The sequence below is a fragment of the Mucilaginibacter limnophilus genome (assembly GCF_004005815.1).
GTDB lineage: Bacteria > Bacteroidota > Bacteroidia > Sphingobacteriales > Sphingobacteriaceae > Mucilaginibacter > Mucilaginibacter limnophilus.
The window spans coordinates 115343-173013 of the sequence record NZ_SACK01000006.1; the positions used below are offsets into that span (position 1 = coordinate 115343).

The 57671-nt window shown below is 43.3% G+C and carries 55 protein-coding genes and 1 tRNA gene (2 of these 56 running past the window's edge); 20 read left to right on the top strand and 36 right to left on the bottom strand.

Annotated elements, in window-relative coordinates; translation table 11 throughout:
* The 4 genes from atpD to EOD41_RS14025 all read right to left on the bottom strand — a co-directional run.
* Positions 1–1337, bottom strand: partial view of a F0F1 ATP synthase subunit beta gene (gene atpD / locus EOD41_RS14010; RefSeq protein WP_127705973.1) — the 5' portion only. 169 nt of this gene lie to the left of the window's left edge; only the first 1337 of its 1506 coding nucleotides appear in the window; the start codon lies at positions 1335–1337; the stop codon falls past the left edge of the window.
* Positions 1338–1478: 141 nt separating this feature from the next.
* Positions 1479–2468, bottom strand: coding sequence for an NAD(P)H-quinone oxidoreductase (locus EOD41_RS14015; protein ID WP_127705975.1), 990 nt, complete (start codon positions 2466–2468; stop codon positions 1479–1481).
* A gap of 100 nt (positions 2469–2568) precedes the next feature.
* On the bottom strand, positions 2569–3096 hold the full coding sequence (locus EOD41_RS14020; protein ID WP_127705977.1) for a hypothetical protein: 528 nt from the start codon (positions 3094–3096) through the stop codon (positions 2569–2571).
* A gap of 187 nt (positions 3097–3283) precedes the next feature.
* Entirely contained in the window at positions 3284–5146 is a 1863-nt protein-coding gene (locus tag EOD41_RS14025; protein WP_127705979.1) for an SPFH domain-containing protein, read from the bottom strand.
* A 590-nt stretch (positions 5147–5736) separates the two neighbouring features.
* Between EOD41_RS14025 and dapA the strand changes: the two genes are divergently transcribed.
* Positions 5737–6618: a 4-hydroxy-tetrahydrodipicolinate synthase gene (gene dapA, locus EOD41_RS14030; RefSeq protein WP_127705981.1), complete on the top strand. Its 882-nt coding sequence runs from the start codon at positions 5737–5739 to the stop codon at positions 6616–6618.
* 70 nt (positions 6619–6688) lie between these two features.
* On the opposite strand, the gene EOD41_RS14035 is transcribed toward dapA, so the two are convergent.
* From EOD41_RS14035 to mraZ, 16 genes are all read right to left on the bottom strand, one after another.
* A complete protein-coding gene (locus EOD41_RS14035; RefSeq protein WP_127705983.1) occupies positions 6689–6865 on the bottom strand; it encodes a histone H1 in 177 nt (58 codons plus the stop codon).
* Positions 6866–7083: 218 nt separating this feature from the next.
* Positions 7084–8322 (bottom strand): aminotransferase class I/II-fold pyridoxal phosphate-dependent enzyme, encoded by a 1239-nt coding sequence (locus EOD41_RS14040; RefSeq protein ID WP_127705985.1) that lies wholly within the window; start codon positions 8320–8322, stop codon positions 7084–7086.
* 103 nt (positions 8323–8425) lie between these two features.
* The gene (gene ftsZ / locus EOD41_RS14045; RefSeq protein ID WP_127705987.1) at positions 8426–10018 is read right to left on the bottom strand and encodes a cell division protein FtsZ; all 1593 of its coding nucleotides are present in this window, start codon (positions 10016–10018) and stop codon (positions 8426–8428) included.
* A gap of 126 nt (positions 10019–10144) precedes the next feature.
* Positions 10145–11491: a cell division protein FtsA gene (ftsA, locus tag EOD41_RS14050; RefSeq protein WP_127705989.1), complete on the bottom strand. Its 1347-nt coding sequence runs from the start codon at positions 11489–11491 to the stop codon at positions 10145–10147.
* 1 nt (position 11492) lies between these two features.
* Positions 11493–12410: a cell division protein FtsQ/DivIB gene (locus EOD41_RS14055; protein WP_127705991.1), complete on the bottom strand. Its 918-nt coding sequence runs from the start codon at positions 12408–12410 to the stop codon at positions 11493–11495.
* On the bottom strand, positions 12400–13758 hold the full coding sequence (gene murC / locus EOD41_RS14060; RefSeq protein ID WP_127705993.1) for a UDP-N-acetylmuramate--L-alanine ligase: 1359 nt from the start codon (positions 13756–13758) through the stop codon (positions 12400–12402). The genes EOD41_RS14055 and murC overlap by 11 nt, the downstream gene beginning before the upstream one ends.
* Before the next feature lie 44 nt (positions 13759–13802).
* Entirely contained in the window at positions 13803–14906 is a 1104-nt protein-coding gene (murG, locus tag EOD41_RS14065) for an undecaprenyldiphospho-muramoylpentapeptide beta-N-acetylglucosaminyltransferase (protein WP_127705995.1), read from the bottom strand.
* A gap of 90 nt (positions 14907–14996) precedes the next feature.
* Entirely contained in the window at positions 14997–16154 is a 1158-nt protein-coding gene (locus EOD41_RS14070) for an FtsW/RodA/SpoVE family cell cycle protein (protein ID WP_127705997.1), read from the bottom strand.
* A 79-nt stretch (positions 16155–16233) separates the two neighbouring features.
* Positions 16234–17625 (bottom strand): UDP-N-acetylmuramoyl-L-alanine--D-glutamate ligase, encoded by a 1392-nt coding sequence (murD, locus tag EOD41_RS14075; RefSeq protein ID WP_127705999.1) that lies wholly within the window; start codon positions 17623–17625, stop codon positions 16234–16236.
* A 95-nt stretch (positions 17626–17720) separates the two neighbouring features.
* The gene (gene mraY / locus EOD41_RS14080) at positions 17721–18962 is read right to left on the bottom strand and encodes a phospho-N-acetylmuramoyl-pentapeptide-transferase (RefSeq protein ID WP_127706001.1); all 1242 of its coding nucleotides are present in this window, start codon (positions 18960–18962) and stop codon (positions 17721–17723) included.
* Positions 18963–19036: 74 nt separating this feature from the next.
* On the bottom strand, positions 19037–19378 hold the full coding sequence (locus EOD41_RS14085) for a four helix bundle protein (RefSeq protein WP_127706003.1): 342 nt from the start codon (positions 19376–19378) through the stop codon (positions 19037–19039).
* 59 nt (positions 19379–19437) lie between these two features.
* Positions 19438–20895 (bottom strand): UDP-N-acetylmuramoyl-L-alanyl-D-glutamate--2,6-diaminopimelate ligase, encoded by a 1458-nt coding sequence (locus EOD41_RS14090; RefSeq protein WP_127706005.1) that lies wholly within the window; start codon positions 20893–20895, stop codon positions 19438–19440.
* Positions 20892–22994, bottom strand: coding sequence for a penicillin-binding protein (locus EOD41_RS14095; protein WP_127706007.1), 2103 nt, complete (start codon positions 22992–22994; stop codon positions 20892–20894). The genes EOD41_RS14090 and EOD41_RS14095 overlap by 4 nt, the downstream gene beginning before the upstream one ends.
* Positions 22984–23397 carry an FtsL-like putative cell division protein gene (locus EOD41_RS14100; RefSeq protein ID WP_127706009.1) on the bottom strand — a complete coding sequence of 138 codons (414 nt, stop codon included), beginning with the start codon at positions 23395–23397 and terminating at the stop codon, positions 22984–22986. The genes EOD41_RS14095 and EOD41_RS14100 overlap by 11 nt, the downstream gene beginning before the upstream one ends.
* The gene (rsmH, locus tag EOD41_RS14105) at positions 23394–24296 is read right to left on the bottom strand and encodes a 16S rRNA (cytosine(1402)-N(4))-methyltransferase RsmH (RefSeq protein ID WP_127706011.1); all 903 of its coding nucleotides are present in this window, start codon (positions 24294–24296) and stop codon (positions 23394–23396) included. The genes EOD41_RS14100 and rsmH overlap by 4 nt, the downstream gene beginning before the upstream one ends.
* Positions 24289–24753, bottom strand: a complete 465-nt coding sequence (mraZ, locus tag EOD41_RS14110; RefSeq protein WP_127706013.1) for a division/cell wall cluster transcriptional repressor MraZ — start codon at positions 24751–24753, stop codon at positions 24289–24291. Before mraZ ends, rsmH begins: the two co-directional genes overlap by 8 nt.
* Before the next feature lie 218 nt (positions 24754–24971).
* Here mraZ and fabG point away from each other — a divergent pair, with 218 nt between their 5' ends.
* From fabG to EOD41_RS14125, 3 genes are all read left to right on the top strand, one after another.
* Positions 24972–25715, top strand: coding sequence for a 3-oxoacyl-[acyl-carrier-protein] reductase (gene fabG / locus EOD41_RS14115; protein WP_127706015.1), 744 nt, complete (start codon positions 24972–24974; stop codon positions 25713–25715).
* 134 nt (positions 25716–25849) lie between these two features.
* Complete coding sequence (locus tag EOD41_RS14120) at positions 25850–27937, top strand: vWA domain-containing protein (RefSeq protein ID WP_127706017.1); 2088 nt, start codon at positions 25850–25852, stop codon at positions 27935–27937.
* Between the two features lie 80 nt (positions 27938–28017).
* A complete protein-coding gene (locus tag EOD41_RS14125) occupies positions 28018–28209 on the top strand; it encodes a hypothetical protein (RefSeq protein WP_127706019.1) in 192 nt (63 codons plus the stop codon).
* A 22-nt stretch (positions 28210–28231) separates the two neighbouring features.
* On the opposite strand, the gene mtgA is transcribed toward EOD41_RS14125, so the two are convergent.
* The 4 genes from mtgA to rpsF form a co-directional block, all read right to left on the bottom strand.
* Entirely contained in the window at positions 28232–28924 is a 693-nt protein-coding gene (gene mtgA / locus EOD41_RS14130; RefSeq protein ID WP_127706021.1) for a monofunctional biosynthetic peptidoglycan transglycosylase, read from the bottom strand.
* A gap of 121 nt (positions 28925–29045) precedes the next feature.
* Entirely contained in the window at positions 29046–29489 is a 444-nt protein-coding gene (gene rplI / locus EOD41_RS14135) for a 50S ribosomal protein L9 (protein WP_127706023.1), read from the bottom strand.
* A gap of 15 nt (positions 29490–29504) precedes the next feature.
* Positions 29505–29768 (bottom strand): 30S ribosomal protein S18, encoded by a 264-nt coding sequence (gene rpsR / locus EOD41_RS14140; protein ID WP_095705209.1) that lies wholly within the window; start codon positions 29766–29768, stop codon positions 29505–29507.
* A gap of 3 nt (positions 29769–29771) precedes the next feature.
* A complete protein-coding gene (rpsF, locus tag EOD41_RS14145; RefSeq protein ID WP_127706025.1) occupies positions 29772–30131 on the bottom strand; it encodes a 30S ribosomal protein S6 in 360 nt (119 codons plus the stop codon).
* Positions 30132–30503: 372 nt separating this feature from the next.
* On the opposite strand from rpsF, the gene EOD41_RS14150 reads away from it, so the two are divergent.
* The 4 genes from EOD41_RS14150 to EOD41_RS14165 all read left to right on the top strand — a co-directional run bounded on the left by EOD41_RS14150 (position 30504) and on the right by EOD41_RS14165 (position 34019).
* Positions 30504–31118 (top strand): hypothetical protein, encoded by a 615-nt coding sequence (locus tag EOD41_RS14150; protein WP_127706027.1) that lies wholly within the window; start codon positions 30504–30506, stop codon positions 31116–31118.
* 33 nt (positions 31119–31151) lie between these two features.
* Positions 31152–31385 (top strand): hypothetical protein, encoded by a 234-nt coding sequence (locus EOD41_RS14155; protein ID WP_127706029.1) that lies wholly within the window; start codon positions 31152–31154, stop codon positions 31383–31385.
* A 57-nt stretch (positions 31386–31442) separates the two neighbouring features.
* Positions 31443–31835 carry a DUF1801 domain-containing protein gene (locus EOD41_RS14160; RefSeq protein WP_240663409.1) on the top strand — a complete coding sequence of 131 codons (393 nt, stop codon included), beginning with the start codon at positions 31443–31445 and terminating at the stop codon, positions 31833–31835.
* A gap of 390 nt (positions 31836–32225) precedes the next feature.
* Positions 32226–34019 (top strand): DNA polymerase III subunit gamma/tau, encoded by a 1794-nt coding sequence (locus tag EOD41_RS14165; RefSeq protein WP_127706031.1) that lies wholly within the window; start codon positions 32226–32228, stop codon positions 34017–34019.
* Between the two features lie 124 nt (positions 34020–34143).
* Here EOD41_RS14165 and EOD41_RS14170 read toward each other — a convergent pair whose 3' ends face one another.
* Positions 34144–34602 carry a hypothetical protein gene (locus EOD41_RS14170; protein ID WP_127706033.1) on the bottom strand — a complete coding sequence of 153 codons (459 nt, stop codon included), beginning with the start codon at positions 34600–34602 and terminating at the stop codon, positions 34144–34146.
* 61 nt (positions 34603–34663) lie between these two features.
* On the bottom strand, positions 34664–35365 hold the full coding sequence (locus EOD41_RS14175) for a hypothetical protein (protein WP_127706035.1): 702 nt from the start codon (positions 35363–35365) through the stop codon (positions 34664–34666).
* A 176-nt stretch (positions 35366–35541) separates the two neighbouring features.
* On the opposite strand from EOD41_RS14175, the gene EOD41_RS14180 reads away from it, so the two are divergent.
* Both EOD41_RS14180 and EOD41_RS14185 read left to right on the top strand, forming a co-directional pair.
* A complete protein-coding gene (locus EOD41_RS14180) occupies positions 35542–36771 on the top strand; it encodes an NADP-dependent isocitrate dehydrogenase (RefSeq protein WP_127706037.1) in 1230 nt (409 codons plus the stop codon).
* 109 nt (positions 36772–36880) lie between these two features.
* Positions 36881–37861 carry a type I phosphomannose isomerase catalytic subunit gene (locus EOD41_RS14185; RefSeq protein WP_127706039.1) on the top strand — a complete coding sequence of 327 codons (981 nt, stop codon included), beginning with the start codon at positions 36881–36883 and terminating at the stop codon, positions 37859–37861.
* Between the two features lie 19 nt (positions 37862–37880).
* Here EOD41_RS14185 and EOD41_RS14190 read toward each other — a convergent pair whose 3' ends face one another.
* Positions 37881–38492: a YdeI/OmpD-associated family protein gene (locus EOD41_RS14190; RefSeq protein ID WP_127706041.1), complete on the bottom strand. Its 612-nt coding sequence runs from the start codon at positions 38490–38492 to the stop codon at positions 37881–37883.
* A gap of 132 nt (positions 38493–38624) precedes the next feature.
* Positions 38625–39107: an ABC transporter ATPase gene (locus EOD41_RS14195; protein ID WP_127706043.1), complete on the bottom strand. Its 483-nt coding sequence runs from the start codon at positions 39105–39107 to the stop codon at positions 38625–38627.
* A 46-nt stretch (positions 39108–39153) separates the two neighbouring features.
* Between EOD41_RS14195 and EOD41_RS14200 the strand changes: the two genes are divergently transcribed.
* Positions 39154–39639: a hypothetical protein gene (locus EOD41_RS14200; protein ID WP_127706045.1), complete on the top strand. Its 486-nt coding sequence runs from the start codon at positions 39154–39156 to the stop codon at positions 39637–39639.
* 94 nt (positions 39640–39733) lie between these two features.
* Here EOD41_RS14200 and EOD41_RS14205 read toward each other — a convergent pair whose 3' ends face one another.
* Positions 39734–40537 carry a (Fe-S)-binding protein gene (locus EOD41_RS14205; protein ID WP_127706047.1) on the bottom strand — a complete coding sequence of 268 codons (804 nt, stop codon included), beginning with the start codon at positions 40535–40537 and terminating at the stop codon, positions 39734–39736.
* Between the two features lie 43 nt (positions 40538–40580).
* Positions 40581–41876 carry a (Fe-S)-binding protein gene (locus tag EOD41_RS14210; RefSeq protein WP_127706049.1) on the bottom strand — a complete coding sequence of 432 codons (1296 nt, stop codon included), beginning with the start codon at positions 41874–41876 and terminating at the stop codon, positions 40581–40583.
* Positions 41877–42073: 197 nt separating this feature from the next.
* Between EOD41_RS14210 and EOD41_RS14215 the strand changes: the two genes are divergently transcribed.
* Positions 42074–42146: transfer RNA gene (locus tag EOD41_RS14215), tRNA-Phe, on the top strand.
* An 83-nt stretch (positions 42147–42229) separates the two neighbouring features.
* On the opposite strand, the gene EOD41_RS14220 is transcribed toward EOD41_RS14215, so the two are convergent.
* Complete coding sequence (locus tag EOD41_RS14220) at positions 42230–42712, bottom strand: carboxypeptidase-like regulatory domain-containing protein (RefSeq protein ID WP_127706051.1); 483 nt, start codon at positions 42710–42712, stop codon at positions 42230–42232.
* 465 nt (positions 42713–43177) lie between these two features.
* On the opposite strand from EOD41_RS14220, the gene EOD41_RS14225 reads away from it, so the two are divergent.
* The 8 genes from EOD41_RS14225 to EOD41_RS14260 all read left to right on the top strand — a co-directional run bounded on the left by EOD41_RS14225 (position 43178) and on the right by EOD41_RS14260 (position 50305).
* Entirely contained in the window at positions 43178–43897 is a 720-nt protein-coding gene (locus EOD41_RS14225; RefSeq protein WP_127706053.1) for an HAD family hydrolase, read from the top strand.
* Entirely contained in the window at positions 43872–44699 is an 828-nt protein-coding gene (locus tag EOD41_RS14230) for a phosphoribosyltransferase family protein (RefSeq protein ID WP_127706055.1), read from the top strand. Before EOD41_RS14225 ends, EOD41_RS14230 begins: the two co-directional genes overlap by 26 nt.
* A 1-nt stretch (position 44700) precedes the next feature.
* A complete protein-coding gene (locus EOD41_RS14235) occupies positions 44701–45255 on the top strand; it encodes a TerD family protein (RefSeq protein WP_127706057.1) in 555 nt (184 codons plus the stop codon).
* A gap of 11 nt (positions 45256–45266) precedes the next feature.
* A complete protein-coding gene (locus EOD41_RS14240) occupies positions 45267–45878 on the top strand; it encodes a TerD family protein (protein ID WP_127706059.1) in 612 nt (203 codons plus the stop codon).
* Between the two features lie 53 nt (positions 45879–45931).
* Complete coding sequence (locus tag EOD41_RS14245; protein WP_127706061.1) at positions 45932–47041, top strand: toxic anion resistance protein; 1110 nt, start codon at positions 45932–45934, stop codon at positions 47039–47041.
* 11 nt (positions 47042–47052) lie between these two features.
* Positions 47053–48009 (top strand): hypothetical protein, encoded by a 957-nt coding sequence (locus tag EOD41_RS14250; protein ID WP_127706063.1) that lies wholly within the window; start codon positions 47053–47055, stop codon positions 48007–48009.
* Between the two features lie 51 nt (positions 48010–48060).
* The gene (locus tag EOD41_RS14255) at positions 48061–48876 is read left to right on the top strand and encodes a TerC family protein (RefSeq protein ID WP_127706065.1); all 816 of its coding nucleotides are present in this window, start codon (positions 48061–48063) and stop codon (positions 48874–48876) included.
* Between the two features lie 367 nt (positions 48877–49243).
* Positions 49244–50305: an acyltransferase family protein gene (locus EOD41_RS14260; protein ID WP_127706067.1), complete on the top strand. Its 1062-nt coding sequence runs from the start codon at positions 49244–49246 to the stop codon at positions 50303–50305.
* Positions 50306–50367: 62 nt separating this feature from the next.
* Here EOD41_RS14260 and EOD41_RS14265 read toward each other — a convergent pair whose 3' ends face one another.
* The 5 genes from EOD41_RS14265 to EOD41_RS14285 all read right to left on the bottom strand — a co-directional run.
* Positions 50368–51768 carry a TolC family protein gene (locus tag EOD41_RS14265; protein WP_240663411.1) on the bottom strand — a complete coding sequence of 467 codons (1401 nt, stop codon included), beginning with the start codon at positions 51766–51768 and terminating at the stop codon, positions 50368–50370.
* Between the two features lie 25 nt (positions 51769–51793).
* Positions 51794–54961: an efflux RND transporter permease subunit gene (locus EOD41_RS14270; protein WP_127706071.1), complete on the bottom strand. Its 3168-nt coding sequence runs from the start codon at positions 54959–54961 to the stop codon at positions 51794–51796.
* Between the two features lie 19 nt (positions 54962–54980).
* Complete coding sequence (locus EOD41_RS14275) at positions 54981–56063, bottom strand: efflux RND transporter periplasmic adaptor subunit (protein ID WP_127706073.1); 1083 nt, start codon at positions 56061–56063, stop codon at positions 54981–54983.
* A gap of 174 nt (positions 56064–56237) precedes the next feature.
* Complete coding sequence (locus EOD41_RS14280; protein ID WP_127706075.1) at positions 56238–56642, bottom strand: hypothetical protein; 405 nt, start codon at positions 56640–56642, stop codon at positions 56238–56240.
* Between the two features lie 198 nt (positions 56643–56840).
* On the bottom strand, positions 56841–57671 hold the 3' portion of the coding sequence (locus tag EOD41_RS14285; protein ID WP_127706077.1) for a hypothetical protein. It continues 54 nt past the right edge of the window; only the last 831 of its 885 coding nucleotides appear in the window; its start codon lies off the right edge, out of view; its stop codon occupies positions 56841–56843.

Sequence of the window (57671 nt, forward strand, 5' to 3'; positions counted from 1 at the left end):
AACTGCTCGGCAACGTGGAACGGCTGCGAAAGGAAACGCTGAACACGGCGTGCGCGTGATACAACCAGTTTATCTTCCTCGCTAAGTTCGTCCATACCAAGGATGGCGATGATATCTTGAAGTTCTTTGTAACGTTGCAATGTTTCTTTTACGCGCTGAGCGGTGTTGTAGTGCTCGTCGCCTAAAACTGCAGGGCTAAGGATACGTGAGGTTGAATCCAGAGGGTCAACCGCAGGGTAGATACCTAACTCGGCAATTTTACGTGAAAGTACGGTAGTAGCATCTAAGTGGGCGAAGGTTGTAGCCGGTGCCGGGTCGGTCAAGTCATCCGCAGGTACGTAAACCGCCTGTACAGATGTAATTGAACCGCGTTTGGTTGAAGTAATACGCTCCTGCATCAAACCCATTTCGGTAGCCAGTGTTGGCTGGTAACCTACCGCCGATGGCATACGGCCAAGCAGTGCCGATACTTCAGAACCAGCTTGTGTAAAGCGGAAAATGTTATCGATAAAGAATAATATATCACGGCCTTTGCCTTCTTCGTCACCATCGCGGAAATACTCGGCAATAGTTAAACCTGAAAGCGCCACACGTGCACGTGCACCAGGAGGCTCGTTCATCTGACCAAATACGAAGGTCGCTTTAGAATCTTTCATCGCTTCAGCGTCAACTTTTGACAAGTCCCAACCGCCTTCTTCCATTGAATGCATAAACTCGTCGCCGTATTTGATAATGCCCGATTCAAGCATTTCGCGCAGTAAGTCGTTACCTTCACGGGTACGCTCACCTACACCCGCGAATACTGATAAACCTGAGTATGCTTTCGCGATGTTGTTGATCAGTTCCTGGATCAATACGGTTTTACCTACGCCCGCACCGCCAAATAAACCAATTTTACCACCTTTTGCATAAGGCTCCAATAAGTCGATTACTTTGATACCGGTAAACAATACCTCAGTTTCGGTTGAAAGATCTTCAAACCTTGGCGGAGTATTGTGGATAGCGCGTCCGTTTGATTTATCAAGTTCGGTAATACCGTCAATTGCATCACCTACCACATTGAATACACGTCCTTTAATGGCGTCGCCGATAGGCATTTTAATAGCTGTGCCTAAATCGGTAACAGGCATGCCGCGCAATAAACCGTCGGTCGAGTCCATGGCGATGGCGCGTACCCTGTCTTCACCTAAATGCTGTTGAACTTCAAGAATGATTTTTTGACCATTCTGTTTAGTTATCTCTAACGCATTGTAAATTTTAGGAAGATGGGCCTCATCATTAAAGCTTACGTCAACTACCGGACCGATGATCCGTGATATTTTTCCAATGTTTGGCATATTATAACCTGATAATTAAAAATAGTTTTAATGTACAATGTATCAATTTTGTGATGATACTATTTGTGGGCGCAAAGTTATGATTTATAACGAAATATTTAAATAGTGTTGGTAAGATTTTCACACCGAATTTTAATAACCTCACGTGGCCTGAAAACGCAGGATTATTTTACCCGAATGGGTGCTGCTTTCCATCAGTTTATGTGCTTCGGCGGCATCCGCTGCGTCGAAAACACGGTGAATCACCGGTTTGATTTTTCTGGCGTTAAGTAACGGCCAGATGTTTTGCTCCACCTCATATGCCAGCTGACTTTTGAACTCAGGTTCGCGTGAACGCATGGTTGAACCGGTTATTGTTAAGCGGCGACGCATAATTACTGACAGATCAACCTGTGCCTCACGGCCCTGCATGGTGTTTATAAATACCAGTCGTCCATCATCAGCAAGCGAGGCAATGTTACCTGGAAAGTATTTGGCGCCTATCATATCCAGTATCACATCAACTCCACGGCCGCCTGTAAAGCTTTTTATCTTTTCAGTAAAATCTTCGGTATTGTAATTAATGGCACCCGCGGCGCCTTGTTCGAGGCAGAATGCGCATTTTTCATCTGTCCCGGCAGTAATATAAACGTTACTGCCCAGCGCAGTAGCGATATGTATGGCCGATATGCCAATACCGCTGCTGCCGCCATGCACCAGCAGACTTTCCCCGGCTTTTAACTTACCCAGCCGGTATACATTATACCAGATGGTAAAATACGTTTCGGGCAACGAGGCCGCTTCTTCAAAAGTAAAGCCATCTGGCACCGGCAGGCATTGCCCCTCGGGCACAACGCAATATTCGGCATAGCCACCGCCGGCAATCAATGCGCAAACCTTATCGCCAACTTTCCATCTTTCTACATTTTCGCCTGTGGCGGATATTACTCCGGCCACCTCAAGCCCCGGAATATCCTGCGGTGCACCTTGCGGGGCAGGATAATTGCCCTTGCGCTGGTAAATATCAAGACGGTTAAGTCCGGCTGCTGAAACTTTTATCAGCACTTCACCAGGGCTGGGGATAGGGGTAGGACGTTCTTCAGGCTTTAATACTTCCGGATCGCCGGGTTGGGTGATGATGATTGCTTTCATTTGGTAAGTGTGTAATGAACAGTATAATAAATAATAACAAATGGCGATGGGTTTCAAACCCATCGCTATTTGTTATGGCATAGTATGTTGTTGTAGATGATTATTCGACGTCAGCCTCTTTTCCGGCTATCAGAAATAAATTCTTTTTATGCTCAATAATTTTGTACAAAGGATCGATTAGTAATATATCCTCATCATTTAATATTAAAATGAGCCTCATGTCATCCGACGACGCTTTCTTATCCCACCGATATATAAACATCCAAAGATTTGTACCTGAATCGATATACCCTGCGTCAATATAGTTTTGATTCAAAAGTTTCACAGAATTTAAAAATTCCTGTCTCTCGAGTTGAGAAAAATGATTAAGTGCGTCTATTTTTCCGGTATAGGTAACTTGCCCATTACCCGCTATCTTATTATTGATAAATAGTGTATCCCTCTCAAAATAATAATTTGTATTCAGGCCAGTTGTATCTTTAGTTAGTTTTTTTGATAAAGCTGAAACCTTGATAAGTGCTTTTTGAACATCATCAAAATTATCATTAAATGAAATTTCATTTAATGATAATTGATTGTAAGATGCTGCTAAAAACGCGACTAAAATTAAAATACCAATGCTTCGCATTATTATAATTAGATCGTTTAATAATCACTTAGTTGACCAGATGAGGCGGCGCCTCCCTATGATTAGCTATGTGGCATGACTAAAAGTAAAAAATAACATAACTATTTTACAAATAATCCTTGTCAAATAGCGATGGGTTTCAAACCCATCGCTGTTGTTTTTGATGGATTTATCCATCATATTCACATTATTTCTCATCATTCTCCTTCTGCAGCTTTTTCAGCATTTCATTGCCTATCAGCGCGTCTATCATACCACCCTGACCGCCGTCTTTACCGTTAACCAGTATTTCAGGAACCAGCTTAATGTTGTTAGCCGCTAAAGCTTCGGCTACGCGGACAATAGCATACTGCTCGGTACCCATGGCTTCGGTTTTCTGGCGGGTAACCTCGGCCTCGGCTAAACCAATGGCTTTAATTTTGCCCGCTTCGGCGGCGCCATTTATGCCGGTAGCATTTGCATCGGCGCTGGCGTTTACCGTTTTCACCTCGGCATCGGCCTTGGCGTTAATGGTTTTTACCTCAGCGTCAGCTTTGGCGTTGATGGTTTTTGATTCGGCTTCACCCTTGGCTTGCGCTACCTTTGAAGCAGCCATTTGGGTATTGATCTCAACCTGGCGGGTTGATTTTACTACCTCGGGCTGCATGTCGGCACCAGCTTTGGCGCTTTCAAACTCTTTACGTTCTATTTGCGCGCGGCACTGTATCTCATAGGTCATCTTTTCCTGCTCGGCTATTTTACGGTCGGTAAGCGTTTTCATTAGTGCGGGCGGCGGAACAATGTCGCCTATCAGCGTGTCAACACCCACAACATTGTAACCGGCAAGCACAGTTGAAATATGCTCCTTCGCGTCGTTCTGGCGCTGGATACGGTTGGCCAGGAAGCCGATAACATCACTTTTTTGCGCCGAGTTACGGAAATAGTTGGCAATGGTAGGCTCCAGTACCTGCGATACCAGGTTCTTCATTTTGCCGAAACGGGCTATCACCTTTGGCGCTTCATTACGTGGTACGTGGATGATTTGCGACACATCGAGGTTAAAGGTAAACCCGTCTGACGAGCGTACGGTGATTGTACACAGGTTCTTGTCCAGTTCATGCGCTTCGGTACGGCTGTCGGCCCAGTTAAGTACAATGTTGGTTGTAGGCACCACTTCAACGGCATGAGTGTAAATGTTAACCGGGTGCTTGCCGGGGTCGAGCGGGTCTTCCCAAACACCTTTTTCATTGCGTTTAACAATGTTGCCATGTTTGAAGTTATCACCGCTGGTATCGTTACCCAGCGGACCGACGAATGAGTTTACCACGCCGACATAACCGATAGGGATGTAGATCATGTCAACTTGTTCAACAATAACAAACCAGGGGTTAAGGTAATAAGTACCGGCAAGTATCACATCTTCCTGCAAGCCTTTGCGGCCGCCCGCGTTTATAAAGGCTATCGGGTCCTGGTAGTTTTTGTGTCCTGCAACCGATTCACCGGCTATCTCGCCTTTATCGAGCGGCTCGCCATCAAGCGTGGTTACTATGCCCACCTTATTCTCCTGTATCTGGGTAATGGGTACGGTTATCACCTCAAACAAGAAAGTATTAATACGATAACTACCAGGGGTAAGGAATGCAGCCTGCGGCCCCTTCTGGCCATTATTGTCTAAAAAAGCGGTAGCATCCTGAAACTTATCGCATTGTACCGGCTTACCCAAAACGCGGCCTGTATCAAGCGAAGCGCCGTCTTTAGCTTTAATTAAGCCCAGCTTATTTTGTTCGATGATGGTGAACGGCTGCATTACAATTTCGTACTGCCAGGGCCACATGCGCCAGTATAGGCCGGGAGCAAGAGCTTTGGCCTGCATACCAGCTTCGCCATGGGTAGCAATAATGCGTCCGTCGGGCAGATGTTTTCCGGACAGGGTGAATTTTTTAACTACAAGGCCGATGCGATCATCGGGTACTATTACCATACCGAAGAACACGCGTAATACAAATTTGTAGAGCACAAGCAATGCGATGACGGGTAATACCCACCACAGGCTTTCAATTGGAAAGTTCATGATTTTTTAAAAAATTAAATGTTGATAGTCCTTAAGGCGCGGACTGGTTTAGATAGCTTTTACAGCTTTATAATGAGTGCCTTAGCTGTATAGCGGTTAGGGTTTTGAGTGTTTTGTTAAGTTACATTGGTGTAAGAATTACACACCAAATATCATATGGCTGTAAATAATTTCCAAACTTTTAAAACGATTTAGCAGGTTTGTAAAAAAAGGGCTTTATTTTGATTTGCCTGTTAATACAAGTGCCTCGGTAAAGGCATAAAGTAAAAGTTATTTAAAAAATAGTACACTGTTACTCAAGCTTTATCAGGTTGTAATGCACTGTAAACAGTTAATTTAACCTAAAAATGGCGGGTTTTACCTGATGATTGCTTTTATTATTAAGAGTGTTGACGGGTGTTGACGGTGTTGACGGGTGTTGACGGTGTTGATGGTGTTGATGGTGTTGACAGGTGTTGATGGTGTTGACGGGTGTTGATGGTGTTGACTGGTGTTGACTCTGTTGACGTCAACACCTGCATGCTATTTCTGAAATCTAATATCTCACATCTCAATTCTAAAAACTATCTTAGCGACTTTTAAACATAATCATGAACAAATTCTTCGGGACAGGGGTAGCGATGGTAACCCCGTTTCAGGCTGACGGGCAGGTGGACTTTGAGGGTCTGCGTAATCTTATTGAAAGTTTAATAAGCGGCGGGGTTGAATACCTGGTAGCACTGGGTACAACCGGCGAAAGCGCTACGTTGAGCAAGGACGAGAAGAAGAAGATTTTTGAGTTTACTGCCGAAGTGGTTAACGGTAGGCTGCCGCTAATTGCCGGCATCGCCGCGAACAATACCTACGAGGTAGTTGAAAGCATAAAAGCGTTTGATACTAAAAGTTACGAGGCTATCCTTTCGGCCAGCCCGTACTACAATAAACCTACGCAAGAGGGTATTTACCAGCACTACAAGGCCATTGCCGAGGCATCGCCATTGCCGGTAATCCTGTATAATGTGCCCGGTCGTACCGGCAGCAACGTAAATTCCGAAACTACCGTGCGTTTGGCTAACGATTTCAAAAATATCATCGGCATAAAGGAAGCATCAGGTAATTTCGACCTGTTTAACCAGTTGCTGAGAGATAAGCCTGAAGATTTCCTGGTAATATCGGGAGACGATGCTGTGACCCTCCCCATGATAGCGCTTGGCGCTGTTGGCGTGATCTCGGTTGTGGGTAACGCTCTTCCTAAAGAGTTTTCCGATATGGTTCGCCTATGCCTTAACGGCGACTATGTATCGGCACAAAAGGCTCACTTATCAATAGTAGAGTTCACCCGCCTGATGTTTACCGAAGGTAACCCGGCCGGTGTAAAAGCGGCACTTAAACAGCTTGGCGTTTGCGGTGATGCGGTTCGCCTGCCGCTGGTACAGGTAAGCGAAAAAACAGCCACTGCCATTGCTGCCGAAATCAAAAAGATAAAACAGTAATTAAATAAAAAACCCGGCTAATTAGGTAGCCGGGCGTTTTTTAATTGGTCAGTCGTAGTTAAAAAAATCTTTAAGCTTTGTTCTTTGTCTCCTGAACTTCAAGACGAATGCTTTGTGCCAAGTTTTTAAGGTCTTGCAAACCTTTACGTAAACGGGTTCCGGCAGCGCTGTTGCCTTTGTTGTAGAATTTGTCGGCATCTACTTCTAATGATGAAACAAGCTCCTTTACTTCGTCAAATTTTTTCATTTTAGGTCACTCCTTTTTTAATTAGTTGAGTTTAATTGTTTTACTGAAGGCTAATCTAAAATTGTTTTTAATTAAAAAAAAATTTTCAATCACAAAAAACGCCTCATTATCAAGGTATTTTTCCACAATTCAGGCCGTTATCATGTATTTACATGATTTGTATGTAAACGTAAAGCGTAATAAATAAGTTACCATATAATTACAAAGAAAATTAAACGTTACGAAACGCTTTTTTCTTTATAAAAACCGGCCTTTAACTTGTCGCCCATTTCACTGAAAGCCTCAATCGTAACCTTTACATCCTCCATGCTATGAACAGCAGTAGGAATTAGCCTTAAAATAATCAACCCTTTCGGAATAACAGGATATATTACTATCGAACAGAAAATGCCATAGTTCTCGCGCAGGTCGCGGGTTAGGGCTGTGGCCTCGTACAGGTCGCCTTTTAAGTGCACGGGGGTTACCATGCTGTTGGTGTTGCCGGTATCAAAGCCGCGTTCTTGTAAGCCGGTTTGTAAGGCTGTGGCTACCTGCCATAACATCTTGCGCAATTCGGGATTTGATTTTAGCAGTTCTAAACGTTTTTTCAAACCTATCACCATAGGCATTGGAAGGGCTTTGGCAAAGGTTTGCGAACGCATATTATACCGCAGATAATCAATTATCTGCTTGTTTGATGCTACAAAAGCACCAATGCCGGCCATTGATTTAGCAAACGTTCCGAAGTAAACATCTATACCATCAACACAATCCTGCGCCTCATGCGTGCCGGCGCCGGTTTGGCCCATTGTGCCGAAGCCATGCGCATCATCAACCAGTAAGCGGAAAGTATATTTGTCTTTCAGTTTTACTATCTCTGTTAACTTTCCCTGTGCGCCGCTCATGCCGAAAACGCCTTCGGTAATTAGCAATATAGCGCCGCCTGTTTGTTCAGTTATGCGTGTAGCCCGCTGCAGCTGTTTTTCGCAGCTTTCAATATCGTTGTGCTGATACACAAACCGTTTGCCAATATGCAGGCGCACACCATCAATAATACAGGCATGTGATTCGGCATCATAAACAATCACATCATTACGGTCAACCAGTGCATCGATTATAGACACCATACCCTGGTAACCATAGTTTAATAAAAAGGCCGACTGCTTGCCAACAAATTCAGCCAGACTGTTTTCCAGTTCTTCGTGATGTATAGTATTGCCCGACATCATGCGCGCGCCCATAGGGTAGGCCATGCCATAATCAAGTGCGGCCTGTGCGTCGGCCTTGCGTACTTCAGGATGGTTGGCAAGCCCAAGATAGTTGTTCAGGCTCCAAACAATATGTTCTTTGCCGTTGAAATACATGTGCGGCGCCAATTCGCCTTCAAGCTTTGGAAAAGAAAAGTAACCGTGCGACCATTTTTGATGCTGACCTATAGGGCCGCCTACGTTTTTTTGAATTTTATCGAACAGATCCAAGGGGAATTGTTTTGAAGTAACCAATATGTTTTTTTAAACTGAAAAGCCTTTGTATGATGTATACAAAGGCTTTGGGATATAGTTTTGGGTTTGAGTTTTTGTATTAATCAACATTATCGTGCAAAAACGAATTGTTGTTCCTGATCTCGGTTTTGCCCTCATCGTCAGGAAGTAATGAGAAACGGGATACCTGGCTTTCGTTTGAAGCAGGTGTTTGCTGCAAGGCGATTTCTTTACGCTTGTAAGCCGGTACATTTTCCATTTCCTGAAGGTTACCCGAGCGAAGCTTCATGCTAAGGTCTTTTAACCGCATAATACGCTCGCGCGATTTACGCAGTTGCTCTTCCATGCTTTCTTCGGTTTTGTTGTCATCAGCGCCAACAACAGGTTCGGGTTCTGGCTCAGGTTCTGGTTGTTTGGTTGCAACTGTTTCAAACTGCATAACGCTTTCAGTCAGTTTAAAGGTGAAGCCTGCAGTATCAGGTTCTTCAGTAGCTTCCGGCTCTTCAGGAGCAAGGTTATGTTTGATGATCCCTGATGGTTGTTCTGCAGATGAGCTTGCAAACATATCAAACAGTCCGGTCTGCTTTGGCTCTTCCTTGGCTTTCATGTAAGGCTCGGCAATGGCATCAGGCTTAACAGGAGTAATAAACTCGTTTACCGGTTTTGCCAGTGGCTCATTCTCAGGTATCAGCATTGAAATTACCTTTTTATTACTGATCTCTTTCTCGCGTTCGTCTTTGGTTTGGAAACCTGTGGCGATAATGGTTACCGATAATTTATCTCCCATATTTTCGTCACGGCAGTTACCCCAAATCAGGTCGGCGGCAAGGCCTGCTTCTTCCTGAATGTAATCGGTAATAACGCTCACCTCATCCATGGTCACCTCTTTGTCGCCCGAGCTTATGTTAAGCAGGATATAACGCGCGCCTTCAATTTCATTATCTTTTAACAATGGAGATGCCAAGGCACCTTCCACTGCTTTAAGCGCCCGGTTTTCACCTTCGGCGCTGCAGCTGCCCATTATAGCTACACCGCTTTCTTTCATTACGGTGCGCACATCCTTAAAGTCAACGTTGATATAGCCCGGCAGAGTAATGATCTCGGCGATGCCTTTTGCTGCAGTCGTCAAAATATTATCCGCTTGCGCAAATGCCGAACCCAAAGTAAGGTTACCGAATATCTGGCGCAGCCTGTCATTTGAAATAACCAGGTATGAATCAACATACTTTTTAAGTTCTTCCAAACCTTCTTCGGCCTGCATTTTACGGCGTTTGCCTTCAAATGAAAACGGAGTAGTTATAATACCTACTGTAAGTATATCCAGTTCTTTAGCTGCTTTAGCAATAATAGGGCTGGCGCCTGTACCGGTACCGCCACCCATACCTGCGGTAATAAACAGCATTTTGGTATTGGGGCCAAGCATTTGCTTTATATCGTCAATATTTTCGATGGCCGAATTTTTACCGACCTCAGGTATTGAACCCGCACCCATACCTTCAGTAAGGCTGGCGCCTAACTGCACCTTATTGGGTATAGGGCTTAACTCAAGCGCCTGGGCGTCGGTATTACAAATAATAAAATCGACACCGGTAATACCTTGCCTGTACATATGGTTTACCGCGTTGCCGCCGCCACCGCCAACACCAATAACTTTGATGATAGACGACTTTTCTTTTAACATCTCAAACTGCATATTCCTTACTTTCAGATAAATGTATTTTGACGATCAGTTAGTTTTCGCTATTGTAATATTATAACATTTTCCACAATGTTTTTCCACATTCGTTGATATTGTGGAAAAGTTATGGGTTGTGAATAATTATTTCAAAAAGTCCTCATCCTTGATGTCATCTTTAATAAATTTTTTCCCGCTCTCTAATATTTTCGACAGTAAGCCAAACTTTTTGTCTTCTGTGTATTTTTCTTTAACGGGTTTCACCGTTTCGGTTACCGAAACCGGCATGCTGTTATACTCCATTTTTTGAATACCTTTTATCAGCAAGCCTATACCTGTGGCGAATGTTGGGCTTTGCAGCTCTTCATAAATGCCTTTTGGCAGTACTTCATTTTTAGCTAAGTGCTCGTTAGGGTAGCCTACGCGGCAATCAAGCCCGGTTACAAATTCAACAAGTTGCGGCAGGTGTTTAAGCTGTGCGCCGCCTCCGGTTATTACTATTCCGGCAATCAGCTTTTTCTCGTAGCCTGATGATTTGATCTCGTAGTAAACATGTTCTACGATTTCTTCCATACGTGCCTGTATAACATACGCCAGGTTTTTAACCGATATCTCTTTCGGTTCGCGGCCACGTAGGCCCGGTACACATACTATCTCATTTTCTTTGTTCTCATCGGCTAAAGCAGAACCGAAACGAACCTTTAACTGCTCGGCAATATTGCGCATAACCGAACATCCCTCACGAATATCCTCCGTAACGCTGTTGCCGCCAAACGGAATAACCGCTGTATGGCGGATGATACCTTCGTGGAAGATGGCCACGTCAGTAGTGCCACCGCCTATATCAACCAATACTACACCGGCTTCTTTTTCTTCGTCGCTTAATACCGACTCAGACGATGCCAGCGGCTCAAGTATAAGCTCTGAGCTTTCAAGCTGCGCTTTGTTAACGCATTTTACAATGTTTTTAATTGCGGTAACCTGGCCGGAAATAATGTGGAAGTTAGCCTCGAGGCGTACACCAGCCATACCGATCGGGTCCTTAATCCCCGGCTCGTTATCTACAGTAAATTCCTGAGGCAGCACATGGATAATCTCTTCACCGGGGGGCATTACCAGGTTGTACATATCCTCAATCAGTTTATCGATATCTTTGCGTGAAATTTCGGTTTGCAAATCGCGGCGGGTTATTAAGCCACGGTGCTGCAGGCTTTTAATATGCTGACCTGCAATACCAACGTTTACTACCCTTATTTCAACGTTTGATTGCGTACCGGCAACATCAACGGCCTGTGTGATACCCTGAACGGTTTTATCAATATTTGATACCATGCCGCGGGTAACGCCTGCTGATTCGGCCTTACCGATGCCTAATACCTCAATTTTCCCGTTCTTACTGCGGCGGCCAACTATGGCACATATTTTTGTAGTCCCGATATCCAATCCTACAATGATTGGTGAACTTTTTTCTTGTGATAAACCTTTGTCCATTTTAATGTTGCTTTATATGAGATGTATCTTGTTTCAATAAGTCTGTTATAGTTGATGAAATTGTTGAATCAATAGTAGCTGCCACGGCCTGTTTCATCGAGTCGGCCTTAACAGTTGTTTTGGTTGTCGTGTTGCTTGGATCGTTCTCGTCTTTGATACCTATCACCTGGTTTGTGTATTTTACACTGATGGCTTTATACTTGTCCCAGCCGGCTTTTGGCAACGCTTGTTTGTAAAAGGCTGCCAGATTTTCAAACTTCACATCTAGCGAATCGGCATTGCCAAGCAATATGCGCTGGTTGCCCACGCGTGGTATCAGTTCTATTTCATGATCTTTATTTACATAGATTTGCGCTACCTGGGCATTCCAAAGTGAATCTTTACGAATGTAATCGGCGGCCGTGTACAATGCGATTGCCATTTTGGTGTGAAGCGTGTCAACACGGTTGGCAAACAGCTCGTCTATATAACCGTTGGCAGCAACCACCCGGGCGGTAAAATTGTTTGACAGCGGCATTTTTAAACCATGCTGATCAACATAAAAATCCTGATCGAACCGGTTGATAACGCGCAGTATAGGCTGACGCTGGCTTATCTCTATTTTGATAAGACCATCCATTTCGGTATAAACCTTAGCAGACTCTACAAATGGGTTAGCTTTTAAGGTATTCTCGAGCTGATGTATGTTGATGTTAGCCAGTTTGCGGCCAACCAATGTGTTACTGCTTACCTGCAGTATATTTTCTACCTCTTCCTGATCAATAAAATACTGGTCGCCCGGAATGTAAACCTTAACACCGGTGCAGGTAGTTTCATTCTTTTTAACCTCGATAAAGCCCATAAGGGTTACCAGTCCGCCCAGGCAAACCACCCAGGCAAAAGCAATAAAAATCCGGCTCCAGACATTTCTACGAGACATTTTCTAATACTTGTTTTAGGGGTTGCACCAGTTGATCGATATCGCCTGCGCCTACCGTTAAAAGTAGCTCAGGTTTTTCATTTTCCACTATTTCAATCGCTTCTTGTTTTCCACATTTGCGTTTATTCCACATTTTCATCTTGCTGAGTATCAATTCGGCATCTACACCTTGTATAGGCAATTCGCGGGCGGGATAAATGTCAAGCATCAGCAATACGTCGCTTATGTCAAGCGCCTCGGCAAAGCCATCTGCAAAATCACGCGTACGCGTGTAAAGGTGCGGCTGGAAAATGGTGGTCAGCTTTTTATCAGGATACAGCTTTTTTACTGACGATATAGCAGCTTTCAGCTCTTCAGGGTGATGCGCGTAATCATCAATAAAAATATGCTGAGGTGTTTTAACAATATACTCAAAGCGGCGTTTCACTCCTCTGAACGATTCTAAAGCGCTTTTTACAGCATCGGCATTAACACCCACACGCAGGCAAACCTCAATGGCAGCCACCGCATTCTCAATATTATGCGTACCGGCTATACCCAGCTTAATATCTTTAATTATTGTTTCGCTGTTGCGGAAGTCAAAATAAAAATCGCCGTTTTCGATACGGATGTTAAAGGCGATGGAATCGGCCTTGTCATATATTGAATAAGTATGCCCTTCAGTTAATGGCAGGCCCTGCTTACGAATTAATGTGCCGCCCGGCTTTATCTGCGAGGCAAACATGGTAAACGACTCCGTTAGCTGACTATGGTCGCCGTAAATATCCAGGTGGTCGGCATCCATTGAAGTGATCACCGCAATATCAGGGTGCAGGGTGAGGAACGAGCGGTCAAACTCGTCGGCCTCAACTACCACAATGTCGTTTTTGCCAAACAATACATTGGTTTGATAATTTGACGATATGCCGCCCAGGAAGGCTGAGCAATCGGTACCCGAATCTTTTAATATATGCGCTATAAGCGACGAGGTAGTTGTTTTACCATGCGTACCGGCTACTGCCAGCGTGTATTTGCTATCGCTGATTATGCCTAATACCTGTGAGCGTTTAAACAGAACAAAACCTTTATTCAGGAAAAAGTTCAGTATCTCCGAATCCTTTGGAATGGCAGGAGTGTATATAATAAGCGTACCATCGCACGGCTCATTAAAACTCATGGGAATGCAGGAGGCCTTGTCTTCAAACGTTATTTGTATGCCTTCGTTATGCAGACTGTCGGTAAGGTCGGTAGGGGTTTTATCGTAACCACACACAATACACCCTAACTGACAGAAATAGCGGGCCAGGCCGCTCATGCCTATGCCGCCTATGCCTATCAGGTAAACGCGTTGTATGTTGTTTAGTTCCATTCGTCTTTTCAAAAAAGGCTCCCGCCAACCGGCGGGAAGCCTACTTAATTGTTAATTGTTATTTGGATAACTTCTTTTGCAATTACCTCATCAGCATCGGGCATAGCCAGTTTGCCAATGTTGGTGCTCAATGTTTTCTGTTTTTCCTTATCGTTTAATAACTCTATTGCTCTATCAACCAGTTTTGCTTCAGCATCACGGTCGGCTACCAGTTTAGCCGCGTTTTCCTGCACCAATGCCAGGGCGTTTTTGGTTTGATGGTCTTCAGCCACATTTGGCGAAGGCACCAGTATCACCGGTTTTTTTACTACGCACAGTTCGGCAATAGTACCCGCACCCGCGCGCGAAATGATGATATCCGCGGCAGCATAAGCCAGATCCATGCGGTTCAAAAACTCACGTATGGCAATGTTTGAATGATAGTTTTCACCTAACTCACTGATGATGTCTTTATAATAAAATTTACCTGTTTGCCATATTACCTGCACATCGGCATCAATAAACTTTTGCAAGCCGGCTTTAATGCTATGGTTAAGCGTGCGTGCGCCCAGACTTCCGCCGGTTACCAGTACTGTTTTTTTATGCGGAGAAAACTTGAACAGTTCAAGCGCCTGCATGTGTTTGCCGGCAATGCTTACCGAGTCTTTACGAATTGGGTTGCCGGTTTTAATGATCTTATCAGCAGGGAAGAATTTATCCATACCATCAAATGCCACGCATATAGCTTTCGCTTTTTTACCAAGCCATTTGTTGGTAATACCTGCATACGAGTTTTGCTCCTGTATAAGTGTTGGTATGCCCTTTAATGATGCTGCGTACAATAATGGTCCGGATGCATAACCACCTACACCTACTGCCGCATCGGGCTTAAAATCTTTAATGATCTTCAAAGCCGTACGTACACTACCCAATAGCTTCACCGGGAACATCAGGTTTTTGATTATTGAACCACGCTGAATGCCCTGTATGTTCAAGCCTATGATCTTATACCCGGCTGCAGGCACTTTCTCCATTTCCATGCGACCGGTAGCGCCTACAAATAATATCTCGGTATTTGGGTCGAGTTTTTTCAAAGCATTGGCAATAGCAATAGCCGGGAAGATGTGTCCTCCGGTACCGCCGCCGCTTATGATGATCCTTTTACCCATTCTGTTAAATTCTAAACTCTAAATCCTAAATTCTAATGCCTTTTCTGATTCCTTTTTTAATTTCGAAATTGAAAAATTCAAAATCCGAAATCAAGCTACCGCCACTTCCCTTATTTCGCCAACCACAACTTTTTTCGGCTCTTCAATATCTTTACTAACAGATAGTATAATGCCGAAGGCAATGCTTGTAAACAATATTGATGTACCACCCATACTTACAAACGGCAGCGGAATACCGGTTACCGGTCCTAAGCCTACGGCTACCGCCATGTTACCAAATGCCTGTATGGTCAGGCTAAAGCTTAAGCCTGCCGCCAGTAACGCACCAAACGCTTTTGGCGCTTTGGTTACAATTTTTATACACCTGTACAGTAAAAACAGGTAAATGCATACAATTACAAATCCGCCTATCAGGCCGTATTCTTCAATAATTGTAGCGTAAATAAAATCTGAATAGGGGTGGGGCAGGTAATTTCTTTCGGTACTGTTACCCGGGCCTTTACCTAACACGCCACCGGTAGCGATGGCTATTTTAGCGTGATCGCTTTGATATGATTTGTCGGCATCAACTTTTTCAGGGTGCATAAACGCGTTGATACGTGAGATATACGTTGCACGACGAGGGCCTAAAAGCATTACACCTGCAAGCAAAACAGCACCGGCAACACATACTATCGATATTTGCTTTATACTGATACGACCAATAATCAGCAATAAAATGCTTACACCAAACAGCATCAGCGCGGTTGACAAGTTTGCCAGCGCGATAAGTATAAACACCACGCACACCGAACCCATAATTGGAATAAACGAGTTTTTAACGTCTTTAATATTTTCCTGCTTACGCGATAGCGTACGGGCCAGGTAAGTAATCAGCGCCAGCTTAGCTAAGTCGGATGTCTGGAAGGTTAAACCTGTACCCGGTATGGCTATCCAGCGGCTTGCATCGTTCAGGTTGTTGCCAAATAACAGGGTGTACAGCAGCAATGGTATGGTTATAGCCATTAATATTTTTGAAATACCGGCATAATAACGGTAATCCAGCTTGTGCGAAATGTACATGAGCGCAATACCCGCAACAACCATAGCCAGGTGTTTCATCAAAAATGATTCGGCGCCTGTACCATGCTGATAAGCTATAGTTCCTGTTGAGCTGTACACAGCCAGCAGCGAAATAAGCGACAGCACGATAACGATCAGCCATATCCAGCGATCACCTTTGGTGTTGTTAAGTATTGCGTTCAACATACCGATTTAATTGTTGTGTTATTTGCCCTGTTGTTTGTTTTAGACCATGGACCATGGTCTATAGTCCATGGTCGTATTTTTATAACTCTCTTACCGCCTCTTTAAACTGATTGCCTCTGTCTTCGTAATTTTTAAACAGATCAAAACTTGCGCATGCCGGCGATAATAGCACTGTATCACCTTTTTCAGCTAAGTGGAAGGCTATCTGCGCTGCTTCTTGCGCCGAGAAGGTATTCACAATTACATCCACATCATCTTCAAATGCGTCGTGAATACGTTTGTTATCCTTGCCCAAACACACAATAGCCTTTACTTTTTGCTTTACCAGGTCGCGCAGCATACCATAATCGTTGCCTTTATCAACACCGCCTAATATCAGCACCACATCCGTCGTCATGCTTTCAAGCGCATACCAGGTTGAGTTTACATTGGTTGCCTTCGAGTCGTTTATAAAACTGATGCCTGAAATTTTGGCAACAAACTCAAGCCGGTGCTCAATGTTCTTAAAGTTGCCCATACTCTCCCTGATACTGTCGTTACGTAGTTCAAGCACTTTGGCCACGATACCCGAAGCCATTGAGTTATAGATGTTGTGCTTGCCTTGCAGAGCCAGTTCTTTAATTGACATTGTGAAATTCCCCTTGTGTGTGTTGATGACAATATTGTCGCTGTCGAGGTATGCCCCCGGCGTAAGTTTCTTCTCTATAGTAAAGGGCAGTTGCTGCGACTGTATGTCAAGGCCCTGCATTCCCTTTATTGTTTCGGCATCATCGGCGCAGTAGATAAAAATATCCTGCGCTGTTTGATTTTGTGTTATGCGGAATTTTGATGCCGCATAGTTCTCCAGTTTATAATCATAACGGTCCAGGTGATCGGGCGTAATGTTTAGCAGCACGCCTACGTCTGCCTTAAACTTGTACATATCATCAAGCATAAAGCTGCTTAACTCAAGCACATAATGATCAAACTTTTCAGTTGCCACCTGATAAGCAAAGCTGTTGCCTATATTACCCGCTAACCCTACGTTTAATCCCGCGTTTTTCAGGATGTGGTAAGTTAAGGTCGTCGTAGTTGTTTTACCGTTCGAGCCGGTGATGCATATCATTTTCGCATCAGTGTAGCGGCCGGCAAATTCAATCTCAGATATTACCGGAATACCTTTTTCTTTCAGCTTTTTGATGATCGGCGCCTTATCAGGTATCCCCGGACTTTTGATCACTTCAACCGCATTCAATATCTCCGCCTCAGTATGCTGATTTTCCTCGAAGCGTATATCCCACTGTTGTAATTGCTGCTTGTATTTATCGGTAATAGCGCCAAAGTCTGACACGAAAACATCATACCCTTTTTGCAGAGCAAGGTATGCCGCACCCACGCCGCTTTCGCCCGCGCCAAGGATGGCTAACCTCACCACGCCTCCCTCCAAAGAAGAGGGAGATTGAGTAGATGATATGTTAGTGTTCTCGTTCATTGTTCTTTTTTGTGATTTCACTGATTTTAATAGTGATTTCACCGATTAATTCTTCATTTTCTACGGACTCTATATACTATCGTCCATGGACTATCTTATCTCAACTTCAATGTTATCACAGCCACTATCGCCAGCATTATACAGATGATCCAGAAGCGGGTTACAATTTTCGCCTCGTGATAACCCTTCTTTTGATAATGGTGGTGCAGTGGCGCCATCAGGAAAACCCTGCGGCCTTCACCAAATTTCTTTTTTGTGTACTTGAACCATGATACCTGCATAATCACCGAGATATTCTCGACGATGAATATGCCGCACAGTATAGGCAGCATCAGTTCTTTACGTATCATAATGGCGAACACCGCTATGATACCGCCTATAGCCAAGCTACCTGTATCGCCCATAAATACCTGCGCCGGGTACGAGTTGTACCACAAAAAGCCTACACATGCACCAACAAACGCCCCTGCAAATACTACCAGTTCGCCCGAGTTGGGTATGTACATAATGTTCAGATAATCGGCAGTAATTACGTTACCCGAAACGTATGCCAGGATAGCCAGTGTGATACCTATAATAGCCGATGTACCGGTGGCCAGCCCGTCGATACCGTCGGTTATATTGGCTCCGTTTGATATACCCGTAATAATGATGATTACAAAAAGCAGGAATACTACCAATGCGTATTGCTCGTATCCTTCACCTGTGAACTTAAGCACCTTGCTATAATCAAACTCATTGTTTTTATAGAAGGGCAGAGTTGTAATGGTCGACTTGATATCCTGTGTGTAAACCGGCTTATTATCACGCATATGAAAATCAACAGGTGCATCATACACCACCGGTGGCTTTACTTCCTGGCGGATGATAATGTCATCATTGAAATACATCGTCCAACCAATAATCAACGCCAAACCTACCTGGCCGGTTATTTTAAACTTGCCTGCAAGACCTTCCTTATTCTTTTTGAATACCTTAATATAATCATCCAGGAAGCCAATAGCTCCAAGCCATATGGTAGTAACCAGCATCAGAATGATGTATATATTTTCCAGCCGTGCAAACAGCAGGGTAGGGACAAGTATACCGGCAATGATAATGATACCACCCATAGTTGGCGTACCTGATTTTGCCATTTGACCTTCCAAACCCAGGTTGCGCACGGTTTCACCTACCTGTTTGTAACGCAGGTAGTCGATAAGACGGCGGCCATATACCGTAGTAATTATCAACGATACAATAACCGACATAGCCGTACGGAACGTGATGTATTGAAACACACCTGCGCCCGGTATGTGGTAATGCTCGTTTAGATATTGAAATAGGTAGTATAACATCCTAATTTAGTTGTACATTTTAATGTGCAGATATGCTGATATGCAGATGTGCGAATTAAAAATGATTATTCTATTTATTTCGTTGATGCAATTATTTTACCCAACACTCTTATTATCGATTGTATGTTTTCAAGTAAGCCTTCTTCATACGGATAATTTTTTGCCTGTTTGCAAAGCTTTAACCAATATTCAGTCTCTTCAGCCTCTTTATATGCTATTTTACATTTATGTCTAAAGTCATCCTTGCTCTCTGCTCCTTGTGCTTCACTTACATTTGCTCCTACCAATGTGCCGCTTTTGAATAGTTGGTTAGCCATATTGAATTTCCTTTTGCTTTCCAGTAATTCAGTATAATCAATTATTTTCAAAGCAAAATCAAATGTCAAGTCGACTATCAAATTCGGTGTGGTACTCATATCATCAAATCAATTCTTTCATTTTTCTATAATCTGCACATCGGCATATCCGCACATCCTCACATCTGCCCGAATTGTGCAAGCAATTCTTCCATATCATCAAAATGGTTTCTTACACCATTTATCTCCTGGTATTTTTCGTGGCCTTTTCCTGCAAGCAGGATAACATCCCCGGGCTGTGCCAAATGACAAGCCGTTTTTATAGCTTCTCTGCGATCTGTTATAGCCAGTACATTGCGTTTAAAGGCAGGGTCGACACCCTCTTTCATGTCCTCGATGATCTGCGCCGGGTCTTCACTTCGCGGATTATCTGATGTAAGGATCACCTTATCGCTCCACTCGCAGGCAACTTTTGCCATAATGGGGCGTTTGGTTTTATCCCTGTCACCGCCGCAGCCTAACACGGTTATTACTTTTTCGCTGCCTTTGCGAATGCCATGAATGGTGCTTAGTACATTCTGTACAGCATCCGGTGTATGCGCATAATCAACTATGCCGATCACTTTGTTAGGTGCCACTACATAATCAAACCTTCCTACCGCGCCCGAAAGCTTGCTAAGGCTGGTAAGTACCTTTGATTTATCCTGATCGAGCAGCATGGCTGTAGCGTAAACAGCCAGCAAATTGTAGGCGTTAAAAGTGCCCACCATCCTGAACCATACTTCTTCACTATCAATGTTCAGTAACAAACCGTCGAACTGGCTTTCCAGGATCTTGGCACGATAGTCGGCCATGCTTTTCAAAGCATAGCTTTTGCGATGTGCTTTGGTATTCTGCAGCATAAAGTTGCCGTTCTTATCGTCGGCATTGGTGAGCGCAAAGCCGTTTTTAGGTAAGCCGTCAAAAAATGCCTTTTTTGCATCACGGTAGCTATCAAACGTTTTATGATAGTCTAAATGATCGTGCGTTAAGTTGGTAAATATGCCGCCTGCAAACTTCAGCCGTTCTATACGGCGCTGAGCTACCGCGTGTGAGCTTACTTCCATAAAGCAATAATCACAGCCCTGTACTACCATGTCGTTCAGCAAGCTGTTTAGCGCTACCGGATCAGGCGTGGTATGGGTTGATGGTATTACTTTATCGTTTATCTGATTCTCGACAGTTGAAAGCAATCCGCATTTATAACCCAAATCACGAAACAACTGATATAATAATGTTGCAATAGTAGTTTTACCGTTTGTGCCGGTTACGCCAACCAGCTTCAACTTATCTGAAGGGTTATCATAAAAGTTAGCGGCAACAATACCTAATGCCACTGCCGAATCAGCCACCATCAGGAAATCAACCTCACCGGTAACGTGTGCGGGCAGTTCTTCACAGATAACCGCAATAGCGCCTTGTTTTACTGCCTGTTCAATATAGTCGTGCCCGTCAACCACCGTACCGCTTACGGCAACAAACAGCGAACCCGGCACCACCTTGCGCGAATCAAACACCACCGCCGTAATCTCTACATCGGCGCTTCCCTGCAGCTCAGTAAATGCAAGGCCTTCAACTATATCACTCAGGTATCTCATTGCAGTTCGAGTATAATTTTTGCTCCTTTTGGTATGATGCTGCCACCGGTAACCGACTGTTTTTTAACCATGCCGGTTCCGCGTGCCATTACTTTATATCCTGCATTGCCCATTACATAAAGGGCGTCGCTCAGGCTCATGCCGGTTACATTTGGCACCGCGCCTTTTTTAAATTTTGTTTCCTGAAAGGCGATACCACTGCTGGTATCAATGCCGTTATCAGCACCTGATGCCGAGGCATAAAGCGGTTTTAAACCAAGTTTGGCATACACATATTTCAATGCTTTCATGTTGCCTTGTTTAACCTCAGGCATAGTAGTATTGCCTACCAGATGCGTTGGCGGGGTTTGATTGATGCCCATGTCAGCCGAATAAACCTTATCGGCAATTTCCCTGAATACCGGGCCTGCCACCTGTGCGCCGTAATAACCATTCTTAGGGTCGTTAATTACCACGATTAGTGAGTATTTAGGCTTATTGGCCGGAAAATATCCACAAAACGATGCCTGATATTGTTTTTTTGCTTTATAACCACGGTTTGCATCGGCCACTTGTGCTGTACCTGTTTTACCTGCTATAGGATATAAAGGGTTATAAATAATGCCTTTACCTGTACCTTCGCTCACAACACCTTCCAGCATTTCCTGCATTTTTTTCAGGGTTACGTCCGAGCAAATTTTTGGATTGATAACCCGGCAGTTAAAACGCTCGACAGTATTACCCAGCCTGCGAATCTCCCTTACAAAAATCGGCGACACATATTTACCATTGTTCGCTATAGCGTTGTAAAACGACAGCATTTTCAACGGCGTAAGCTGCATTTCATAGCCATATGCCATTTGCGGCAGCGTCATATTTTTGTTCCAGCTGCGGTTTTTAGGGTTTTTTACCACCGGTTGGGCCTCACCCGGAATTTGCAGGCCAAGTTTCTCATTCAAGTGCCAGTCGTACAAATGATCGGTAAACTGTGACTGGTTATCATGATAAGCGGTATTCACCAGGTAAGCCACCGCCGCGTTTGACGATTCTTCAAATGCCCTTTTTACCGTAACCCGACCAATGCTACCGTGCGAATCTTTAATAATGTGTCCTTTAATAGGATAATTACCAGTATTCACCATAGTATTGGTGTCGACCTTATGGTCTTCAAGCAATGCCATGTACGAGGCTACCTTAAACGTAGAACCCGGATCCTGGTTGCCTGCTATGGCATAATTAAACTTCTCCTTGTAAACGCCTTCTTCAATCTTTGTAAAGTTGGCAACCGCACGCACTTCGCCGGTGGCAACTTCCATCAGGATTACTGCACCGTGGTCGGCATTGCTTTTTATCAGTTGTTTTTCAAGCGCGCTTTGTGCAACATCCTGAAAGTTAACATCAATAGTTGAAATAATATCAGCGCCTTCTTTTGGGGCGATGTCATATTCATCAGCATTAACCGGCATCCAGGTACCGCCCGCAATACGGTGCATCAGCCTGCGGCCTTTTTCGCCGTTGATATAATTAGCATAAGCGCCTTCCAAACCTACCGGGTTTTTTACGTTATCGTTTTTATAGCCGATGGTACGTGCCGCCAGAGTTTGAAAGGGCATAATGCGCTTGTTTTTTTGCACGGCTATAAGTCCGCCATGGTATCTGCCTAAATTGAAAATAGGGAACTGGCGTACTTTTTTTAGTTGCTGATAGGTAACCTTACGCTTTAATAAATAATAGCGTGCTTTTTCTTTACGTGCTTCGCGAAGCAGGCGTGAATACTGTCTTTTTGATTTATCGCCAAAAAACGCCGACATTTTTTCTGCCAGCGAATCAACTTTTCCGTAAAATACCTCGTCGTCTTCAATAGCGCCGGCAAGCATATCCATACGCAGCTCATATTCGGGTACCGATGTAGCCAGCAGGCTGCCGTCAACCGAAAATATATTTCCACGCCCCGCCTCAACATCCACATAACGAACGGAAAGACTGTCGGACATAGAACGCCATTTTTTTCCTTGTACAAACTGCACATTACATAGCTGTACAATAACAGCTAATGCGAACAACAGGATCAACCCGAAAGCAAGGTAGACCCTTAGCAGAATATTGGTTCTAATTCCCATCTGGCGCCTCCTTTATAGTTATTTTTTGCGGTGGTTCAACCGGGGCGTGTATGCCCAGGGTGTCAGTACGTTTTACAATTTCAGTTAGCGTGCTTTTATAAGCCAGCTCGGCCTTTGCCGATTTATAGTCCCAGGTTAATTCCTTAACCTCTTTGTTTAATTTATCAATGTCGCGCATGGTTTTGGTAGCCAGGTGTCCGTTGGCTATGTAGATCATGCATAATAAAGCTACATAAAGCACAAAAGGGAGTGCGTTTGCCGCCTCTTCAGATGTTACGAAGCCCTTGCTTAAAAACTGCGTTAAAAAGTTGTCGGGAATCTCCTTTTGCTTAGGCATTTCCTCAACTATCAGCTGTTTTTCAGCTTCTTCCTCCTGAATTTCTGTACGTAAACGATTCGTCATTTTTTTACAGCTATTCTAAGTTTCGCGCTGCGCGCCCTGTTGTTATTTTTTATCTCTTCTTCTGAAGCGGTGATAGCGCCACGGCTAACTGCGTCAAAAGGTTTTTGATCATTTCCGAAAAAATCTTTCTCCACCTCGCCGCTGAATTTGCCTTTGGCGATGAAGTTCTTTACCAGCCTGTCTTCCAACGAGTGGTACGACATTACTACCAGCCTGCCGCCAGATGCCAGTACATCTGCTGATTGCTCAAGAAAATCCTTTAAAGCCTCAAGCTCCTGGTTTACCTCGATACGCAGCGCTTGGAAAACCTGCGCCAGATATTTGTTTTCTTTCCCTCGTGGAATAAGGTTACTGATGGCATTCTTCAGGTCGGAGATGGTATTCAGCGGTGCGTTAAGCCTTGCGGTAACAATGGTTTTTGCCAGCGATTTCGCATTTTGTATCTCGCCATAAATACCGAATATCCTGTGCAGGCTTGCTTCGTCGTACGTATTTACTACCTGTTTTGCGGTAAGCTCGCTTGCCTGGTTCATGCGCATATCCAGTGCGGCATCAAAGCGAATAGAAAAACCACGCTCGGCCTGATCGAACTGGTATGATGATACCCCCAGATCAGCCAGAATGCCGTCAACCGGAACCGCGCCATGCAGACGGCAAAAGTTCTTCAGGTAACGAAAGTTCTGATCGATGAAAGTAAAACGGTCATCATCAGGTATATTTTGCTGGGCATCGGCATCCTGGTCGAAAGCCAGCAGCTGCCCGTCAGGACCTAAATTTTTCAGTATCTCACGTGAATGACCGCCGCCTCCAAAAGTTACATCAACATAAGTGCCGGAAGGCTGTATGTTCAACCCCTCGATACATTCGTGCAGCATAACAGGAGTATGGTAATTACTCATTTCCCCTCCTTCCTGCGCTGCCCATAACCTGCTCGGCCATTTCGGCAAAATTGTCGGGCATGCTATTCATTAATGTATCGTAAGCGCCCGGCTCCCAAACTTCAATTTTGTTCAGTTGACACGATAAAATAACCTCGCCTTTAATGCCGGCATAGTCAAGCAACGCTTTTGGCAGCAGGGTACGGCCAACCGAATCTACCGAGATACTCATCGCGCCACGAATAAAAAACCGCAGGAAATCGCGGTTTATCTTGTCGTATTGATTAAGTTTGTTCAGCTCATTTACTGTGTTTTCCCACTCAACTTTAGTGTATATGGTAAGCTGCTTTTCAAAGCCGCGCAAAATTACAAGCCCCTCGGTTTCAACACCGGGCAACTGCCGTTTAAGGTCCGCAGGGATCATCATGCGACCTTTGGCATCCAGCTTGCAATCATATTCACCAATGAGGAAAGACATCTACAGTATAAGGGCAACTTTTGTAACGTAAAAGTAAATTACTTCTTCCACTTTTTACCACTTTTTCCCACCAAAAGTTATTAACATTTTTTGGATGGTAATGTTTTGGCCTGTTTTGAAGCAGAACGCCCTGATTTTTAGCGCTTAAAAAATGCGGGTATTTTGAAATCCATCTTAATTGCTACCTTCGCTGTTCGTATAAAACAACTCATGCAACCATGAAATTATTAGAAGGGAAAACCGCGCTTGTAACCGGCGCATCAAAAGGAATAGGCCGTAAAATAGCGGAGAAATTTGCCGAGCACGGTGCTAATGTAGCATTTACCTATTTATCATCGGTAGAGAAAGGCCAGGCGCTTGAGCAGGAGCTGCAAAGCTTTGGCACACAGGTAAAAGGCTACCGCAGCGACGCTTCGAAATTTGATGAAGCGGATAAACTGATAACTGATATCGTCGCTGATTTCGGTACTTTGGATATTGTGGTGAACAACGCCGGGATTACTAAAGACGGACTATTAATGCGCATGACTGAAGAGCAGTGGGACGAGGTGCTTGACGTTAACCTGAAATCGATATTCAACGTTACCAAAGCAGCATCAAAAATTATGATGAAAAACCGTAAAGGTGTGTTCATTAACATGAGTTCGGTAGTAGGTGTACAAGGCAACGCCGGACAGTCGAACTATGCTGCTTCAAAAGCGGGTATCATCGGTTTTTCAAAATCGGTTGCTAAGGAATTGGGCTCACGTAACATACGTACCAACGTGGTAGCGCCGGGCTTTATCCGCACTGAAATGACCGACGTGCTCGACCCGAAAGTGGTTGAAGGATGGGCGGCAGCTATCCCGCTTAAACGTGCCGGCGAGGTGGAAGACGTAGCTAACGCCTGTGTTTTTTTAGCTTCAGACATGGCGGCTTATATTACCGGGCAGGTTATTCCGGTTGATGGGGGGATGTTGTAATGGGAGAACCATGGGTCATTCCGAACTTGATTCGGGATCTCTCAGGGCATGAAATTACTTAGCAGGTGAGATGCCGAAACAAGTTCGGCATGACAGTTTGTTAAATAAAAACAGCATATTTGGGCTAACCGGATATGCTGTTTTTATTTTCAATAACATGGGGAAGTGTTTCGGGCTGGTGGCTGCCGGTTTGTGTACTGGCGGGCTTGCTGTATGCCTGGCTGATGTACCGTCAACCTGTAAATATTGAAAAGCATTTGCGGTATACATTATTCGTGCTGCGTGCGGTTGTGGTTTTTATTTTAGGATTACTGCTGATTTCGCCGCTGGTGAAATCGGTAAACTATAAACCCGAAAAACCGCTGGTGCTGGTGTTACAAGATAATTCTGAAAGCGTAGCCCCGGCCCTTTCCAAAGCAGAGGGAGTGAAAGTGCTTGATGAGATGCAAAAAATAAAATCTCAGCTTGGAGACGATTATGAAGTACATGAATTTAGCTTTGATAATTCCCTGCACAACGGCCTTGCCAAAGCCTTTAACGGCAAGCAAACAGATATTTCATCAGCATTAAAGCAACTTAACGACCGGTTTGTAAATCGGAATATTGGCGCTGTAGTGTTAGCTACCGATGGAATTTATAACCGCGGCGCTGACCCACAATATGAAGCCAAAAATATAAAAGCCAATATCTACACCATAGCCCTTGGCGATACCACACCTAAAAGAGATTTGCTGATTGGCAATATCAGCTATAATAAAACCGCCTTTACCGGTAACGATTTTATGGTGGAGGTACTAACCGAAGCCTATCAAAGCAATAGCGAACAGTTGAGGCTAACGGTTAGTGAGAGCGGGTCAACACTCTTTAGTCAAACGGTTGGCATTACGGGAAACGATTTCAGGAAGGTTATACCGGTTAAGCTTTCCGCAGGTAAAAAGGGACTCCATAAATTCAGGGTAAGCATATCGCCGGTAAAGAACGAATTATCGGTGCAAAACAATACTGAAGATATCTATATAGATGTGCTTGACGCCCGGCAAAAAGTGCTGCTGCTGTACCAGACTGTGCATCCCGATATAGCAGTGATGCGTAATGCCATTGAAAGTAACCGCAATTATGAGGTAAAGGTAAGTTCGGTTACCGATTTGTCTACACTAAAATTACCCGATTATAACCTTATTGTATTATTCCAGCTATCAGAAAACGCGTTTGGTTCACTTAAAAGTTTTATTCATAAAAGCGGCGTGCCGGTATGGTATACTATTGGGGCGCAAAGTAATGTGCAGGCGATTAATAATATCCAGGGCAATGTTCAAATAAGCGCGGGTGATGCGCAGATGCAAGAAGTGTTCGCTCAACCTGACAATGCTTTTTCGGCATTTACCTTGACTGATTCCACACGGCAAAAGCTAACCCGTATGCCGCCGCTGCTGGCGCCGTTTGGTAGTTACACGGTATCAGCAAATACATCAGCTTTGCTGAAACAGCGTATTGGCAATGTAAACACCACTTACCCGTTGCTGGCATTCAGCAATGCAAATGGAAAGCGTTCGGCAACGCTAACGGGCGAGGGTTTATGGCGATGGAAACTTGCCGAGTACAGTACTTATGGCAACCATAACGCTATTGAAGAACTCTTTAGTCAGAGCGTACAATATTTAACAGCCAACGCCAACCGGCAGCAGTTTAGAGTGTATCCTGCAAAAACTGTATTTGATGAAGGTGAGAATATTTTGCTAAACGCCGAGCTATATAACGATGCCCTTGAACTGGTAAACACGCCTGATGTAAAGATTGATATCAAAAGCCAGCAGGGCAAAAGCTATAACTTTCTATTCACCCGTAAGGCTCAAAGTTATAGTCTTGATGCCGGGGCGCTGCCATCAGGAGACTACACTTACAGCGCAAGTGCAAAGCTGGGCGCAAGGCTATTCAACGCCGCCGGCAGGTTCACTGTAAAGCAGCTTAATCTTGAAGTGCGGCAAAGTACCGCGAATCACAGGCTGCTTAATACCATTGCCAAGCAAAGCGGCGGTGTTATGTTGCAACCATCGCAGGTTAATCAACTGGCTGATATCATCCGCAAAAATGAAAACATCAAAACTGTGGTTTATGAAGATAAACGATATAGTGACCTGGTGGACGTAAAATGGGTGTTTGTTTTGGTGCTTGTTTTGTTAAGTACTGAATGGTTTTTGCGGAAGAGGGAAGGAGAGGTGTAGGTGATTCGGAATTCGGAAGTGTCGATTTAGAAAGAAGATGTCATTGCGAGCGTAGCATTCTCATATTTCAGTACTTCGTTATGAGTGGAAGGGCGCTTTATCAACGCCAGTGGATGTCACTTTTTTTTGACAGCCAAAAAGTAACCAAAGAAAAACTGCCGGCTGCACCCAGGCCTTTTAAAGTTGTGCTGTGGCTTCCCCTGTACTACCCGGCCATGCTGATGCCGGAACTATTGGTTATTTGTGGTTCTTCAAACTCTTTTTTGCTCTAATGACTAATGACCAGTGACCAAATCAAAAATCCAGCGGCCCCAATCTTCGCATATTTTGCCTTATCAAATATTGCCTGTGGCGAACATACCTGCTCGGCTTTGTAGCGCTCCAGTGTAACGGACTTGGAAATATGGAAGCAATAGCGGCCGCCTGGCGGCGGGTAAGGTTTGCGGCCGATTTATGATAGTAAGCTTGTGCTGCTGCTTCGGCACCATAAATACCATCTCCCATTTCAATTACATTGAGGTAAACTTCCATAATGCGCTTCTTGCTCCAAAGCAGTTCTATCCACATGGTAAACCATGCTTCCAGACCTTTGCGCACAAATGAGCGCCCTTCCCACAAAAAAACGTTTTTAGCGGTTTGCTGACTGATGGTACTGCCGCCTATAAGCTTGCGGCTATGCATGTTCTTTTTTATGGCGCGCTCAATTGCCTTAAAGTCGAACCCGTGATGTTCCATAAAGCGCTGGTCTTCAGCGGCAACGGCGGCGCGCTTCATGTTGTCTGAAATTTCTTCAAAGTCTTTCCAGTCTTTATCAATTTTCCAGTCTTTATCATCGGCCTTGCGCTCAAAGCCCCGGCTGATCATAAGCCAGGTAACCGGCGGGTTAACAAAGCGATACAGCAATACGCCAAAAATGCTGGCTGCTACAAAAAATATAAGCGCCAGTTTAACAAATCGCCAAACCAGCTTAAAAATGCTTTTGATCATATGGCATAAAAAAGGTGTTTGGATATCCAAACACCTTTTAAAATTCTAATATCTAAATTCTAAATCAATTGGTAATTACCAATTGAAAAATAAATTCGAAATCGAAAATCCGAAATAGGGATTACTCCGCTACTACTTCAAACGGAACCTTAACTTTAACCTCTTTGTGCAGGTTAATGTTAGCGGTGTATTCGCCAATTACTTTTGGCTCCTGATCGAAAGTGATACGACGACGGTCAACTTCAAAACCTTCTTTTTTCAGTGCATCAGCAATTTGAATAGTGTTGATAGCACCGAAGATTTTGCCTGTTTCACCAGCCTTTGCGCCAATGGTAAGTTTTACACCTTCCAGTTTAGCGGCAATAGCGTCAGCATCTTTACGGATTTTTTCTTGTTTAAACTGAGCCTGTTTCAGGTTCTCAGCCAACACCTTGCGTGCCGATTCGGTAGCCAGAATAGCATAACCTTTCGGGATAAGGTAGTTACGGCCATAACCCGGCTTAACGTTTACTACGTCGTCTTTATCGCCCAGGTTTTTTACGTCTTGTTTTAAAATAACTTCCATTTTGTTCCCTCCTGATTATTTTAATGAATCGGTAACATAAGGTAATAAACCTATGTGGCGAGCACGCTTAACAGCCTGAGCCACTTTACGCTGGAACTTTAATGAAGTACCGGTTAAACGACGTGGTAATACTTTACCCTGATCGTTAACAAACTTTAATAAAAAGTTAGCGTCTTTGTAATCGATATACTTAATACCGTTCTTTTTAAAACGGCAGTATTTTTTACGGTTATCCTCTACTTTAGGGGCAGTAACGTATTTAATTTGGTCGTTTGCCATTGCTTATGCCTCCTCTGTTTTAGATTTTTTCTGGTTGAACGCACCGCTGCGTTTTTTCTCGTTGTAAGCAATAGCGTGCTTGTCTAACGCGATAGTTAAGAAACGCAAAACGCGCTCATCACGTCTGAATTCAACCTCCAATTTGTTAATTAAATCACCCGGAGCCCTGTATTCAGTTAAGTGATAATACCCTGTTGTTTTCTTTTGAATAGGGTACGCTAATTTTTTCAAACCCCAATTATCCTCCTGGACAATTTCGGCTCCGCCATCAGTTAAGATCTTTGTGAATTTGGCAATTGCCTCTTTCGCAACATCTTCTGACAGCAACGGGGTAAGAACTACTACGGTTTCGTACTGTTGCATGTTAAACTTTTGTTATTTAATAATTTGCCCGCACTAACGGGGCTGCAAAAGTAAGCAGAATGTTTGAGTTATACAAGTAAGTTTTTAAGCCGGGTGCAGAGGGGTAGCGCAAGGTGTAATCGTATAAATGATAAATGTTTTTGAAACGCAATTGCTGAAGCTTTTTTTACTGCCAGTCCCGTGCTGCACTTATACGCCACAATGCCTTAAGCGCGTGCTTTATATTAATGTTGTCACCTTTTTAAACCGTACTGCTACTGCAACCGCCACCGCTACTTTTAACAAGGCCGGTATCCGTTTCGCCTGGGTTTATTTTGCAGTGTATAACCTTATATTAACGTAAACCTGATATATTTGGTGAAATATTACATAATGAAAAAAACCTTATTACTTATTACCTGCATTTTCGCTTTTTCTGTATTCGCAAAAGCACAAACCAAGCCCGGACCAGCAGAACAAAAATTGCTCGATTCTTTATGTGTGGAACTGGAAAAAATTGATTTGAGTAAAATAACTACTAAGCAAGAGGCAACTGATGCCTTTATGAACTCATTTCTTACTAAGTCCGATATGATGATTGAAGTAGCGGCTGAAAAAGGTGTTGACGTAACCGACCAGGAAGCCATGCATAAGGTTGGGTTAGGTATAGGTATTAACCTGATGAAAGCCAAGTGCGCCCCTTTTATAAAATTGGCCACATTGATGGCCGGGAAACAGCTCGACAGATCTAATGAAGTTCAATCAACCGTAGGTACGTTTAAGCGGATAGACACTAAAGGGTTTAACTACATCGTAATTGCCGAAAAAGGTAGTGAAGTGTCTTTTTTATGGCTGAAAAAGTTCCCTGATTCTGAAAAATTTATGGGTAAAACAGCTTTGCTGGCCGGAAAAAAAATTGTAGTTACCTGGAAAGAAGTAGAAGCATACCTGCCATTAGCCAAAGGTTACTATAAGGTAAAAGAAATAACAGGCGTTCAATTTTTGTAAAAACATATTGGGCAGCCGGCGTGTTTTATAAACATGCAACTCTCAACTTATCTTAACCAAAACGTAATAGAATTCAATGGCATGTACATGGTAATGCCTCGTGAAGATGATGATCCGATTGAAGGCGACTGGGCCGATGAAGAGGATGAAGATTTTGACGACCAAACCGAAGGGCTTGACGATCTGGATGAGCTTTATGAAGAAGCTGAATATGATGAAATAGATCCGGATGATGACGATCATTTGCCGGAAGAAGAATTACAATAATATTTTGTTTCCATTAATCTGATCTGCTTTCACGTTGATAATTTATAAATTGGCTGCGTGGCAGATCAATCAATACTTGCATATAATGAATCATTAATGCCGACCGATGGCCAGATATGCGATGTGCTGGCGCGTGAAATTGACCATCATTTACCCGAAGCCGAGTCAAAAATATGGCATGCCCATCCTGTTTGGTTTTTAGATGGAAATCCGGTTGCCGGCTATAGTAAGTTAAAAGACGGCGTACGCTTGCTGTTTTGGAGCGGCCAGTCATTTACCGAGCCCGGTTTGCAAGACGAAGGTAAGTTTAAAGCAGCCGAAGTTCGTTACACGTCTGTTGATGAAATAAATGTTGAAAAATTAGCCAAGTGGCTTACCGAAGCCCGCGATATACAGTGGGACTATAAAAACCTCGTAAAGCGTAAGGGTGTGCTGGAAAGGTTGAAATAGATTTAATATCAGATTTCGAATGTTCAATTTTCGAATTAAAAGTGCTAAGTGGGAACGAGTTGCCAAATAGATGCGTTCCTCAGCATGACAGAAGAAAACGGGATTGATAACCCCTTCATAACCTACAATCCCGGCATCAGCATAGCCGGGTAGCACAGGCAAAGCCATAGCACAAACTTCAATAGGGCAGGGTACAGCCGGCAGTTTTTCTTTGGTTCGTTTCTTTTGGCTGTCCAAAAGAAATGAACATTCACAGTCAAAACATAAACACCAACCCATTCTAACAGGGCATAATGGCCTTTAACTAAAGACCCCAAGTAAAAAATACTCCATCCATAAATTACCAACACCACTTTACCGTTACCAAAGTTTTTAGTTATCTTTATAGCTGTGGATAATTTTATTGTTTCGGCACGTAAATACCGCCCGGCTACTTTTGATACTGTTGTTGGCCAGCAGCATGTTACCAACACGCTGAAGAACGCCATTAAAAATAATCAGCTTGCACAGGCATTTTTATTTTGCGGGCCGCGTGGAGTGGGTAAAACAACATGCGCGCGCATACTGGCAAAAACCATAAACTGCCTTAACCTGCAGCCAAACGGCGAGGCTTGCGGCACATGCGATTCGTGCCGTTCCTTTTTAAATGGTAATTCCTTTAATATACATGAGCTTGATGCGGCTTCTAACAATTCGGTTGATGATATACGCAGCCTGATAGAGCAAGTACGCATACCGCCGCAGGGTGTACGCTTTAAAGTATATATTATCGATGAGGTGCACATGCTGTCGCAGGCGGCGTTCAACGCTTTTTTGAAAACATTGGAAGAACCGCCAAGCTACGCCATATTTATATTGGCCACTACCGAAAAGCATAAGATACTGCCAACTATACTTTCACGCTGCCAGATATTTGATTTTAACCGTATCCGTGTTGAAGACATGGCTTCGCATCTGGCATCTATCGCCAAAAAAGAAAGCGTAAAATATGAAGACGACGGCCTGCACATTATCGCCCAAAAAGCGGATGGTGGTTTGCGTGACGCACTGTCGATGTTCGACCAGATTGTCAGTTTTTCGGGTGCTAATGTTACCTACAGTTCGGTAATTAATAACCTGAACATACTTGATTACGATTACTTTTTTAGCGTTACCGATTGCCTGCTGAATGAAGACACCGCCAAAACACTGCTGCTGTTTGACGAGATATTAAGCAAGGGTTTTGACGGTGCGCATTTTATATCAGGGTTAAGCGAACACTTCCGCAACCTGCTGGTGGGTAAAGACGCTTCGACACTCAAACTGCTTGAAGTGAGCGAAGGCATACGTAGCCGTTATCTGCAGCAGTCGCAGGCGGCATCGGTGTCGTTCCTGCTTTCAGCATTGAATATTGCTAACCAGTGCGATCTTAACTATAAGCTGAGCAAAAACCAGCGTTTACAGGTTGAACTGGCACTGTTAAAGATGTGTAATCTGGGCGCTGTGTTTAACGCGGCAACATCGCCGGTAACTTCGCTGCCCGCAGGGGAGTTAAAAAAAAAACCTGATACCTCAGTAACGCCACCTGCGCCTGTTATAGAAAGTATACCGGTAGTTAGTGAATCGCCTGTAAGTTATAATACAAGTAAAAGCACAGCTCCCGCTCCGGTAAAGGCGACAGCAACTCCGCTACCCGCACCCGTAGCAGAAAAGCCAAAAGTATTTATTCCAAACCTGCATACTGGGGCAAGTTCTATTAAGATACCATCGCTTAACAGCCTTGATACGATGGAAGATGTGGCGGTTGATGAAGACGACCCATATCTAAAAGGAACGGATAAAGAATCGTTTACTACCGAACAATTTTTGGATCTCTGGAACCAATACGCTGCCAAGGCAAAAGAGGAAGGTAAGGCCACATTGTCTACCATTTTTGCAGGCAAGCCGGTAATGATGAACCCTGTTTTATACGAAGTTGTGGTTGAAACCAAGGTACAGGAAACCGCTTTTAGGGATGAGAAGCCCTTTCTGCTCAACTTCCTGCGCAGTAGCCTGAAAAATTTCGATCTGGAAATAATTACCCGTATTGAAGAAATAAAAGCGAACCGAAAACCTTACGGCGCTAAAGAGATATTCAAACACATGGCTGTAAAGAATCCACAGATCATCGATCTTAAAAACAGGTTGAATTTGGAATTGGAATAGTATTCAAAAAAATGTCATTTCGAAGGATAATGAGAAATCTTCTGAAAGCGGGCGATTAATTGAATGCCGCAGAAGATTTCTCCTTGTACCTCTTCGAAATGACAGTATGTGTAGCTAAAATAGCTTACAAGAAATTCTCTTTATCGCCTTTAGAATAATCTTTCAGATCATTTTTTGGATAACCCTCTTCATCAAGGTCGTCACGGTCGTCTTCAGGAGTACGCGAAATAGCTTCATCGGCAGGGTCAACTTCAACAATTTTTCCGCTGTCGATATGCATTCCTAAATTTTCCACGTCGGTTTCCAGGCTTTCATTCGGAATATACTCGTCAACTGCAGTTGGGTTGGCTTCATCCCAGGTCGAATCGAAATCGGTTCCGCCTTTGGCAGCTGTGTTATAAGGGTCCGGATGATCATAATCTGGATCGTTGCTTTCTACATCCAGCTCAAAGCTATCTTCGTTTTCATTGTAATTTAAAGCGCCACTGTTAATATCAGTATCAGTGCCTAAATCATCATTTACGTTTTGGTCGTTATCGGTGCTTTCTTCGTTAAAGCCCGGATATGTTTTATCTGGTTCCATAGGTCTGTGTTTTTTAAAATGAACAGTAAAAACCCTGCCAAAGTTTTAGTTATAGATTTAGTTAGTCAAATGTTATAGGCTTACGGTACGATGTACTGCTACCTATGGCTATTTTAACACCAAGTGATACCTGCCCCCAAATATCTTTCCTCCGGCCTGCGTCAATCCCATCCAGGTTATCCTCATACATAAGGTTCCATTGGTAAGCCAGGTCGATCTTTAAAGTAGGCTCGTTATAAGCGTTGTATATCTTTAATTCGTAACCGGCACGTAACGGAACAAAAAATTCGGTGCTGTTATTTTTGCCCGGAGAGGGGTAGCCTCTTTCTTCTGCAGTGGTACGTGAAATTTCGCTAATACTGTTTGATACAAGTCCAGCCCCTGCCGAGAGATATACATTTTTCAGGACGTTGAGCATAGGGCTATGGGAGTAATCAATAAATTCTCCTGCTTGTACTTGTGCCCGAATAATATAGGCTGTAAAATTATTTTTGAATTGTCTTCCGGATACGTTTCTTACAGAATCGCCTCCGGCAAGCCTGCCAAACTGCACCTCAGCAATATAATTAACAAATGGCGAAGCAGGATTAAAGTTTAAACTTACACTACCTGATGGCGTCGCTTTAATAGTTTCAGCATCGCCAAAAACAAAATTGGCCGAACCGGCAAGTCCAAAATCAATTCTCGAAAAATTGTAGCCGTTTTGAGCCTTTGCAGTAAAAGTTACGGCAGTTAATAAGATAAGTACATAGTTTTTTAGCATAGATAGTAGTGTGGTAGATGTTGTATAAACGCTGAAACAGTGGCTTAGGTATCTGGTTTCGATAAAGGATAGTTATGTGTACTGTTTTGTGGCGTTAAAAATGTTTTTAATTAAACTACATAAGGGCATTTTTATATATTTGGTGCCGTTACAAAAAACATACAATAACTGTAGTTATGTCAAAAATAAAAGTAGAAAATCCGGTAGTTGAACTGGACGGCGATGAAATGACCCGCATTATTTGGAAATTCATTAAGGATAAACTGATATTCCCTTACCTTGATCTGGATATTAAGTATTATGATTTGGGTATTGAGTACCGCGATGAAACCAACGACCAGGTGACTGTTGATGCCGCTAACGCCATATTAAAATACGGCGTTGGTATTAAATGCGCAACCATTACACCTGACGAGGCGCGTGTTAAGGAATTTGGCCTGAAACAAATGTGGAAATCGCCAAACGGAACTATCCGTAACATACTTGATGGTACTGTATTCCGTGAGCCTATCGTAATGTCAAACGTTCCGCGTTTGGTGCCTAACTGGACTGCGCCTATCTGTATTGGCCGTCATGCTTTTGGCGACCAGTATCGCGCTACCGATTTTGTTACTAAGGGCAAAGGTAAGTTGACTGTAACTTTCACTCCTGAAGACGGTGGTGAAGAACAATCATTCGAGGTGTTTAACTTTAAAGGCGATGGTGTGGCATTAACCATGTACAACACCGACGAATCAATAAAAGGCTTTGCTCATGCTTGCTTTAATCAGGCGTTATTAAAAGGTTGGCCGCTTTACCTGTCAACTAAAAACACCATTCTTAAAAAATATGATGGCCGTTTTAAAGATATCTTTGAAGAGATCTATCAAAACGATTACAAAGAGAAATTTGCAGCAGCAGGTATTACTTACGAACACCGCCTTATTGACGACATGGTTGCCGCCGCACTTAAATGGAACGGTAACTTTGTTTGGGCTTGTAAAAACTATGATGGTGACGTACAAAGCGACACTGTAGCACAAGGTTTCGGCTCATTAGGTTTAATGACATCTACTTTGGTTACACCTGATGGCACCGTTATGGAAGCTGAAGCTGCTCACGGTACAGTAACCCGTCACTATCGTGACCACCAGGCAGGTAAGCCAACTTCAACTAACCCAATCGCTTCAATCTTCGCGTGGACACGTGGTTTGGAGTTCCGTGGTAAACTGGATGGTAACGAAGAACTGGTAAACTTTTGCAAAACTTTAGAGCAGGTATGTGTTGAAACCGTTGAAAGCGGCAAAATGACCAAAGATTTGGCTATCACATCAAAATCAAAAGTTGAGCACGGTGTTGATTACCTGTACACTGAAGAGTTTTTAGCTGCTATCGATGAGAATTTGAAAGCAAAACTGGGTAAATAATTGTCTGAAATACAAGTAAAAGCCTGTGTTATTAACACAGGCTTTTTTCGTTTTAGCGCTTTCTGTTTCGGTATTTACTGATAAATTTGCCGCAAAACACACAATAACCATGTCAGCATTATATCCTCTGAAATTTAAAACCATCTATAAAGACAAAATATGGGGTGGTCAAAAAATGAAAACTTACTTGCATAAAGACTTTGGCGATCTGCCAAACTGCGGCGAAACCTGGGAAATATCAGGCGTTAAGTCGGACGTTTCGGTAGTGGCAAACGGTGAGCTGGAAGGCAAATCACTGGCTGATTTGCTTGAAGAATATAAAGGCGAACTGGTAGGTGAAAAGGTGTATGAGCGCTTTGGCAATACTTTCCCGCTGCTGGTGAAGTTTATTGATGCTAACGAAGACCTTTCGATACAGGTTCACCCTGATGACGAACTGGCAAAAAAACGCCATAATTCGTTCGGTAAAACTGAAATGTGGTATGTTATTGAAGCCGATCCGGGTTCGACACTGATAACAGGTTTTAATCAGGAAGTGAACGAGCAGGTTTACCTTGAAAAATTTAACAGCGGCCATTTAACCGATATTTTGAACCGCGAGGATGTAGCTGCCGGTGATATTTACTTTTTACCTGCCGGACGTGTGCATACTATTGGCGCGGGCCTGCTGATAGCTGAAATTCAGCAAACATCAGACATTACTTATCGTATTTATGATTTCGACCGTGTTGACGATAAAGGTAACAAGCGCGAACTACATGTTGAAGAAGCACTTGCGGCTATCGACTACAAGTTCTATCCGGAATATAAAACCCAATACGCGCACTCTAAAAACGAAGCGGTTGAAGCGGTAACCTGCCAGTACTTCACTACCAATGTGCTTGATTTTACCGAAGGTACCACCCGCGATTACAGCAGCATCGACTCGTTCATAATACACGTTTGTGTTGAAGGAGCTTACACCATTAAATATGAAGGCGGCGAACTGGCTGTAAAAATGGGTGAGAGCATCCTGCTACCTGCAACCATCAACAACATTGAAATTACTACCCAAAGCGGCTTTAAATTATTAGAGAGCTTTGTAGGTTAACCCTATAATGGCACTGGGATTATTTATACTTCCAGTGCCTTGTTTTTCCTTCGCTTATCCATTCAATGGCGGTATCCAGCCGTTTCTGACGTGTAGCATCTGTTTTCGCTTCCACAATCCATTCCAGGTATTCCCTTTTTTGCGACGGACTGAACTTTTCAAAGTTAGCTTTTGCGTCAGGGTGTTTGTCAAGTAAGCTTGTTAGGTAGGCTGGTTCTTCAACAACTGCTTTAGGTGCAGCAGCCTTTTTTACAGGAGCTTCCTTTACGCCACTTTCGTTCAGGGCAATCATTTCATGGATGTACTCCAGCAGTATCTCATCTGACGGCAGATCGGATAAGCTTATAATCCTGCCGAAACTGCCCGCGCCGCTACCTTCTTCTTCCTGCAAAACTTTATGCGGATCTTTTAATCGCCCGGCTTTCCAAAAACCAAATGCGCAGTGTTGTTTGAAAGCGGCTATATGGCACACCGGTCCTTTATATTCAAAAAATGGCATGCCCCATTTAACTGTTTCGGTTATTTTGGGCGAGGCGCTGTGTATAAGTTCACGCAGGTGGTTCAGTATTGGTTTTGCAAACTCTGCAGATTTGGCAATGTAAGCGTCTATACGGGTATCGTACTTTTCCATACTGCAAGATATGGATTATCAATCTAAAACATACCCGTCATTGCTATAAGTGTTATGTAATCCGAAGAGAAGGTTCAGCGATTGCTTCGTACCTCGCAATGACGCTTAATTGTGGATGCTAATAGCAAATGACTATCCAACCAATGACCCAAACAACTGCGCATGCCAGCTTTGTTTGAACGGTACTTCCCATTTGGTTTCCAGTTCGGTCAGGTCTTTAGCCAGGTTGTTGAACACAATCGTGTCGGGTGTGATAACGCCTTGCTGTATCAGTTCTTCAAATTCAGCGCGAGGGGCAGACAGTACCTCGTCGCCGCTTCGATAAGCCAAATTAAAGCGGTCGAATAGGTTAATATCGTAGCGCAATTCAAGATCTTTCATAAAGCGTACTGATTTATCAATAGAACAGCCGCTGGCACCGGCCTGGGCTTCGTCAATAATCAGTATCAAGAAACGGTTGTAACGTACCTCGCCTTTGGCCAACAGCTGATGATTATGTGCTGTCCAGCCGATGGCAAACGCGTTAAGGTATTGCTCAATTTCGGCTGTTTCAGCATCAGTTAGCTGCCTGTCCGACTGGTAAATCCATACTCTTGAATGTTGAGAAAATTGCATGTTGCAAATTTAATATTTTCTTAACTTCGATACTGTTTTTCTTGTCATGATAAAAACACATCTGCCACGGTTTAAAAAGTATCTGATTTTTTTGACGATAGCGCTCGTTAGTCCGCTTGCTTATGCTTTTGGCCCCGATGCGGCTGAGCAGGAAATGCTTAGCTGGAGCAACAGATGTTTTACACAATCTTTTGACGCGGCTGCCACCGGCAAGCTAAAAAAATGGGAACTTACATTAACAGAAGATGCGTTTATCCGTCTTCGTAAAACTTATGCGAACGGTAAACAGGAATATTTCTCTTTTCACCTGCAACGATTTGATGATATGGATTACCTGGGCACAGTAACCGCTGGTACATTGAAGCTCCACACTACTGATGACGATATCATTGTACAAACCTATAACGACCGCAAGGGCAATGTCGATACCATGGCTGCGGTACTGGATATCCCTGTAAAAAATATGGAGCCTGAGCGGCTGGATAGTCTGCGGAATGTGTTGATGTATTTTAAGAAAAAAGCTCTTAATTAATTTTGTCATGCTGAACTTGTTTCAGCATCTATCATGCAATGGATTTTGACCGTCTCATGGGATCCCGAAACATATTCGGGATGACAGATTATAACTACAACCCGTTAACCCTCGCCGTTATTTCAGCAATATCCAGCACCTGTATTTCCTGTTCTTTTTGTTTAGCCTTTACACCATCGCGAAGCATTGTCATGCAAAAGGGGCAGGCAGCGGCTACAACTGTAGCTTTTGCTTCAAGCACATCTTCAATACGTTCAACGTTGATGTCTTTTTTGCCGGGTTCGGGCTCTTTAAACATTTGCGCTCCGCCTGCGCCGCAACATAGTCCGTTGCTGCGGCAGCGCTTCATTTCCACCAGGTCGGCATCAAGTATTTCTAATGCCTTACGCGGGGCTTCATACACATTGTTGCCACGACCAAGGTAACATGGGTCGTGGTAAGTGATGCGCTTGCCTTTAAAACTTTCGCTACCCTCGGCCTTCAGCATGCCTTCGTTTATCAACTGCTGTATCAGTTGGGAGTGGTGTATCACTTCATAATTACCACCTAAACCAGGATATTCGTTTTTAATAGTGTTGAAGCAATGCGGACAGCCTGTGACTATCCTTTTTACGTTATAAGCATCAAGGAGCGCAATATTACTCAAAGCCTGCATCTGGAACAAAAACTCGTTACCTGCTCGTTTGGCCGGGTCACCGGTACAGCTTTCTTCGGTACCCAAAACCGCGTAGCTGATGCCTACATGCTGCAATATGCGGCAAATATCGCGGGTAATGCGCTGTGCGCGCTCATCAAAACTTCCGGCACAGCCCACCCAAAACAGTATTTCGGGCTCGCGGCCTTCAGCGGCCATTTGCGCCATGGTAGGTGCTTTTATTTCGGATTTCGAATTTTCCATTTCGGATTTATTTTTTTGACTGTAACTGCTACCGCAACTGCCACTATTTCTCCGCCCAGTTAAACCTGTCGGCATTGCTGTATCTCCATGGTGCGCCGTTGTTTTCCATATTACCGAACATATTGTTGAGACTTGCAGGTGCGGCCGATTCTTCCATTACAATATAGCGGCGCATGCCGGTTATTATTTCCAGTGGATTAATGTTTACCGGGCAAGCCTCAACGCAGGCGTTGCAGGTGGTACAAGCCCACAATTCTTCGCGTGTAATATAGCTGTCAAGCAGTGTCTTGTCGTCTGTATAATCCTTGCCTTGCTTGTCAATACCTTTGCCAATTTCGGTGATACGGTCGCGCGTATCCATCATGATCTTGCGTGGCGACAACAATTTCCCGGTTTGATTGGCAGGGCATACCGATGTGCAGCGGCCGCATTCGGTACAGGTATAAGCGTCGAGCAGGTTTTTCCAGGTAAGGTCGGTAGCGTCCTTAACACCAAAGCGGCCCGATTCAAGGTTTTCAGGTATGTAGGAAGGATCGAGCATCGCCTTTACTTCATTTGTTACCGACGCCATATTGCTGAATTTTCCCTGCGGATTGAGATTGGAATAGTAAGTATTCGGGAAAGCCAGCAATATGTGAAAATGCTTAGAATAAGGCAGGTAGTTTAAAAATGCCAGTATACCAACTATATGGAACCACCAGCATGCACGCTCAATAATTAACAATACATTAGCCGATGACGGGAGCAGCGGCAGTAATAAGCTACTTATTGGAAATTTACCTGCAACGGCATAATGTTCGTAATGCAACAGTTGTAACTTATAGTCGGCGGCGTTCATGGTCAAAAATGCCGCCATCAGGCATATTTCAATAAAGAGGATATAATTGGCATCGCTACGGGGCCAGTTGGTCATTTCCACGCCGCGGAAACGTTTTAATTTTAAAACATTCCTGCGAATTAAAAAACCTATGCAACCGGTAAGTACCAACAAGGCGAGTATCTCAAAGCTGCCTATAAGCAGTCCGTATAAACTTCCCAGGGGTTTTGAAAATATCCGGTGTGAACCAAAAAGCCCGTCGATAAGTATTTCCAGCACCTCAATGTTAATGATGACGAAACCCGCATACACAAACAGGTGAAGTAAAGCAGCTAAGGGCCGTTTTGTCATTTTGCTTTGCCCAAGGGCAACCAGCGCCATTGTTTTCCAGCGCAAAGCCGGATTACCGCTACGTTCAACATTCCGTCCTAACAGGATATTGCGGCGTACTTTGCCCGCGTTTTTAGCGAATAGATAAACAGAAGCGGCCAGAATAATTAAGAAAATAACCTGCGAAATCATTATGCATGCATAGTAATTTGATAAAGGTATAATAAATTAGTTAATGGTTGATTATGTTGAATGGTTTTATAAGATTCGAAAATTATTGTTCTGTTTATCAGGGTTATAAAATGCTTGATTGTATATAGTTGAAACTTTTTTCGAAAAAAGTTTTCATAAACCAAAAAACAAGCTACATTTGCAATCCCAAATCGGGCGGTATCATAGCTCAGTTGGTAGAGCAAAGGACTGAAAATCCTTGTGTCGCTGGTTCGATTCCAGCTGATACCACAAGAAAGACCACGTGGTCAATTTATTCAAAAACTTAAAAAGCTCTCAGATTAATTTCTGAGGGCTTTTGTTTTAAAAGATACTTAAGACCGCTCACGTTTAATATCGCTTTTGTTTTTCTTATAATCAGGTATAAACTCTTGTGTATAACAAGCTTTGTCAGTTTTAAATATACCTTTTTTAAACGCTCTTTTATGTAATTCCGGTAGTTTCTTAAATCTTTTCCTTCGAAGTTTATCAACCCTCTTGAGAGTTATAAAATCATAAGTACCACTTAACATCATCACAACTTCTACTTCATCACATTCATCTGCAAGCTTTACAGATGTTAATTCTATTCCAACAGCCCTAAATAATATTTTTTTAACGGAACCAGGTATTTCTATATAAAAAAAACCATTTAGATCTGTTCTGCCCACGTTAACTGTGTCATTGATCATAATTGACACATATGGCAAAGTTTCCAAATTATCATCAATGACCCTTCCTTTAATTGTTTTACTTTGAGCGTAAAGCCCATGTGTTGAAACACTGAATAAAATAAGAATGATCAATATCTTTTTCATTTATTATCTTACAGGTTTTGGTTTATTGTAAATATAATATTCCCGTGATTTGAACCATTTTCAATTCAGGTCTAAATCTGCCAGTTTTTTAAATCATAGAAGAAATTATGTGTTATAACTATAGTCTGCACCACATAAGCGAAGTTAGCAAGCTTCTAAACACTTGCGAACGTTTTTGTTTTATACCTTCCCAAAGAAATTAGTACTTTATTTATCACTCAACAATTTGCAGGCTATCAGCAATAACATACGTTTTACACGTTGATATCTCTATATACATTCATCCTTCAAATTCTGCGTATATCAATGCCATCTCTTTCTTTTATATTACTACTAGCTATCATAATTAGTATATTAACATTACGATTAAATTTTTATAAATACGGGTTGCAAAAAATTAATTTGGGCAGTTGAAAAATATCGTTTACATTAACGCTGCTTAATACTTAACGATTATATTAGCTGATGACCGGCCTTACACACTACTCTTTTGATTTGTGGCTTACCCTTATCCGGTCGAACCCGGTATTTAAGCAGGAACGCGCGCTTTACTTCTACAATAACCTTAATTTCAATAAAAAGCCGCTTGATGAAGTGGTAAAGATATTCAGGCAGGTTGACCTGATGTGCAACCATATTAACGAAAAAACCGGAAAAAATATCGATGCTGATGAAATGTACCTCATGGTGATCAGCATGATTAATGATAGTGCGGACGTGGTTTTTAATATAGACACAGATGCCCTTTATGCTGAAATGGAGCATTTACTGTTCAAAAACATGCCGGTTTTATTTTGCGATCAAACCATAGAAGTTCTTTTGCATTTAAAACAATACACGGCGGCAACCACCAATATCTTAAGCAATACCGGTTTTATTAAGGGCGAAACACTGCGTAAGGTGTTGCAGCATATAGGTATAGATCAATTTATCGATTTCCAATTGTATTCAGACGAAACAGGTATATCTAAACCTAATCCTAACTTTTTTAAATTGATGATTAACGAAGTCCAAAAGCTATACGATGACAATATCAACTTACAAAGCATTGTTCACATAGGCGATAACCCGATTGCCGACCTTGCCGGCGCCGAAGGTGCAGGGATAAAAGGCATTCTTATAAATTCAAATAACAAATCAATTTTTACTATCATTGAAGATGCCAACCACTTATTCACTTCATAAAATTACCAACGCAAACGATTTCGGCTTTAGTCCGGCGCACTATAGCCGCTTTAAATATGGCGATGGCTATGTGGCGGCAGATTTTGGCACCGCTCTGGCTAAAGGCTTTATTAAAGATCATTTGATCAACTCGCCTGCACAGCAGTTTGTGGTGATATCAAGTCCATATTCGTTTATTCCGACGGCTACCTTTACGCTCAAAAATCATTTTGTATCAACACTTAACCGCTGGCTGGCCGAGCATAACCGGCCTATACTGCAGGAAACAAAAGTGCATCGTACAATTACTTATAAAGAAGATTACGGTGAACTTGACGCGGCGGAGCGCCTGAGGCTCATCGGCAATGATTCGTTTCACATCGACAGAGAATTTTTAACCGGTAAAACCCTGATATTTTTAGATGATATTAAAATCACCGGCAGTCATGAGCGTATGATTATGAAAATGGTTGACGAGTATAAGCTGGATAATGAAATTTATATGCTTTACTTTGCCGAACTGGTTAACCATGACATCCATCCAAGCATCGAAAATTATTTGAATTATTATCAGGTGCAAAGTATTTTTGACCTGGATGATATTCTGAACAGTAAGTTCAGCATCAATACCAGGATAGTTAAATACATTTTAAACTACGATCATGACAGTGTTTGCATATTTCTGCAAAACAAACCGGATGAATTTATAAACAAATTATATGATATGGCTATTGGCAATGGCTACCATACAATGGACTGTTATAAACCAAACCTTGATTATATAAAAAATCAACTACTTACTTACAAAATAAACTTAGCATAACATGGCAATTAATTTGCAAAAAGGGCAGCGTGAAATTATTGACGCGCCTAAATTTACTATAGGTTTAGGCTGGGATGCCAATTCATCATCAACCGGATCGGCATTTGACCTTGACGCTTCTGTATTTATAATGGGCGACAATAAAAAATTGCTGGCCGATGAATACTTTGTATTTTACAACAACACAAAATCTCCTGATGAAGCTGTTGAGCATACCGGTGACAATCTTACCGGCGCCGGCGATGGTGATGACGAGCAGATAAAAGTTGATCTTTCAAAAATATCGCCGCAGGCAACAGAAATTTGCATTGTGGTAACCATACATGAAGCGGCTACACGGAGGCAAAACTTTGGCCAGGTGCGCAATTCGTTCATCCGTATTTTTGACAGCAGCACCGGTGCCGATATATTAAAATATGAACTGGAAGAAGATTTTTCTATTGAAACAGCTGTTGAGTTTGGACGCATATATAAACGCGATGGCAAATGGAAATTTGAAGCAGTAGGCGTTGGCATGAAGGGCGGATTACAGGATTACTTAAACAAATACAATTAAGAGAAGAAACTATGGCAATTAATCTTGAAAAAGGCCAGCGTATAAGCCTTGAAAAAAACAATGGCAGCAAGCTGCAAAACATTTGTGTTGGTATAAACTGGGGCGCTATCGAAAAAAAAGGCCTTTTTGGCTTCGGCAGCAGTAAAGAAGCTGTTGACCTTGATGCCAGTTGCGCTTTGTATGATGATAACAAACAGTTGCAGGAAGTGGTTTACTTCGGTAACCTGAAATCAAAAAACGGTTCGGTAAAACATAGCGGCGACGATTTAACCGGTGATATGGGTGGTGATGACGGGCTTGATAATGAGGTGATCACTGTTGATCTTGGCGCTTTGCCTGCAAATACCACTTATGTAGCCTTCGTGCTTAACAGTTTCCGTGGGCAGGACTTTGGTACTATTCCATTTGCATCAATAAGGGTTTATGAAGGTACGCCTAAGCGTGTTAACGAAGAGTTTGCGAAATATAACATTACAGGCGGAGGTTTTGCCGGCCACGTATCAATGGTGCTTGGCGTATTTTACAAACGCAACGGCGAATGGAAGTTCAACGCCATTGGTGAACCTACAAAAGACCGCAAGCTACAGGAAACCGTACAAACTGTAACACAAAAATATTTATAGTAATAAACAGGCGCTTTTTGCATCTAACCTTAAACAACAAATTCATCAGCAATATGGAACCTACTCCAAACGCCGATCTTCCTGCTATCCAGTCAGCAGCGGTAAGGCTTATTGATAAAGACGGTAATGTCGACCTTACCCAGGTAACACCCGAAGACGAAGCAAAATATTCGGCTTTAAGCAAAGACCTTAACCCTGCCGATTCAAATTCGATATTGAATTACGGCGCCGCGGTGCAGGCTACTATGGAAAGGTATAGTAACCAGTTCCTTTCGTCGGTACGTACACAAAATGCAGGCGAAGTAGGTGGTTTAATAAACGAGTTGCTTACCGAGCTTAATTATATTGACGTTGATGAGCTTGAAAAAAGCGGGTTTACATCGTTCCTGTCAAAAATTCCGTTTTTGAAAAAGCTGGTTTTTGATGCAAAAAAGCTGTTTCAGAAGTATGACCTGGTTATAAACAACGTTGACAAGATAACCAACAAGGTAAAAGCCGGTCGTTTAAACGCCCTTAAAGATAACAGCGCCCTGCAAACCATGTTTGACAGTAATGTTGAGTACATCAAACAGATGGAAGAGCTTATTATTTCCGGCCAGATAAAACATAAAGAGCTTGGTGATAAGCTTGCCGAAATGGAAGCCAACCCATCAGCTTATAACGACTATGAGATTGCCGACCTGCGCGAATTTAACAGCCGTCTTGATAAACGTTTGGCTGATATGAAGATTGTGAGGTTTATTATGCTGCAATCGCTAGCGCAGATACGGGTAGTGCAAAACAATAATACCTCGATAGCTGAAAAGGCACAATCAATAGTAACCACTACTATTCCTGTTTGGAAGAATCAGCTTACCATTGCTGTGGCCCTGCAAAGGCAAAAGGCTAATGTGGAGATGCAGAAAAAAATATCTGATACTACTAACACCATCCTTCAAAAGAACGCTGATATGCTGAAACAAAACAGTATTGAAGTGGCAAAAGAAAACGAAAAAACAGTTGTGTCGTTAGATACGTTAAAACGTACTACCCAATCGTTGATAGAAACGCTTAACGAGGTTAAACAGATACACGAGCAGGGTACGCAAAACCGTAAAGTGTTAAGTACCGAGCTGCAAACCCTTGAAACCGAGCTGCGGAAGAACGTTACAAACGTTAGTTGATGAATTAAAGGATGGATGATAACCCGATATTACGTGAATCAAATAAGATCATAAGCAAACTGCAACTCCTCTCGGCATTTTTTGAGGATGAGATAGTTTACAAAATTTTTTTGCGTACCCAGGTTATTCACCGTTTATATGAAACTAACCCTGAGCTTGATGTAAATAGTCTCGAACTTTTTCACCTGCAGTTTACGCAGTCTGTTATTGATCTTTTAAAAAAGATAAAGAAGATAAACGAGCGCAATGTAGGCTTGTTTTTTGACGAGATACAGCTGAATACCGAACTGATAAACAATATAAAAAACAGCGATTACAAGGAAAGCGAGTTTAATAATGATAAACAGCGGCAAGCCCTTAAAATAAATACATCCTTACGCAGGCTGTATCAGGTATTAAGCGAAGACTTACAGGAATATCCTTTCGCAAAAAACATTAACGCATTCAGTGCACGTTATGCTGAAGATTTCTTCTTTCAGATATCTGCCAATTTGCTTGCTGAACTAACTGATTATGTTCAGGAGGAAGTGTACACCAACGCATATGCTGTAATTGAGCGGAAACTTATGGGCAAGCTTTGCAAGCACGACTTTCGTACGGAGTTTTACTGCGGCCTAAGCTCTGCCAACCTGGTTGTTGAGGTGTATAAGTTTATTGACCATGGTATGTATTTCCTGTTTTATCCGTCGCGCAACCTTTTCCTGTTTTGTGATATCAGCAAGTTAAGCGATATTGACCTTACTACCGACATAACTCGCAATGCGCGCATTATACAGGAACTACAGGATAAAAACGACCGGTTACAAGCCAGTGCCGCTATAACACGTATCAGCATACCTGCTGAAGTAAAATCACTGCTTGCCGAAAATTATAAAAAGATATCTAACATAAACTTCCTGCAAAACATAGCCGGGTTTGATGCCCAGGCTAATATTTTAAAAACCATGCTGAATACCGATATTATTTAGCAAAATTGTAACACATCAAACCTCACTTTATCTAACTGATATACATAAAAAATGGACTTTATACACACTTTGCTGGGCGAGGATATAAAAGCCGGCTTGCTTATCATCCTGAATTTGATAGTTATCGAAAGTTTGCTTTCGGTAGACAATGCCGCGGTACTGGCTACCATGGTGCTTGATCTGCCTAAAGAGCAAAGGAGTAAGGCCCTGCGTTATGGCATTATTGGAGCCTACGTTTTCAGAGGTATATGCCTGCTGCTTGCTGCATGGCTGGTAAAAATCTGGTGGTTAAAACCACTTGGCGGCTTGTATCTGCTTTACCTTGCCTTCAGCTACTTTAAAGGCAAAGCCGGAGACGGCGACGACAAAGAGGAATCTGTTGACAAAAATCAAAACTGGTTTTATAAGTCAACGGTTGGCGTAATTGGTACATTTTGGGCAACCGTAGCTTTAGTTGAGGTGATGGACCTTGCTTTTTCCATTGATAACGTATTTGCTGCCGTAGCGTTTACCGATCACCTTTTCCTGATTTACACAGGCGTATTTATAGGGATATTAGCCATGCGTTTTGTGGCACAGGCGTTTGTTAAATTAATGGAGAAGTTTACCTTTCTTGAAACTGTTGCTTTTATAGTGATCGGTGTTTTGGGAATTAAGTTGACATCGTCACTGTTTACCCACTTTTACCCTGAAAGTCCTGTATCGCACGCCATTGAAGGTGAGCAAACCGATCTTATTGTATCAATATTTACTGTTGCCATATTTGTTATTCCGGTGCTTACTTCGCTTCTTTTCAATTTTCCTAAAAGGAATATTGTTGAGCCTGAGATTGCCGAAACAGCCGAAAAGGTTTTGGATAAAAGCTGATCAGATAAACATGTGCCTTTATGCTAAACTTTCAAAGCCTCTTAGTTTCCAGTAAGAGGCTTTGTTGTGTTGTCATCAAATGAAATTACGCTAATAAAATTTTGTTAATTTTTATTGCGAATGTGTTAACTGCTGGCACAGTTATGATGCCATTTATCTTGTTTCGGCATCTGTATCAATTTCCTTCTCTTTTCATTCACACTTTTTCTCATCTACGTATCAAAGAAAAAATGCCTCGGGATGATAAAAACGATTTTTACAATTTGCGCTTGTTTCGAGCCGACTGATTATGGCTTAAGAGTTATTTGAAATGATCGAGCTGGACGATTGCCCGTCATTGCAGATATGTTTTTAATACTACTACACTATGAAAACCGGTCAAGTTAATAAGGATCTCACTATAGAGACGCTAAGGGGGCTTGCTATAATTTTAATGGTATTAGGCCACGTGATCGGATCTGGTGCCGATAACGGGCTTAAAGTAGCCGACACTTCTATTTGGAGGTATATTTATTACATGTTTCAATACATGCGCATGCCATTGTTCACCGTTATTTCCGGCTTTGTTTATGCTTACAAGCCGGTGTATAAATTCAATTCAAACTCCAAATTTTTGTTCGGCAAGGTAAACCGCTTATTAATTCCGCTGGTTGTTGTGGCAACTATGTTTTACTTTTTGCAGTATATCATTCCGGGAACAAACCACAGGCACAACCTTGACGATATATGGCGTATCTATGTGTACCCATATGCGCATTTCTGGTTTCTGCAGGGAATGATGATCGTGTTTATAATCATCACCGTTTTAGAAAACTTCAAGGTGTTCAATACCTTAAAATCTACGATGATTTGCCTGGCGATAAGCTTGTTGATTTTTGTATTATTTCCGTATAAAGTAAATTATTTCAGCTTAAACAGGGTGCCTTTTTTGTTAACCTTTTTTATTCTGGGCTTATCTTTTAAAAGATTTTATGATGTAATTTTTAAAACGGATGAAATTAAAAAGCAAATTATCAATGTAGCTGCTGTAATATTTGTGTGCTCTTTAAGCTGTCAGTTATATTATTTCAATACTGAATTAGATACCCGCATTGTAAATCTTTTAACCTTCGCTGTAGGCTCTACAACCTGCCTATTGATGATAAATGCCGGCTATCAAAACAGTAAGCTGATATGGCTTGGGGATTATTCTTATAGTATATACCTGTTTCATATATTCGGCGCTGTTGCTCCCCGGGTGCTGTTTGCAAAGCTGTCGATATCAAATATGCCGTTACAAATATTGGTCGGGCTAATTACCGGATTAAGTTTCCCTGTGTTGTTGCGGCTATTATGCGGTTCTAACAAAATATTATCGGTGCTTCTGTTTGGCGACAAATTCAGGGTTACGCAAGCGCATAAAACTAATCAACCTGCTTATACGCAATAATATTTTATATTCCATCTAATTAAAAAGGGCATACCGTTAAGTATGCCCTTTTTAATTAATGACTATTTCCAGCCGCCGCCCAGGTCGCGGTACACGTTGGTTACGGCTGTCATTTGTTCTTTTTTGGTTTCTATCAGCTCAAGCCTTGCTTCAAGGGCGTCGCGCTGGGTCATCAGTACTTCCAGGTAATCGGCACGTGCCGATTTAAACAGGTCGTTTGAAATATCAATCGACTTGTTGAGCGCGTCAACCTGTTTGCTTTTCAGCTCGTAGCTTTTTTGCAGATTTTCAATGTTTGATAACTGCGTATTTACTTCAAGGTAAGCGTTCAGGATAGTACGCTCGTAATCAAACATGGCTTGTAGCTGGCGCGCGTTGGCATTGTAATACTCGGCTTTTATACCGTTACGGTTAACAAGCGGACCTGCAAGATCACCGGCCAGCGAGTACAGCAGCGACTCAGGAAACTTCGCCAGGTACGATGGCTTAAACGCCTGAAAGCCTAATGCTGCAGAGATACCGAACGACGGGTAAAATTCGGCACGGGCTACTTTAACATCAAGTTTGGCGGCAGCCAGCTCAAGCTCAGCTTTCTTAATGTCCGGGCGATTTGCCAGCAGTTGCGATGGGATACCGCTTGCAACAGTAGCAGGCGTAACACTTAAAAACTCACCTTTGTTACGGATGATCTCCCGCGGATACTGGCCCAGCAACAGGTTAAGCCTGTTTTCTGTTTCCTTTATCTGCTGAAGAATATCATATTCCAAACTTTGCGATTTTAAAACCTCTGCCTGAAACTTCTGTACGGCCAGTTCTGTTGCCTTCGCGGCTTCTTTTTGCGCCCTAATAATTTCAAGCGCCCGTTTTTGCAAGTCGATATTCTGCCTGATAGTAGCCAGTTGGCTATCCAAAGCCTGTAGCTCGTAATATGAGTTCGCTACTTCAGCTATCAGGTTGGTAAGCACAAAGTTTTTACCTTCAATGGTTGACAGATACCTTGTAATAGCCGCTTTCTTGGCATTGTGCAGTTTTTTCCAGATATCCACTTCCCAATTGGCATATACTGCCGCGGTGAAATCGGTCAGCGGGTCGGGTACTTCCCGGCCCGGTTCAATTTCTGTAGAGGCGTCGCCTGCGCCCTGGCTGGTGTAGCGGCCCACCTTTTCAACTCCTGCACCAATACGGGCACCTACTGTCGGCATTAACTCGCCGCGTCTTGCCCTGATGTCGTTCCTTGCCATGTTTATTTCCTGCAAGGTTACCGCCAGTTCCTGATTGTTCTTCAGTGCGGTATCTATCAGGTTTATCAGGTTAGGGTCAGTAAAAAAGTTTCGCCAGTTGATAGCCGCCGTATTGGCGGTATCAAGACTGTTATTATATGTGGCCGGTACGTTTCTGTTTGCAGCACGCTGCTCAATGGAAGGCACTTTACAGCCCGCCATAATCAGAACAATACCCGACATTATTAGGCATTTATATATGCTGGATCTATACATATTGATCAATTTCTTCAGTTAACGGTTCTTCTTCCTCATCTTTTATAAGGGTATATTTCTCGGATATTTTGCCGAATATGTAGTACAGTCCCGGTACGATGATCACACCGAAAATGGTACCCAATAGCATACCCCCGGCAGCCGCCGAACCGATGGTGCGGTTACCTGTAGCACCAGGCCCTGAGGCAAACACCAGTGGAATAAGGCCGGCGATAAAAGCGAATGAGGTCATCAAAATTGGGCGGAACCTAACAGCCGCGCCTTCAATGGCCGCTTTTAGTACACTGTAGCCCGATTTGTGTTTCTGCACGGCAAACTCCACTATCAGTACGGCGTTTTTGCCCAGCAAACCGATGAGCATTACCATAGCCACCTGCGCGTAAATGTTATTTTCGAGGCCAAGTATCTGCAGCAGCAGGAACGCGCCGAATATACCGGCAGGCAGCGAAAGGATAACAGTGAACGGCAGCAGGAAGCTCTCATACTGCGCGGCAAGTATCAGGTAAACGAAACCAAGGCAGATCAGGAAGATGTAAACAGCCTCGTTACCACGCGATACCTCGTCTTTTGAGATACCTGCCCAGTCGATACCAAAACCTCTCGGCAGGGTGTTCTTAGCTACCTCAGTCACTGCTTTAATAGCCGAGCCGCTACTATAACCGGGTGCCGACGCGCCGCTGATCTCGGCAGCGTTGTACATATTGTGCCTTGTGATCTCCGAGAGACCGTAAACTTTCTCAAGCCTCATAAATGAAGAGAACGGCACCATTTCATCACGATCATTTTTCACATACAGCTTCAGCACATCATCAGGTTGCGAACGGTATTGCGGCAGCGCCTGCACCATTACGTTGTATTGGCGACCGAACCTGATAAAACTTGTTTCATAATTACTGCCTACAAGTGTTGATAGCGTGTTCATGGCGTTTTCAATGGTAACACCTTTTTGCTGCGCGATATCATTATCTATCCGCAGCATGTATTGAGGGAAGCTCGCGCTATAGAAAGTAAACACCGACGACAACTCAGGCCGTTTGCTTAGCTCGGCAACAAAGTCTCGGCTCACGGCTTCCATCTTCTTGAAATCGCCTGTACCAGCTTTATCCAGTAAACGCAGCTCGAAGCCACCTGCGGCGCCATAGCCGGGTACTGCGGGTGGTTGGAAAAACTCAATAGTGGCGCCGGTAATATCTTTAGAGCGCTCTTCCAGTTCTTTCATTACTTCCTGAACCGAATGCTTACGGTCTTCCCAGCTTTTAAGGTTAACCAGACAGGTGCCTGAGTTGGCGCCTGTACCTTCGGTAAGGATCTCATAACCTGCCAGTGACGATACAGACTGCACATCTTCTATACCTTCAGCTATTTTTTGCAGACGCTCGGCTACCTGGTTGGTACGCTCGAGGGATGAGCCCGGCGGTGTTTGGATCACCGCATAGAACATGCCCTGATCTTCGTTCGGGATAAAGCCCGATGGCAGTGTATTGTTCAGCAGCCATGTACCCAAACAAAAACCTATCAGCAAACTAAAGGTGACAACCCTTCTGTTTACGATTTTGCCAAGCAGCTTCCGGTACCTGTCCGAAATGCCGTTGAACCACCTGTTAAAGCCTTCAGGTATTTTATCAATAACCGTTTTTTTACGTGGCTTGCCGTGGTTGTTCTTTAGCATCATGGCGCAAAGGGCAGGCGTAAGCGTAAGCGCCACAACACCCGACAGAACAATGGATGTCGCCATGGTGATGGAGAACTGCCGGTAAAAAATACCCACCGGTCCCGACATGAACGCCACCGGGATAAACACCGCTGCCATTACAAACGTGATAGCGATGATAGCCCCGCTAATCTCGTGCACCGCCTCTTTAGTAGCCCTATATGGTGAAAGATGTTTCTCTTCCATTTTGGAGTGCACCGCCTCAATCACTACGATGGCGTTATCCACCACAATACCAATAGCCAGCACCAGCGCGAACAGCGTGATCAGGTTAAGCGTGATGCCGAAGTATTGCATGAACATGAACGTACCGATTAGCGATACCGGCACCGCGATGGCCGGTATAAGCGTTGAACGCCAATCGCCAAGGAAAAGGAATACTACCAAACCAACCAGTATGAACGCCTCAACAAGTGTGTGGATCACTTTTTCAATCGAAGCGTCAAGAAATTTCGAAACGTCGTAGCTTATCTCGTAATCCATCCCTTTAGGGAATGAGCTTGCTTTGATCTCGGCCAGTTTTGCCTTCACATCCTTAATTACCTGGCTGGCGTTACTGCCGTACGATTGCTTTAATACTATAGCTGCCGACGGCCTGCCGTTCAGGTTTGAGTACAAGTCGTAAAATGCGCTGCCAAATTCAATATCGGCAACATCCTTAAGTCGGAGTATTTCACCGTTAGGGCTCGATTTTAAGATGATGTTCTTGTATCCATCCGGAGTGCTGAACCTGCCGGGATACTTCAGTACATACTCAAATGCCTGCGAACGCTTACCCGAGCTTTCACCCGTTTTTCCCGGCGATGCTTCAAGACTCTGCTCGTCAAGCGCTTTCAGCACTTCTTCGGCAGATATTTTGTAGGCCAGCATACGGTCGGGTTTCAGCCATATACGCATAGCATATTCTCGGTTACCCAAAATGTCGGCAACACCTACACCATCAACACGTTTTAATTCCGATAGTACGTTTATGTCGGCAAAGTTGAAAAGGAACTTCTCATCGGTATGCGGATCTTTACTGTACAGGTTAATGTACATCAGCATGTTTGATTCTTCACGGGTGATCTTAACACCTTCACGTACAACCAGCGGCGGCAGCTTATTTACCACCGATGCCACACGGTTCTGGATATTTACCGATGCCTGGTTAGGGTCGGTACCAAGGTTAAATACAACCTGAATGGTAGCCTCGCCATCGTTACCTGCGTCGGATGCCATGTATTTCATGCCCGGTACACCATTTATCGCCCTTTCAAGTGGAATTACCACCGCTTTGATCATCAGCTCGCCGTTAGCGCCCGGATATTCGGCCGTAATATTCACTTTAGGCGGCGATATTGACGGGAACTGTGTTACCGGCAGCTGTGTGATAGCCAGCACCCCCAGAAAGAGGATGATAAGCGATATCACTATAGACAGGACGGGCCTGCTTATAAATTTACTAAACATTGAATTCTCTTTTTAATAACTATTCGGTTTTTAACTGCAGGTTGGCCATTACCTCTTTAGGATTTTGGTACTTGCTGGTTATCTTATCATCATCTCTTACCTTCTGCACACCTTCAAGCAGAATCTTGTCGTTCACTGTAATGCCGCTGCCAACTACATACAGGTCGGGCATTTCATGGCTTACCACAATGTTACGCGAGTGTACCTTGTTGTCTTTGTCAACCACAAAAACATAAATTTTGTCCTGCAGCTCATAAGTGGCTTTCTGCGGAATTATAACCGCGTTTTTAAGCGGAACTGTCATTTGTACCTTGCCGGTTTCGCCGTTACGTAAAAGCTTGTCGGGGTTAGGGAATTTTGCCCTGAAAGCGATATTGCCTGTCTCGTTGTCAAACTCGCTTTCAACGGTTTCAACATCGCCTTTGTATTTCAGTGGCTGATTATTAGCCAAAAGCAGGCGTACTTTGCCGTCGCCGCGGTCTTTTACATTTGTTTCGTAGTCGAGGTATTCCGGTTCAGATACGTTGAAGTAAGCATATACATTGCTGTTGTCTGAAAGGCTTGTCAGCAGTTCGCCTTCATCAACCAGGCTGCCCAGTTTCAGCGGAATACGGTCAATTATGCCATCAAACGGTGCCCTTACTTCGGTGAATGATAAATGCAACTTTGCCAGGTTCGTCTCTGCTTTTGCCTGATCGAGCTTGGCATGCGCCATAGCCAGTTCGTTTTTTGAGACGATGTTCTTATCAGCCAGCGCCTTGGTGTTTTGCAGCTCTATCTCAGCCGCTTTAACTTCAGCCTGCGACTTCGCCACTTCGGCCTCATATAGCTTTGGCATTATCCGGAACAAAACCTGGCCGGCTTTTACATACTGGCCTTCGTCAACATAAATATTTTGCAGATAGCCTTTTTCCTGCGCTCTGATCTCGATGTTGCGCACCGAGCGTATTTGCGAAACGTATTCTTTTGTGATGGATGTGTCTACAGACACAGGGTTGGTAACCGCATACGTGGCGGCTTCTTCCTTTTCTTCTTTTTTTGATGTACAGCCTGGCAAATAACATATTGCCGCCAGGCAAACAAACACTACTATTCTGTTCATTATATTTTAGAAATGATTAAAAACGATCCGGTGGTTCGGAATAGAAATTCCGAAGAAGAGAGAGTAGCATCAGCTGTGCGCTATAAACCGAAAAGGTATACAGAAACGAAAAGGATGTTAATACACATCCGCGGGAATATTAATATAGTCCCTGCAGCTGATGCATATTACAAATCACAGGCGTATAACGCGCTGTACAATATATTTTGGAGATGAATTACCTGATAAATACCTGCCGAAAGGTAGTCGCTCTTTTAAATGCTCGGGACGAATACTTAAAAGAAAAATGCAGGATAGAATAGAAACCCAGTTTGCCAGCAATACATATTTCCGGGCAAATACAAAGTTATCGTCATCGTCTTCAATATTGAAGATAAAATCTTTGTCGGTGTTTAACTTGCTGCTTTTTTTTACAGTAGTAGCTTTAGAAATATCTACGGGAGTAACTTTTTGTGTGCGGGTAACGTCGGGGGCAGGAGAATAAGAAAGCTTATCGTGATGCACACGGGCATAAGTATAATTGTACCCCCTAAGCAACAGGAAACAAAGTGATAAGATAAATATAACCCCAGCTCTCATATTCAGCCGCAAAAATAATATCAGAAAACGTAAATCAGTGTGTTTTTAGTATTTTTTTACTGTTACGATTGATTGTAAGACTTTCTGTAAAGCCAATGGTTACAAGCTCTTCGTAAAAACTGACCAATTTGTGACGAAGCAGGTATCAAGGTGTCAAAAGAAAAAAGGCACCCCTGGGTGGAATGCCTTTGAAATATTTTATTTATCAAGTAGTTGCTTGGCTGTTTTTTTAGCCTGATCGGCTCCTGAATCAATCATCGAATTTGAGTTGTCAATGATCATCTGCGTAACAAAATCGCTTTTCGAGCTTTCGGTAACTTTTACGGCTATTGAATATGCACCCTGGCTGTACGATTCTTCCATCTGGCCGCTCTCATTTAAACGGTAACCGTACGAGCGCGGTACCAAAAAGCTCCAGCCTTCAAGCTGTTTACCGATTTTTTTCGCGTAGTATTCTTTGTAGCCCGGTGATGATTTGTCGAGAGGAGCGTCACGCAAGCGCAGAAAAAACTTGCCAAGCTCGACGTTTTTGAACAGGTTGCCGCTGTTATTTACATATGAGGTATTGAAGGTGACCTCAATATCTACATTAAGTGTGCTTTTGCCCTGCGGTATTTTTGCCTTGGCATAATTGATCTGGATATCTTTCAGTTTCAGTTTAAATACGGCGTTGTTAAACATTTCGTAAATGTTGGCGGTATCGGTAGCCAGTTCAACATCAAGCAGCATGGCCAGTTCTGGTCCCGAGCCCTGGTTTACTATTTTACGCTCAAGCCTGAAACCATTGAACTGCAGGCCAACCGGGTCAAACGGTCCCTGAGTTGAAAGCTGATCGTAAAAGTAAAGGTCATTCAATCCGTCTTTCCATTCGGCGGTATATTTCTTTTTCTGCTTGTCGATCATCTGCTTCAGCGCTGATGTGCCCAGGCCGATAAGTGATGTAGCCAAACCGGTAGCCGGTCCGCGGCCATCTCTGCCACGACTTGCAAGGGTAGGGGCGCCCTGTTTTTTTAGTACACCAACAAAGTT

What these genes read in the sequence shown, in the direction of transcription:
- EOD41_RS14015 (WP_127705975.1), bottom strand. Translation starts at nt 2,468, where the DNA reads ATGAAAGCAATCATCATCACCCAACCCGGCGATCCGGAAGTATTAAAG.
- EOD41_RS14020 (WP_127705977.1), bottom strand. Translation starts at nt 3,096, where the DNA reads ATGCGAAGCATTGGTATTTTAATTTTAGTCGCGTTTTTAGCAGCATCT.
- EOD41_RS14025 (WP_127705979.1), bottom strand. Translation starts at nt 5,146, where the DNA reads ATGAACTTTCCAATTGAAAGCCTGTGGTGGGTATTACCCGTCATCGCA.
- dapA (WP_127705981.1), top strand. Translation starts at nt 5,737, where the DNA reads ATGAACAAATTCTTCGGGACAGGGGTAGCGATGGTAACCCCGTTTCAG.
- EOD41_RS14035 (WP_127705983.1), bottom strand. Translation starts at nt 6,865, where the DNA reads ATGAAAAAATTTGACGAAGTAAAGGAGCTTGTTTCATCATTAGAAGTA.
- ftsZ (WP_127705987.1), bottom strand. Translation starts at nt 10,018, where the DNA reads ATGCAGTTTGAGATGTTAAAAGAAAAGTCGTCTATCATCAAAGTTATT.
- ftsA (WP_127705989.1), bottom strand. Translation starts at nt 11,491, where the DNA reads ATGGACAAAGGTTTATCACAAGAAAAAAGTTCACCAATCATTGTAGGA.
- EOD41_RS14055 (WP_127705991.1), bottom strand. Translation starts at nt 12,410, where the DNA reads ATGTCTCGTAGAAATGTCTGGAGCCGGATTTTTATTGCTTTTGCCTGG.
- murC (WP_127705993.1), bottom strand. Translation starts at nt 13,758, where the DNA reads ATGGAACTAAACAACATACAACGCGTTTACCTGATAGGCATAGGCGGC.
- murG (WP_127705995.1), bottom strand. Translation starts at nt 14,906, where the DNA reads ATGGGTAAAAGGATCATCATAAGCGGCGGCGGTACCGGAGGACACATC.
- EOD41_RS14070 (WP_127705997.1), bottom strand. Translation starts at nt 16,154, where the DNA reads ATGTTGAACGCAATACTTAACAACACCAAAGGTGATCGCTGGATATGG.
- murD (WP_127705999.1), bottom strand. Translation starts at nt 17,625, where the DNA reads ATGAACGAGAACACTAACATATCATCTACTCAATCTCCCTCTTCTTTG.
- mraY (WP_127706001.1), bottom strand. Translation starts at nt 18,962, where the DNA reads ATGTTATACTACCTATTTCAATATCTAAACGAGCATTACCACATACCG.
- EOD41_RS14085 (WP_127706003.1), bottom strand. Translation starts at nt 19,378, where the DNA reads ATGAGTACCACACCGAATTTGATAGTCGACTTGACATTTGATTTTGCT.
- EOD41_RS14090 (WP_127706005.1), bottom strand. Translation starts at nt 20,895, where the DNA reads ATGAGATACCTGAGTGATATAGTTGAAGGCCTTGCATTTACTGAGCTG.
- EOD41_RS14095 (WP_127706007.1), bottom strand. Translation starts at nt 22,994, where the DNA reads ATGGGAATTAGAACCAATATTCTGCTAAGGGTCTACCTTGCTTTCGGG.
- EOD41_RS14100 (WP_127706009.1), bottom strand. Translation starts at nt 23,397, where the DNA reads ATGACGAATCGTTTACGTACAGAAATTCAGGAGGAAGAAGCTGAAAAA.
- rsmH (WP_127706011.1), bottom strand. Translation starts at nt 24,296, where the DNA reads ATGAGTAATTACCATACTCCTGTTATGCTGCACGAATGTATCGAGGGG.
- mraZ (WP_127706013.1), bottom strand. Translation starts at nt 24,753, where the DNA reads ATGTCTTTCCTCATTGGTGAATATGATTGCAAGCTGGATGCCAAAGGT.
- fabG (WP_127706015.1), top strand. Translation starts at nt 24,972, where the DNA reads ATGAAATTATTAGAAGGGAAAACCGCGCTTGTAACCGGCGCATCAAAA.
- EOD41_RS14120 (WP_127706017.1), top strand. Translation starts at nt 25,850, where the DNA reads ATGCTGTTTTTATTTTCAATAACATGGGGAAGTGTTTCGGGCTGGTGG.
- EOD41_RS14125 (WP_127706019.1), top strand. Translation starts at nt 28,018, where the DNA reads ATGAGTGGAAGGGCGCTTTATCAACGCCAGTGGATGTCACTTTTTTTT.
- mtgA (WP_127706021.1), bottom strand. Translation starts at nt 28,924, where the DNA reads ATGATCAAAAGCATTTTTAAGCTGGTTTGGCGATTTGTTAAACTGGCG.
- rplI (WP_127706023.1), bottom strand. Translation starts at nt 29,489, where the DNA reads ATGGAAGTTATTTTAAAACAAGACGTAAAAAACCTGGGCGATAAAGAC.
- rpsR (WP_095705209.1), bottom strand. Translation starts at nt 29,768, where the DNA reads ATGGCAAACGACCAAATTAAATACGTTACTGCCCCTAAAGTAGAGGAT.
- rpsF (WP_127706025.1), bottom strand. Translation starts at nt 30,131, where the DNA reads ATGCAACAGTACGAAACCGTAGTAGTTCTTACCCCGTTGCTGTCAGAA.
- EOD41_RS14150 (WP_127706027.1), top strand. Translation starts at nt 30,504, where the DNA reads ATGAAAAAAACCTTATTACTTATTACCTGCATTTTCGCTTTTTCTGTA.
- EOD41_RS14155 (WP_127706029.1), top strand. Translation starts at nt 31,152, where the DNA reads ATGCAACTCTCAACTTATCTTAACCAAAACGTAATAGAATTCAATGGC.
- EOD41_RS14170 (WP_127706033.1), bottom strand. Translation starts at nt 34,602, where the DNA reads ATGGAACCAGATAAAACATATCCGGGCTTTAACGAAGAAAGCACCGAT.
- EOD41_RS14175 (WP_127706035.1), bottom strand. Translation starts at nt 35,365, where the DNA reads ATGCTAAAAAACTATGTACTTATCTTATTAACTGCCGTAACTTTTACT.
- EOD41_RS14180 (WP_127706037.1), top strand. Translation starts at nt 35,542, where the DNA reads ATGTCAAAAATAAAAGTAGAAAATCCGGTAGTTGAACTGGACGGCGAT.
- EOD41_RS14185 (WP_127706039.1), top strand. Translation starts at nt 36,881, where the DNA reads ATGTCAGCATTATATCCTCTGAAATTTAAAACCATCTATAAAGACAAA.
- EOD41_RS14190 (WP_127706041.1), bottom strand. Translation starts at nt 38,492, where the DNA reads ATGGAAAAGTACGATACCCGTATAGACGCTTACATTGCCAAATCTGCA.
- EOD41_RS14195 (WP_127706043.1), bottom strand. Translation starts at nt 39,107, where the DNA reads ATGCAATTTTCTCAACATTCAAGAGTATGGATTTACCAGTCGGACAGG.
- EOD41_RS14200 (WP_127706045.1), top strand. Translation starts at nt 39,154, where the DNA reads ATGATAAAAACACATCTGCCACGGTTTAAAAAGTATCTGATTTTTTTG.
- EOD41_RS14205 (WP_127706047.1), bottom strand. Translation starts at nt 40,537, where the DNA reads ATGGAAAATTCGAAATCCGAAATAAAAGCACCTACCATGGCGCAAATG.
- EOD41_RS14210 (WP_127706049.1), bottom strand. Translation starts at nt 41,876, where the DNA reads ATGATTTCGCAGGTTATTTTCTTAATTATTCTGGCCGCTTCTGTTTAT.
- EOD41_RS14220 (WP_127706051.1), bottom strand. Translation starts at nt 42,712, where the DNA reads ATGAAAAAGATATTGATCATTCTTATTTTATTCAGTGTTTCAACACAT.
- EOD41_RS14225 (WP_127706053.1), top strand. Translation starts at nt 43,178, where the DNA reads ATGACCGGCCTTACACACTACTCTTTTGATTTGTGGCTTACCCTTATC.
- EOD41_RS14230 (WP_127706055.1), top strand. Translation starts at nt 43,872, where the DNA reads ATGCCAACCACTTATTCACTTCATAAAATTACCAACGCAAACGATTTC.
- EOD41_RS14235 (WP_127706057.1), top strand. Translation starts at nt 44,701, where the DNA reads ATGGCAATTAATTTGCAAAAAGGGCAGCGTGAAATTATTGACGCGCCT.
- EOD41_RS14240 (WP_127706059.1), top strand. Translation starts at nt 45,267, where the DNA reads ATGGCAATTAATCTTGAAAAAGGCCAGCGTATAAGCCTTGAAAAAAAC.
- EOD41_RS14245 (WP_127706061.1), top strand. Translation starts at nt 45,932, where the DNA reads ATGGAACCTACTCCAAACGCCGATCTTCCTGCTATCCAGTCAGCAGCG.
- EOD41_RS14250 (WP_127706063.1), top strand. Translation starts at nt 47,053, where the DNA reads ATGGATGATAACCCGATATTACGTGAATCAAATAAGATCATAAGCAAA.
- EOD41_RS14255 (WP_127706065.1), top strand. Translation starts at nt 48,061, where the DNA reads ATGGACTTTATACACACTTTGCTGGGCGAGGATATAAAAGCCGGCTTG.
- EOD41_RS14260 (WP_127706067.1), top strand. Translation starts at nt 49,244, where the DNA reads ATGAAAACCGGTCAAGTTAATAAGGATCTCACTATAGAGACGCTAAGG.
- EOD41_RS14265 (WP_240663411.1), bottom strand. Translation starts at nt 51,768, where the DNA reads ATGTCGGGTATTGTTCTGATTATGGCGGGCTGTAAAGTGCCTTCCATT.
- EOD41_RS14270 (WP_127706071.1), bottom strand. Translation starts at nt 54,961, where the DNA reads ATGTTTAGTAAATTTATAAGCAGGCCCGTCCTGTCTATAGTGATATCG.
- EOD41_RS14275 (WP_127706073.1), bottom strand. Translation starts at nt 56,063, where the DNA reads ATGAACAGAATAGTAGTGTTTGTTTGCCTGGCGGCAATATGTTATTTG.
- EOD41_RS14280 (WP_127706075.1), bottom strand. Translation starts at nt 56,642, where the DNA reads ATGAGAGCTGGGGTTATATTTATCTTATCACTTTGTTTCCTGTTGCTT.